Here is a 45,713-nt window from a genome sequence, read left to right as displayed (position 1 = left end):
GCGATAGGCTGCACCCGCGATCGTATTGGCCGGCTCATAGGCAACGCTAGTCTTGAACGGCAGGAAGTTCACCATCGTTTCCATCAAGCTGGTGTATTGCCTGCCCAATGAAACCTTGCCGAAGCCGCTTTTCGTCAGGCCGATTGCCGCTTGGCGATAGAACAACTGCGAAGCGGAGACGAGCTTACCGTCCCCCGGCGTGAAACCGCTCTCGAGCCAGAAGGTTGCCTTCAAGCCATCGCCAAGGTCTTCTTCCCCTCTCAAGCCCCAGCGTGACGCGGAGAGCCCCCCATATTTTTGCAGTCCGACGAGACTACCGGCACTCGTTGCGGTCGATGCCCGGTTCACGTACTCGATCCCGGTATCGAAGACCCCGTACAAGGTGACGCTCGATTGCGCACGCGCCAGAGAAGAACTCAGGCTGCAGAGCACTGCAGCCGCAATAGCTATTTTCCTCAATTTAATGTCTCCCGATTTATTTTTTTGTTTTAATTGCTAAAGCTGGAACTATGCGATAACCATCCTTCGCGTGCTCAGCTGCGAGCGACCGATGCCGGTTCGCAGATCACATCGAGCTCACGTGTCCAGCATGCAAACTCAAGGCTAATGTCATCAGGATCGAAAAAATAGACTGAGCGCATGAAGACATCATCGTTCATGGTTTCGGTGATTTTTTGCGGAGAGTCGTCGTGATTCAGAACGCGTGAAATCTCGATGCCTTCTTCCTCCAGGCGCGCAACATAGGCATCGAACTTCTCAGCCGGCACGTGGAAGGCGAGATGGTTCAACGAACCATGCGCTGTCGTGATCGACCCGTTCCCCGGGAGCGATTCGGGTGCAGCGATCCCTGGATGCGCTTGCGGGGCATCGGGAAACCAGAAGAAGGCGATTGCGTCGCCATTGCCCATATCGAAAAAGAAGTGCTGGCCCCGTCCACCCGGGAGATCAATCGTCTTGATCAAGGGCATCCCGAGCCTGTCCCGATAAAACTCGATCGTCCTGGTCATATCCTTGCAGACCATGGCTACATGGTTCACGCCCCGGATGTCGAACTTGGTATTTACCTTTCTCACCATTGCTGCTTCTCCTCATTGAGTGACTTGTACTTCTTGTGCAGACCCACCGGTAACAGCGGAGTACAGCCGAGCCGCTACTGCGGCTCCACGCCCATGCTGCGCAGCAGGTCGTTGGTCATGGCGAATTCGACTGCGATGTCGCGCGCAAACGGTGCCGGCTCCTTGAGCGTGGGGTGAGCGCCGCCAATGCTGGTGTTGAGGAACTTCTCGTAGTCCGGTGTATGGCACACGTCGTTGAGAGCACTGACCAGGCGCCTCTGCACCTCGACAGGCAGGCCCTTGGGCGCTACCAGGCCAATCCAGGGCGTGGTCTGCAGGAGGGGCGCATCCACACCCTGCTCCTTGTAGGTCGGCACATCGGGCAGCAGGGCGCTGCGAGCGGCTCCCTGGACGGCGAGCGGCTGTGCGTAGCCTTTCTGGACATACTGGGCCACGAGCGCCGGCGGGCCGGCGGTGATGTTGATGTTGTTGCTCACGATGTCCTGGAACGCCGGCGCCGCGCCCTTGTAGGGCACGTGAAGGAAAGACACGTCCGCCGAGCGCTCCAGTATCACCATGATCTGGTGCACGGCGGTGCCGGTACCCCAGGAGCCGAAGGTGATCTTGCCCGGGTTGGCCCTGGCGGCCTGGAACAGCTCCCGCAAGTTCTTGACGCCCAACTGCCGATTGGCAAATAGCACCATCTGCCCTTCCATGACCTGAAACAGCGGCGTCAGATCCTTGCGCACGTCGTAGCCGGGCTTTTTTACAAGGGAGGCAACGCTGATCACAGAGTCCGCGATGGCGACGCCCAGGGTATAGCCATCGGCGGGCGCGCGCGCCACTTCGGCCGTGCCGATCGCGCCATTGGCACCGGCCTTGTTTTCCACGATCACCGGCTGGCCCAGGCGCACCGTCAGCATTTCGGCCACCTTGCGCCCGACGACGTCGGCGGTGCCGCCCGCGGGGAAGGGGTTGATGAGGCGGATGACGCGGTTAGGGTAGTTCTGCTGGGCCCATGTGCGCGTGCCCGCCATCCCACTGGCCAAAAAGGGCAAGGTCGACGCGAGCGAACTCAATCGCTACCTGTGGCTGTTGCCGGCGTGGGCCTCGACCTGGAACAGGCGGTTCCAGGTCGAGCTCCAGGCGTTGGGCCTCGAGCAGCCGCAACGCGCGCTGTTGAGCAATTCGTTTCAAGCCCTGCGCCAGATGCTGCTGGACTACGAGGCACTGGCCATCTTGCCACTCGAGTACGTGGGGGCCGACATTCGGGCTGGCGTGTTGAAGCAGTTGCCGATTCGACATGTCTTTGCGAAGACCCAGTACTGGGCCTATGTCAAGCGTGGACGCGCCATGTCTTTGGCTTCCATTGCCTTTCGCGATAGCCTCATTGCCTTTGCAAGGCAAACGGGCAAGGCGCCGGCGGCGGACCCGTTGTGAAGCGTCAATAGACAATGTCTTGAGCCAGGCCCGGAGATACGCTCTCTATCCAAAGGCAGATCAGACCCGAGGCAAGCACCCGCTTCCCGTTCAGATCTTCGAACATTAGCCCCCAGCCATTTTCCAGCGTACCCAGGTGCATCGTCATCTGCCGGATAGCGTTCTCTCCAGCCAGTCTGCCGCGTGCCTCGTTCAGAGGAATGATCTGGCAACCGCGGGAAAACCCGGGCAGGGAGGCGCCCGAAGAATCATCCGTTCGAACGAGGCGACGCCCTGGTTCCCCCACAGATAATCGACTCGCAGGCTGTGTCCCTTGGCAGGGCGTCGATACCTGTGCCCAACGACAAGACAAAAAGGAGACTACCGGATGACCACTGCGACGCTTTCCTATTCGATGGAAATGCCCATGCTGCTTTCCACGTTGCTGCATGGTGCGGCACGCCACCACCGCAAGACGGAAATCGTATCGGTGATCGACGGCAGCACACATCGCCAGAGCTACGGCGAATGCGAATTGCGCGCACGCAAGGTCGCGCAGATGCTGCTTGCCCAGGGCGCGCAGCCGGGCGACCGCATCGCCACGCTGGCGTGGAACGATCATCGCCATCTGGAGCTGTACTTCGGCATCAGTGGCATGGGCGCGATTTGCCACACGATCAACCCGCGGCTGTTCGCCGAGCAGGTAGTGCACATCGTCAACCATGCGCAAGATCGCTTCGTGGTGTTCTCGCCCGACTTCCTGCCGCTGCTCTCGTCAATTGCGCCGCAGTGTCCTGGCGTGGAGCAGTGGATCATGCTGGGCGAGCCGGGCGACGGGCTCGAGCTGAACGGCATGGCCGTGGCCAGCTTCGAGGCCTTGCTGGCGCACCACGAGGGGATCTGCGGCTGGCCCGAGCTGGATGAGCGCAGTGCCGCGTTCCTTTGCTACACGTCCGGTACGACCGGCCTGCCGAAGGGCGTGGCATACGGGCACCGCGCCACGGTCCTGCACGCTTATGCGTGCGCGCTGCCCGATGCGCACAACCTGTCGGCACGGGACGTGGTGATGCCAGTGGTGCCAATGTTCCATGCCAACGCCTGGGAAGCGCCTTTCTCGGCGACACTCACCGGCGCAAAGCTCGTACTGCCGGGTGGCCGGCTCGACGGTGAATCGCTGTATCGCCTGATCGAGCAAGAGGGCGTGACGTTCTCGATTGGCGTGCCGACGGTGTGGTTCTCACTGCTGCGCCACATGCAGCAGCATGGCTTGCGTTTCCGCACATTGCGCCGGCTGCTGCTGGGCGGTGCGGCCACGCCGCCGGCCATGATCGAAGGCTTCGCCGAGCTGGGCGTCGAGCTCTACCAGGGCTGGGGCATGACGGAAACTGCCGCGCTGACAACCTGCGCCCGCCCGCTGCACCACCAGGCGGGGCTGTCGGACGCCGAATTGCGCAAGACGATTTACCGCAGCGCCGGCCGTGCCGCGGCCGGCGCCGACATGCGCGTAGTCGATCCTGAAAACCGGGAAATCGCCTGGGGAAGCGGCATCGCCGGCTCCTTGCAGGTGCGGGCACCGTGGGCCATTACCCGCTACTACGGGGCTGCCGATTCTGCGTTGCAGGACGGCTGGCTGCCCACCGGCGACATCGCCGAGATCGACGAAGACGGCTTCATGCGCCTCACGGACCGAAGCAAGGATGTCATCAAATCCGGCGGCGAGTGGATTTCCTCTGTGGAGATCGAGAACATTGCTGCCAGCATCCCCGGTGTGCACCTGGCAGCGTGCATCGCGGCCGCGCATCCGAAATGGGGCGAACGCCCGCTGCTGGTCGTGCAGCGCAAGCCTGGCAGCAGTGTGTCCGAGCAGGAAGTGCTGGCCGAACTGGAAGGCAAGATCGTCAAATGGTCGCTTCCGGATGCGGTCGTATTCATTGACGAGATGCCGCTGACAGCAACGGGCAAGCTCTTCAAGTTGCAATTGCGCGAACGCTATGGCAAACACCTGGCGGACAGGATGCAGGCAGCCTGAGCGCAATCTCCACGCGAAGCGAAACCCAAAGGCGGCAGCAGAACCGTCAACACAAATGACAGGCCAAAGCGCCATTCCAAGGAGACTATCGCATGAAATCGCAGCAATCCCGGGCAGGATCCCGCCCCCAGCTTTCACTGTCTGTCCTGTTGGCGCTGATGCTGGCTGGCGCGGCGCCCGGCCTGGCATCCGCCGCCGCGCAGCCCGCTGGCCTGTCGGATGGCGAAGTCCGCATCGGCGTGCTGACCGATCTGTCGGGCATCTACGCGGATGCAAGTGGGCGAGGCTCGGTGCTGGCCGCACAGATGGCGATCGACGACTTTACGGCGCAGGCCAGGCCCGCCTTCAACGTCAAGCTGCTTTCCGGCGACATGCAACTCAAGCCGGATGTCGGGGCCAATATCGCGCGCACATGGTTCGACCGCGAGGGTGTCGACATGATAGTGGACTTGCCTTCCTCAGCCGTGACACTGGCTGTGATGAACCTCGCAGCCGAGAAGAATCGCGTGGTCATCCCCACCGGGCCCGCCTCGCTGCGCATCACCAATGAGGACTGCATGCCCACTACGCTCCACTGGGCTTACGACGAGTACTCCCAAGGCCAGGGCACCGCGCGCGCCATTACCGATGCCGGTCACAAGACCTGGTATTTCATCGAGGCCGACTACGCCGGCGGCAAGGCACTGCGCAACGGGTTCGAGGAAGCGCTGAAGGCTGCCGGCGGCAAGGTCGTGGGTAGCGCGAAGCACCCGCTCGGCGCAGCCGACTTCTCGTCGCAGATCGTGCAGGCCCAGGCCTCCAAGGCGGAGGTCATCGGCATGGCCAATGCGGCCGGCGACTCGGCGAACCTTGTCAAGCAGGCCGCGCAATTTGGTGTCACACCCAAGCAGATCATGGCCGCGTCGCTGATCCATATCACCGACATCCACGGGCTGGGCCTGAAATCGACCAAGGGCATGTACCTGACCGACGGCTTCTACTGGGATCGCAATGAGGAGACGCGCGCGTGGTCGCGCCGCTTCTTCGAAAAGCAGAAGAAAATGCCAACCATGGTTCAGGTCGGTACCTACTCGGCAGTGCTCCACTACCTGAAGGGTGTCAATGCCGCGGGGACCGACGAGGCGAAGGCAACCGTGGCAGCCATGAAGGCGATGCCGGTCAACGATGTGTTCGCCAAGAACGGCCGCATCCGCGAAGACGGCCGCATGGTCCACGACATGTACCTGTTCGAGGTCAAGAAGCCGGAGGACGCCAAGTACGCGTGGGACTACTACGCGCTGCGCGCGACCATCCCGGCCGACAAGGCCTTCCGCCCGCTATCGCAGTCCAGCTGCAAGTACGTCAAGCCGCAGAAGACCTGATCCGCGAGCGTGCCGGCGTTGTTGCACAGCGCCGGCGTCGTCAGGCGATCAGCCCCAGCTTGCGCGCGACAGCCACGGCGTGCGTGCGCGACGAAGCGCCGAGCTTGGCATTGATGCTGCGCAGGTGCGTCTTGACGGTCGTTTCCGAGACAAAAAGCCGGACCGCCATTTCCTTGTTCGCCATCCCGTCGGCCAGCAGGTGGAGCACCTTCAGTTCCTTCTTGGTCAGGCCCTGGCCATCCTGCACCGGATGGGCGTTCGCCATGGCTGGCACTGCGCCCTTCGGCGCGGCGCCGCTGCGCTCGGCAAACATGCCGGCGAGTTGCGCCACCAGAGCGCGGGCCGCCGGCGACAGCTGCGGGCCGCCGCGCGTCCCGCCTGCGCCCACCGCGCCTATCATGCGAGCCACCGGCTCGCCCTCGTCGATGAACGTACTGACGAAGCCTTCGCTGGCGCCGAATTCCAGTGCCGGCGCCAGCTCCTGCAGCGCAAGCGCACTGTCGCCCGCGGCCTGCAATGCCGTTGCCAGCAGGATGCGCAGCTTCAGTGCCCGGCGCCCTCGCTGTGCTGCCTGGGCCAGCGCCAGCGCCTCGCGCAGCGCTTGCGCGGCGCCGGCGGGGTTGCCAAACGCGATCTCCAGCCTGCAATGCGCCAGTTCCACGGTCTCGACGTCGTTGGCATGCGGCACGAACTCCGGGCCGAACGACCAGGCGCGCAGCGCCCGCGCCGCCGCCAGTTCCAGTTCCGCGCCATCGCGGTCGCCGCGCTGCACGGCGATGCGAGAACGCTCCAGCCGCGCGTTGGCGACCATGCGCAACAGCCCGGTCCGGTAGCCCATCTGCTCGCAGTCGTGGAGCCATAACATCGCGTCCTCCTCGCGGCCGTCAGCTAGCGCACCCCGGCATAACAGCACAAAGGTGACAATGAGCGGATCGATATAGGCCGCCTCGCGGATCAGCGGCAGGTAGGCGCTCAGCAAACGCTGCGCCTGATCGCTGCGTCCCGATTCATAGAGGGCTTCGGCCAGGAAGGCCCCGGCGATCTCCTGCCCGTCCACGCGCTGTTCGCCCCGGCTCGCGTCGGGTTCGTGCGCGCCGCGGTAGCGTGTCAGCGCCTGCCGCAACCGGCCCTGGACCAGGTCGATCGATCCGTCCAGGCAATGCGCCACGCGCATGTTCGCCCCGCCGCCGATGCCGGCGTGGACCTGCCGGCTGCTGTCCAGCATCCGGCGCGCCTGTTCGAAGTGACCCAGGTAGATATGACAGGACGCCAATGAATTGAGTTGCACGCCATAGGGAAACACGTGGCTTGGGGAGAGCTTGCGCAAGCAGTCCTGCCATGCGGCGTAGGCCTGGTCGAGCTTGTCGCCCAGCGCCAGGATAAAGGCATGCAGCGCAAGCATGTGCGCGGCAATCTCGGCATCGCGCTCGCCTGCGTCGTGCATGTCTTCGAGCATGCGCAATGCCTTGTCGCCGCGATGCAGGAACGTCAGCGCCCAGGCCTGCACCAGCCTGAGCCGTGGACGGTTCGACAGGCTGCCGGGCGGCAGGCATTCAAACCAGCGCGCCAGCAGGCGGACCCGTCCCTGCCAAAGCAGCGGGTCGGCGTGCTGCTGCAGCAAGTCCAGTGCGGTGCAGAAGTCTTCCGCCTTGAGCGCGTGCTCGATGGCGGGCACAGGCCGGCCCTGTCCGACAAACCATTCGCTCGCCAGGCGGTGCAGCCTGGCGATCTCCACGCCGCCGTGCAGTTGCGCCAACCGTGCCTTGAGAAAGTCGGAGAACAGGCTGTGATAGCGGTACCACTGGCCGGCCGCATCGAGGCTGGTAAGGAACAGATTCTCGTGCGCGAGCCGTTCCAGCATCGCGGTGCCGTCGCCGCGCCCGGTCACCGCATTGCAGAGTTCGGCGCTGAACGGACCCAGCAGCGATGTCTTCAACAGGAAATCCTGCACTTCGGGCGACTGGCGTGAGAGCACGTCTTCGGCCAGGTAGTCCGCCACGGYTGCATCGGAGCCGGAGAATGTACCGATGAACGCCGAAACATCCTCGCAGCGCTGCATGGCCAGCACCGCCAGCCAGATCGCCACGACCCAGCCCTCCGTGCGCAGGTGCAGCTTGCGCAGGTCTTCCTTGGAAACGCTTTGCCCGATGCGCTCGCGCAGGTAGGCGCCTGTCTCTTCGAGGGTGAAGCGCAATGCGTCGGTCGTGATCTCGAGCAGCCGGCCGTGGGCCCGCAGCCTGCCGAGCCCCAGTTCCGGTGTGCCGCGCGAGCCGACCACGAACTTGCCGTGTGCCGGCATCTGTCCGATCAGCTGGCGCAGGAATTCCAGCGCGGCCGGGTTGTGCAGCGCCTCGAAGTCATCGAGGAATATGGCGAATGGCACCGGGAAGCGCGTCAACCGGTCGACCAGCGTATCCGTCGGCAAACCGTCTTGCCCGGCCGCGATCACGTCTTCGTTCCCCTCGCACAGGGCATCCACTGCCACGTTTAGGGATGCCAGGAAGATGGAGAAGTCGTTATCCGCGGCTCCCAACTGGCACCACGCCGTACGCATGCCGGCGGCCACACACGCCGCATGGATATCGAGCATGGTGTTCGTCTTGCCAAAGCCGGCCGGCGCCTGCACCGAAACGAGCCGCACATCGCTGGCCTGTATGACGGGCGCCGCCAGGCGGTCCCGGGCCAGGTGCGTGCGCAGTCGCTGGGGAACAAGGAACTTGGCGGGCGGGGTACGCATGGCAATCCGGGTGGACTTCGCTACTGGTTGGGATAAGCGTGGATTCTATCCGCTCATGGCGCTATCCTGTGCCGGTCATGGCGTGCTCTGCCGGTATCGACGCCACAATGCGGGAAAATCGTCCCTTTGGATGAAGTATCGCCCGTGCGCAGGCGCTAACCTTGGCGGCACCCCGGCTTGGCCCGGCCCAAGCGTGTACCCGCCTGCCGGCCGCACACCGGCAGGCGTCACCACAGCACCAGAGCGAGACGAATATGGACTTCAGTTTGAATGCCGCGCAGCAGGCCTTGCAGGCACGCACCCGCGAGTTCATCGCGGAACACATCATGCCGATGGAGCGCGATCCCAGGCAGACCGCGCACGGACCCACCGAAGCGCTCCGCGCGGAGCTGGTTGCAAAAGCCCGCGCCGCCGGCCTGTTGACGCCGCACGCCTCGAAGGAGGCAGGCGGCCTTGGCCTGAGCCATGCCGACAAGGCGATTGTGTTCGAAGAAGCGGGGTATTCGCCTCTTGGTCCGGTCGCGCTGAACATCCACGCCCCCGACGAAGGCAATATCCACCTGATGGAAATCGTGGCGACGCCGGCGCAGAAGAAGCGCTGGCTGCAACCCCTGATCGACGGACACACACGCTCCTGCTTTTGCATGACGGAACCGTCGCCAGGTGCCGGAGCGGACCCGTCCATGCTCCAGACCGTCGCGGTCCAGGATGGCGACGACTACCTCATCACCGGCCGCAAGTGGTTCATTACCGGTGCCACGGGCGCCACCTTCGCCATCATCATGGCGCGCATGGAAGACGGCACGGCAACGATGTTCCTTGCCGACATGGACCAGCCGGGCGTGGAAATCGAGCGCCAGATGGATGCCCTCGACACTTGCTTCACCGGCGGGCATGCCGTCGTGCGGTTCGACAAGCTGCGCGTGCCGGCCACCGATGTCCTCGGCAAGGTGGGGGAAGGCTTTCGCTATGCGCAGTTGCGTCTCGCCCCCGCCCGCCTTACCCACTGCATGCGCTGGCTTGGAGCGGCACGGCGCGCCCATGACGTGGCGGCTGACTATGCCCGGCAGCGCCGCGCGTTCGGCCGTAGCCTGGTCGAGCACGAAGGCGTGGGCTTCATGCTTGCCGACAACGAGATGGAACTGCACATTGCCCGGCTGACCATCTGGCATTGCGCCTGGGTCCTGGACCAGGGCGAGAAAGGCCGGCACGAGTCAAGCCAGGCCAAGGTGATCTGTTCCGAAGCCCTGTGGCGCATCGTGGATCGCTCTGTCCAGGTGCTGGGTGGCAGCGGCGTAACCGACGAGACCGTCGTCGCCCGCATTTTCCGGGACATGCGCGCATTCCGCATCTACGACGGCCCTTCGGAAGTCCATCGCTGGAGCATGGCGAACCGCATCGCGCGGGGATAGGAATACGGGCGTTTCCGTTGGCCGGAAACGCCCGTATTCTTCTGTCGGCCTGTACGGGGAAGACCCGTGCGCTAGGCCATGCGCTCCGACAACCCCAGCGAGCGGCCGACAATCTCCAGCATGATCTCCGAGCTTCCCGCATAGATCCGCGACACTCGCGCATCGCGGTACATACGGCTGATCCGGTATTCGTCCATATAGCCGGCTCCGCCGTGGAACTGCAGGCAATCGTCGATCAGGCGATTCTCCAGTTCTGAAGTCAACAGCTTGGCCGAGGCGGCTGTCGGCGCATCCAGCCGCCCGGCGTTGTGCTCAATGACCAGTGTGTCGATCCAGGACTGCATCGCGTCGAGTTCCGCATGCTTGCGCGCCAGTGCGAACCGTGTGTTCTGGAAAGCGCCCAGCGGACGGCCGAACGCACGTCGCGCCTTCACGTAGTCCAGCGTCAGGTCCAGCGCCACCTGCGCGTGCGCGACCGACTGGCAGGCACTGAGCAACCGTTCTTCCGCCAGTCCTTCCGCCAGGTAGCCGAGCCCCTTCGCGGGGTCACCCAGCAGGTTGGCATCCGGTACGAATACGTTGTCGAAGAACAGTTCTGCCGTGTCCTGCGCGTCAAGGCCAAGCTTGTCCAGCTTGCGCCCCCGTTCGAAGCCGGGCATGCCGCGTTCCACCAGGAAGAGCCCGAAGGCGCGTGGCTGGGCCGGATCGGTGCGGGCCACCACGATGACCGCATCGGCATTCAGCCCGTTCGAGATATACGTCTTCGTGCCCTGCAGCAGCCAGCCGCCGTCGGTTTTCCGCGCGCGCGCCTGGATGCCCGCCAGGTCCGAGCCTGTTCCGGGCTCGGTCATGGCAATGGCAAGAATGCGCTTGCCGCTTGCCGCATCGGGCAGCAGCCGCGCCTTCTGTTCATCATTGCCCAGGCGTGCGATGTAGAGCCGTAAGCGTCGGCAAGCGCATCGCAGGCAAGCACGAAGGCGCGTACGCCAAGGGTGTCGACCAGCGACAGGGGCCCGCCAGTCCATGCCGGGAAACCGAGTCCAAGGATGGCGCCAATGTCCGCGTCTTCCGGCGCCGAGATCACGCCTTCTTCCATGCAACGGACCGATTCCAATGCCTGGACATGCAGGAGACGCCGTTTCACTGCTTCCAGTCCGGGTTGCTGTCGCGCCGCCGGGTACTCTTGCGCCAGTCCCGGCCACAGGCGCTTCTTGCCGCCCTCCGGGTAGTCGTAAAATCCGCCGCCGCGCTTGCGGCCCAGCCTGTCAATGGCATTCATGCGGGCGATGACCGGCTGTGCGTGGATGCGGCGCAGCGGCTCGGGCACACCGTCCGCCTCGGCCTGCCTGACCACGCGCTGCTGCAGGTCCAGCGACACTTCGTCCAGTACGGCCAACGGGCTCACCGCCATGCCGGCCATGCGGGCGGCGTTCTCGATCAGCGCCGGCTTGACACCCTCGGCAAGCATCGCCATTGCCTCGTCGACGTATGCGCAGAAGATGCGGCTGGTGTAGAAGCCCGGACTGTCATTGACCACGATGGGCGTCTTCCTCAGCCGGGCAGCCAGGTCCATCGCGTGCGCCAGGGTTTCGCGCGATGTCCGCTCGCCCAGGATGATCTCCAGCAAAGGCATGCGGTCCACCGGGGAGAAGAAATGCATGCCGATGAAGCGCTCCGGCCTGCCGGTGCCCGTGGCCAGGCTGGTGATGGGCAAGGTGGACGTATTCGAAGCAAAGATCGCCGTGGGCGACAGCACGGCCAGCGCACGGGCGATCACATCGGCTTTGACAGCGCGATCTTCGAACACGGCTTCGATCACGAAGTCGCAACCGTCGAGGTCGGCGTACTGCGCCGTCGCATGAATCAGCTTGCCCGCGTGCTGCGCGGGTTCGCTTTGCGTCGTTGACACCGCCGCGCGGGTTGCCATCTCCATGGCGCGGAGCCGGCCAGCGGCCGCTTGCTCGCGTGTGGCATCGAGCAGTACCACTTCGATGCCGGCCCGCGCAGCGGCGAACGCGATGCCTGCCCCCATCATGCCTGCGCCGAGAATCCCGAGCCGTTGCGCCGCCCCCCGGGGAATGCCCTGCGGACGGTGCGCAAGCCGCTCGTAGCGCTTGCGGTTGACGAACTGCGTGCGGACAAGGTTGCGTGCGACAGGGTCCGCGGCGAGCTGCGCGAAGTACTGAGCTTCGATCGCCATGCCGCGGTCGAAGGGAAGCTGCGTGCCCTCATAGACGGCCGAAAGAATCGCCAGCGGCGCCGGATAGTTGCCGTGCGTGCGGCTGCGGACTTGCGCGATGCCGGTATGGAAGCTGCGCAACGCATGCTCGGCCAGCGCGCCGGCGCCCCCTGGCAGGCGGTAGCCGTCCCGGTCCCAGGGCTGGCGCGCGCCGCGATTGGCCAGCAGCCAGCGCTTGGCGCGCATCACCAGCTCCGCGCACGGTGCGATCTCATCCACGACGCCGAGCGCCAGCGCGCGCTCGGGGGCGAGGGGGGTGCCATCCAGCAGCAGCGGCAACGCGGCTTCAATCCCGAGCAGGCGTGGCAGGCGCTGGGTTCCGCCACCGGCCGGCAACAGGCCGACCCCGACTTCTGGCAGCCCGACGCGCGTATCGGGCGCATCCGACAGCACGCGGTAGTGGCAGGCCAGGCAAAGCTCCAGCCCGCCGCCGAGCGCCGTGCCGTTGATGGCGGCAGCGAACGGCTTGCCGCCGGTCTCCAAGCGGCGCATGAAAAGGTTCTCGGCGACGAAACCGGGCAGCGCGCTTCGCCCCTGCGTCAGCGCTGCCTCCAGACGGCCAAGCACCGCGTTGAGGTCTGCGCCGGCGAGGAAACCGTCCTTGCCGGAAGTGATGATGGCGCCGACGATCGCGTCGTTGGCCAGCACGTGCTCGACTGCCTCGCTCATCCCAGCCGTCAAGGCCGGCGTATAGACGTTGACGGGCCGATCGGCGCAGTCGATTGTGATCAGTGCAATCCCGTCTTGATCGACGGAAACGGAAATGGGCTTCATCAGTACGTTTCCTGATTGGGGGTGCGGTATGGCTTGAACATAGTCCGCAGGTTAAACACGCTCGATCAGCGTCGCGGTGGCCTGGCCGGCAGCAGCGCACAAGGTAACCAGCCCACGGTGCAAGTCGCGACGCTCCAGTTCGTCGAGCAGCGTGCCCAGCAGCATGGCACCGGTCGCACCCAGCGGATGGCCCAGCGCAATCGCACCGCCATTGACGTTGACCTTCGCGTGGTCGATATCGAAGGCCCGCATGAATACCAGCGGTACGACGGAGAACGCCTCATTGACTTCGAAGAGATCGATGTCGGCAATGCGCAAGCCGCTGCGCGCCAGCAGCTTCTTCGTGACAGGGACCGGCCCCCCCAGGTTCATGTTGGGATCGCTGCCAAGCGAGGCAAAGTGGCGGATGCGGGCGCGCGGCCTCAGACCGGCGCGTTCGCCGAACGCCTTGCTGCCGACCAGCACCACGGCGGCGCCATCGACAATGGCGCTGGCGTTGCCGCTTGTGTGGATATGCTCGATCTGCTCCAGTTCCGGATAGCGCTGCAGGGCGATCGCGTCGAAGCCCTGCTTTCCGGCGCCGGCAAACGCAGGCGCCAGCTTCTTGAGGCCTTCCATGCTGGTCTCGGGCCGGACGGCTTCATCCCGCGCCAGGACGACGTCGCCGGTCACGTTGCGCACCGGAATCAGCGATCGGTCAAAATGACCTTGCTGGCTTGCATGCGCCGCGCGCTTCTGGCTCTCCAACGCATACGCGTCCACGTCGTGACGCGTCAGGTCCTCCAGAGTGGCAATCAGGTCGGCCGCCACGCCATTCGGCATGTAAGGAAACTGCCGCGTAATGGACGGATCGGTATAGATTGCACCGCCATCCGAGCCGATGGGCACGCGCGACATCGATTCGACGCCTCCGCCGAGGGCCGCTTCGATCTGGCCGGCCATGATCGCCGCCGCGGCCTGGTTGACGGTATCGAGGCCGGATACACAGAAGCGGTTGAGCTGGTAGCCCGGCACGCTCTCGCCGTAGCCCGCTGCCAGCAACGCGATGCGCGTCAGGTCGGAACCTTGTTCGCCCAGGGGCATGACAATGCCCAGGCCTGCTTCCTCGATGAGTGTCGGATCCAGCTCATGGCGCTCGCGCAGCGCACGCAGCGTCTGCGCGGCGAGCGAGACAGGCGTGATGTCGCGCAAGGCTCCGGTGTCGCGGCCCCTGCCGCGCGGCGTTCGGACGGCGTCATAAAGAAAGGCTTCGTTCATTTCGATTCCTGGTCTGCATGGGTTCGGACCGGGCGGCAAGCGCGCGCGGCCTCCGCGGTACCACATATTTTGCGAAAGGATTATGTTGTGCCGCCCGGGCGACTCGCCTCGTTCAAAGGGATGAATATTCGGTGGGCGTCGGTCTGCTTGGCCTTCGAGACAGCGTCGGCGGACATCTCCCAGCCTCCACACGAGGTACTTCAGCAGCCTGAACTGGGGCGTGACTAGGGTAAGTCCGCATTCGGATATTGTTAGGGCCATAAGCATAATTGTTTCGGGAGGCACAGGTGCTCACGGTGCGATGCCTCGCGACGAGGAGACCCGCATCACAATCAGGGGGAGAAAGAATGAAAGATCTTGTCAGCAAGAAGCGCCGTCTTATCTTGAGCGGGCTGAGCATTGCAGCGCTGGCATCGATGCAGAAGCCGGCAATGGCTCAACGCGGGGCGTGGCCGGATCACCCAATCAAGCTCGTGGTGCCAGTCGCCCCTGGCGGAGTTGCAGACGCTATCGCGCGCCGATTTGCAAAGAACGTGGCGGAACAGCTTGGGCAGCAGATCGTCGTGGAGAATCGCCCCGGCGCCAGCACGATCATCGGAACCCTTGCCGTTGCGAAGGCCCCACCGGACGGCTATACGATTCTCCTCGCACAGACCGCTCATATCCAGAATCCAATTCATTTCAAGAAGGTCGCCTATGATCCGCTGAAGGATTTCACGCCTCTGGGCAGGATCGGACTAAGCGCAACGGTTGTTGTGGTTCGTCCCGATTTGGGCATAAAGAATGTCGATGAATTCGTTAAAGCCGCTCGAGGTAAGCGCTGGAGCTATGGCGCAGGGTCAACCGGACCGCAGGTGATTTTGGAGATTTTCAATAAGGAGAATGATCTGGGAATGACCGGGGTATTGTACAAAGGGGAGTCTCCTGCCCTTACCGATCTGCTTGGTGGCCAGATTGAGATGGGATTGTTTTCCGTGTTTGCTGCCAAGAGCTACCTGCTCTCCGGCAAGCTCACGCCCATTGCCGTTATCGGCGAAAAGCGGGTGGCCTCACTGCCAAATGTGCCGACGTTTGCCGAGCAAGGGCACAACGAGATGAGCTATGGGGGAGGCTGGTATGCCTTTTTGGCCCCGGCGAACGTACCGCCGGAAATTGCAGGCCGTCTGAGCCGGGCTATCAAGGCATTCCTCGACAACCCGGTCGAGAGAAAGTACCTGGAGGATATGGACGTTATTGTAAATTGGACTAATGGTAATGCGTTCGCGCCACAAATGAGGCAGGACATGGAGGCTTGGCGCGGGATGGTAAATCGCTCCAAGGTTGTTATAGATCAGTAATTTTCCGGAGGAGGATGAGGATATCTGCCATCGCACCGTGGACGTCAATGTCCGAAGCCTGTGGTTTTGCGTGAAGGGCCAGATCGCCCAGATGTCGACGGGGGAGGGCGGGGGACGATTAGGCGCCGCACCTTCAGAAGGCGGCGAGAGATATCCGCTAGGGCGATACAGCACGCCGGAGGAAATTGCTTCGGGCATCCCCTGGCTGAGTTCGGCAGACGCTGCCTCGGTGATTGGCAGCATCATGGCAATTGATGCGGGTTACACGGCGGCAAAATCCGGGCAGCCGGAGCTACTCCGCCTGGGCATCGGCACCGAGATTGTTGATCATCAGGAGCAGCGCACGGCGAGTCGTCTCCACTTCCTTGGCTGGAATGCCATTCAGTGCCAATGCGTTGACTTCTTCGGCAAGCGGAACAAGCAGCTTCTTCAACTTCCTGCCCAGAGGCGTCAGGAACACGTAGATATTCTTGCGGTTGTCGGGCCGCTGCTCGAGACTGACGTAGCCCAGTTTTTCCATGGCTTTGAGGGCGACTACCGTGGTGGGTTCCATCACGCCTGCCTCTATGCTGAGCTCGCGCTTCGTCAGGCCGTCGCGCTCCCATAGGATGCGCAGGAAGGTCCAGTGCCCCAACTGCACATCGTGGCGGGCAAGCCTCGTCTGCAGCGCTCGCAAGAATCCCCGCGTTGCGTCCTTGACGAGATGTGCCATCCGATCGTTGGGGACTGCTTCGTGCCAGTGCCGCAGCATGCGACTGGCAATTTCGGTATCTCTGGTGTTGCTCGGCATGGAAAGGTCCGGAAGCTCTTCAAGAGGAATTTGTTTATGAGCCTAATATTAACACCATGCCGGGAATGGGCTGCGCCGACACGGATCGGCAGGTGGAGATCGCGCGAGCGGAACCGGCGATGTGATTGCCGGATATCCGCTGCAGGATCATGCTACTCCGCGACTACCTGGGCCATCTTGATGGCTTCGGCATAGCGCGCTGTCTCGTCGCCGAGTGCCTTGGCGTAGTCCGCGCTCGACCCGCCCACCGGCTCTATGCCAGCGACGTGCAACTGCGCGATGACTTCGGGCATCTTGACGGCATTCGCGATGGCGTCTGCCATCTGCTTCACCACGGCATCGGGCGTTCCCGCCGCCGCGAGCACGCCAACGGTCACGGCGTAGTCGTACCCGGGCACCACTTCCGAGATCGCCGGAATCTGCGGTGCGAGCTTGGAGCGCTGCAGTGAGTTGGTGCCAAGGATCTTCACCTGGCCAGACTTCACGAAGCCCGATAGCGAGGGCAAGGCGGCGAACACCACTTGCACCTGGTCCCCGATCAGCGCCGGGACGGATTGGCCGGAGCCGCGGAAGGGAATGTGCCTGATATCGATCTTGAGTGAGGCCTTCAGCGCTTCCATCGATAGTTGATGCGTGCTCCCTATGCCGGACGAGCCGTAGTTGAGCTGGCCAGGCTTCGACTTTGCAAGCGCAATGAATGATTGAAGCGAGTTTGCCGGCACACGGGCATTGACGGCTAGAAACAGCGGAGATCTCGCCGCCAATGAGACCGGCACGAAATCGCGCTTGGGCTCATAGGACAGATCCTTGTAGATCGCAGGATTGATTGTCATCATCGACCCGTCGGTGACCAGAAAGGTATAGCCGTCGGCGGGACTCGTCTTGAGCGCCTGCGCAGCTACCACGCCATTGGCGCCGGGACGATTCTCGACCACGAACGGCTTGCCCAGCCGTTGTGTCAATTGCTGCGACAGGATACGGGCAACGGTGTCGGGCAGACCGCCCGGCGCATAGGGAACGATCAGCCGGATCGCCTTGGTAGGCCAGGAATCGGCGCCTGCCAGCGCCGCCGTTGGGGCGAATGCGGCGGCCGTCAGGCATAGGCATAGGCATCGGCACAGCTTGCGCCGTGCGAGATGGTTGGGGGGGCGTCTCATGGTGTCTCCTCTCTTTATATAGTGCGCCGCTATGTCGGGTAAGTCTGATGCGGCAACTCGATGTCCCGGGCCTCACGCGCCGAAGACAGCATCGCGAGGCAGACTTCGAGCGTGGCCTTTGCCCAGGGTCCGCCGTGGATTGGGCGCCGTCCGTGAACGACGGCGTCAATCAGTTCGTCGATGACCTCGAAACGCGGCACCGACGGTGCCGGCAGCGGGATGTGTTCCCGTTCCCTATCGCCATAGACCCAGATGCCGTCTGGCATGGGGCGGATGTCGGCATGCTCGCAGCTGACGATGACCGGCCCGAAGTGCTGGTGAGCGAGCGGGGGAGACGCGCCGGCGGGCGATGTCCAGGATGGCCCGCCGTAGGTGGCGTCCGCCTTGAGTCGTGTTTCCGCCTCGGCCGAGCCGATGCCGGCCAGCCTGCGCCGCGCCTTGCCGTAGTCCTCTTCGTGGGCCGGGAAACCCATTTCGGTGAATCCGCCGTTCCACGGGTCCGAGTCGAAGCGGCCATAGCCGCTATAGGTCAGGGAGGCATAACTCCCGTTCTCGAACCAGAGCATGGCGGAATAGGCGCCTTCGGTCGGTCTGGATGGATCCCATTGGCCAAGCGTCGCCCGGACCCGACTGGCCGGGGAACCGGCGAGCAGGCGGACCACGTCGACCTGATGCGCCGCCTGGCTGAAGACAACTCCGCCGCCAGCCTCGGTCTGAAGTTCCTCCGGGCGCCGCGGCCGGTAGAGAAAGTCCGTGTAGTTCAGGGCGTGGATCATCCGCACCGCGCCGAAGCGGCCCGAGTCGAGCAGGTGACGCGTGTGCAGGTAGGGCGAGTCAAAGCTGTGGCAATGCCCGACGATCATTTGCACGTTGGCCCGAGCGCACGCCTCGATCATCTGGTCGCACTCCGCCATCGACAATGCCATCGGCTTTTCGACCAGCAGGTGCTTGCCATTCGCCGCGGCAAGGCATGCGTGGGCGGCATGAAACTGATGTGGACTGGCTACGTAGACTGCATCGATGGCAGGCGAGCATGCCATCTCGGACAGGTCCTCGTACACCGGGGCGCCGAAATCGCGCGCAAACTGCCGGCGCGCGGTGTCACGCGGGTCGCAGGCGGCGGCGAGGACCACACGCTCGTCCGCGAGGAAGGTGGGCAGCATGAGCGAGAATGCCCGGCCGAGTCCGACGACGCCCAGGCGCACCTTTCCGTCAGGTTTTCGTTTCATAGCTCGATCACGAGTTCGGCGCTTCTCGCACGCGAGACGCAGATCATCACCTGGCCTTCCAGTTCCTCCGGCATCAGGACCATGTCACGGTGGTCCGCCTCGCCCGCCACCAGCGTGGTGCGGCAAGTACCGCAGGTTCCGCTCTCGCAGGAAGAAGGGACCTCGCAGCCATGCTGACGCAGGACATTCAGGATACTCATGCCCACCGGAACCTCGAAGCGCTGTCCGGTACTGTTCAGCACAACATCGAACGGCTTGTCGTCCACGCGCACCTCGCCTCCCTCGTTGAAGCTCTCAAAGTGGATCTTCGTGGCGGGCCAGTGACCCGACATGTCACGCACGGCGTTCATCAGCCCGCGCGGCCCGCAGCAGTAGACGTGCGTGTCGCACGGCTGCTCCAGCACCGGCCACAGGTCGAATGCCTTGTCGGGATCCCCGAAGTCATGATGGATCGTTACCTTGCCCCGGAGTTCGGGTGCCTGCAACGCATCCAGGAACGCGGTGGTCTCCGGTGAGCGCGTGAAATAGTAGAGCTTCCACTTGGCCGTCGACAGTTCCCCAAAGCTGCGGATCATCGACAGGATGGGCGTGATGCCGATGCCACCGGCGATGAAGATGAACGCCCTGGCATTGCCGACGAGAGGGAATGCATTCTCCGGCACGCCAACGGGAAGCAGGTCGCCTTCCCTGGCGTCGTCGCAAAGGCTCACGGAGCCGCCCTGGCCGTCGGCGTCACGCTTCACGGTGATGATGTAACGGTGACGTTCCGCGGGGTCGTTGCACAGCGAGTACTTCCTCGGCAGGCCGTTGGGCGTCTGCACCTTGATATGCGAGCCTGGCGTGAAAGGAGGCAGGTCGGTGCCATCGGGCTGCACGAGCTCGAAGCTGCGGATCCCTTCCGCCGGGTCATGGATGCGGGCGATACGCAAGAGCATCCGCGTATCGGCGAGGGGCTGTGTGATGGTCGTCATAAATCTCTCATTTCAGGCGTCGAACCGCATTGACAGGTCGATGGCGCGCAGCGATTCCCGGTCCACTCCCCCGATGCATCCGCGCGCGCGATCTTGTCAAATGCTGTATGACTCGTAGGTGGACGGGTGAAAGATGTCTTCCACCGGGACCGGGCGCTCGGACAGTCCTTGGCCATGGTGATGCCGTACGAAGGTTTCCAGGGTCCGGCGGTTCGCTTGAACACCGTAGGACCAGTAGTCTTCGCCGAGCGTCTCGCGCGCGCCCTTCAGCATCTCTTCGACAAAGGGCATGGTCACTTTTGTCGCCGACGTGTCGGACAGCTGTTCGAGTGCGTGGGCCTTGGACTGGTTGAACGCCTTGAACACCGCGCCGGGAAGCCAGGGATGGGCTTGCGCCAGGGTCTTCCGGACGCCAACCACGTGCATGATCGGAAAGACACCCGTGCGACGGAAATAGTCCTTGGCTTCCGCGGTGGGATCATCGAACAGCCAGGCAATGTTCTCGTTGCGCAATGCCGTGGCGCCAGGCGGCCGGGGCGCGATAAAGCCGTCGATCTCGCCGCGGTCGAGCATGTCCGAGATCGTGCGTCCTTCCGGCGCGGGCTCGACGCGAACGTCGGGCGGCAACTGGAGCTTGATCTTCTCCGGGCGGCCCGGCGTATCGATGCCGCCGCGCACCCACGTGACGTCGGACGGGTGGACCCCGTACTCGTCCTGGAGGATCGCTCGCGCCCATACGAGCGCGGTGAGCTGGTATTCGGGGATGCCGATGCGGCAGCCTTTCAGGTCTTCGGGCCGCTTGATGCGGTCCTTGCGGACATAGATAGACGTATGGCGGAAAGCACGGGAGAGAAAGACGGGGACGGCGATGTACGGGCAGTCGCCACGCGAGTGCTTGACCAGATAGCTCGAGAAGGAAAGCTCCGTGATATCGAAGTCCTGGCTGCGCATCGCGCGGAAGAACATCTCCTCGGGGGTGAGGGTCATGTAGACCGGATCGACGCCGTCGATCTGGATGCGGCCATCGAGCAGGGCGCGGGTGCGGTCATAGTCGCCCATGGCGACGGAAAGGCGTAGTTTTGTCATCGTGCGATGGCTCCGGGGGCTGGGTCTGATGAATGGAAAGGCGCCGGGAGCGTCCTACGCCGTGATCGAGTAAGAGGGCTCGAACTCCGGCCGGTCCTGGCCATCGGCCCATACGTAGGAGACAGCGAAGGTCCGCCAGTCGTCCGACTTCGGCACGACGGCCTGGAACGCGCAGACGTCGGCGGGAACCGCGTTGGTGCCGGTGCCGATCGCCTCGCCGCCTTCCTGAAAGGCCTTGACGGCATCCAGCATCTGCTTGCGGAACTCGACGATGGCGAGATCGCTGGCACCGAGCCGGTCATGGGTTCGGTCAGCAATCGGCCCCATGGTCAGCCACATTGCCACGTCCTGATTGGGAAAGCCTGAGATGCCGGTGAAGTTGCCAGCCTTCATGGCCTGGCGATCCTGCCAGAAGCGGTTCTCCATATTACGCAGCGGCCGGTAGGACGGGTCCAGGTCGACGCCCACGGTCTGGCGGAGGAACTTGCGCCAGGATTCGGTCTCGGGTGTCTGCGCAGGATGGCCCCAGGCGATAAAGTAGAACGCCGTGTTCGTGTCATCCATCGGGACGTTGACGTTGGCGACGTTGTAGAGATTGTTTGGAGGAATCAATGCCGTCGCGGGGGCAACGAACACGGTCGAGCGGACGTAGTCGTGGGTCTGCGCCTGCTGGATGGGCCGGCGAATGGCTGCATAGCGGAATCCGTAGCCGCCGCGCTGCACCTGCAAGCGCGGCGCCTTGTCGGTCGAGGGACGGAGCCAGAGGTTCGAGGTGGCCTTTGCGCTGCTCACCCGTGCCGGAACCATATCGGAGCTGTGCAGGCTGGAGCTGTGGGCCGAATCGATCGCTCCCTCGAGCACTTGTGCCCAGTTGCATGGCAGGAGCACCTTGGCAATGCTCACCCGGGTCTCTTCGCTCGGCGCCCATTGTGGCGGCGTGAATTCCGGTACCGAATCGGCCGGGCCCATATAGGCCCATACCATCCCGCCCCATTCCTTGTTGGGATACGCCTTGTGCTTGACCTTCTGAGCCATGCAGCTCGAGGGGGGCTCCGAAACCATCTCCAGTACGTTGCCCGCGACGTCCATCTTCCAGCCGTGGTAGAGGCAGCGCAATCCACCTTCTTCGTTGCGCCCGTAGACCAGAGAGGCGCGGCGGTGCGGGCAGTATTCGTCCATCACGCCGACCCGACCATCGCTGTCGCGGAATACCACCAGGTCTTCGCCGAATACGCGAGATTTCACGGGCGCACCGTCAGGTTCCGAAACCTCCTCGATCAGGCATACCGGAGTCCAGTGCCGGCGCATCAGTTGTCCCATCGGCGCGTCGCCTTCGACGCGGCACAGCAGTTCGTTGTCTTCTTTGGTGATCATTTCTGGGCACTCCTGGCGGACGTCTCCCGGGTAGGGTCGGTCGTGCACATCGGTTGTTTTGGTTAATAAAACTTAGTTGACTAAGCATAATGAGGTGGGGCGGCGATGGCAAGAAGGCAGAACGAAAACCAAGGGAATATACTTAGTGGCATAAGTATATTTTCAGGGGTGCGGGCTCGGCGGGCTTATGCGAAAGCCGGCATCGGCCGAGCGGATGGGGGGGCGAAGGATAGGGTAATGGGGAGCCGTCACGCGAGCGGGCGCGTCTGGCATGGCGCGGGAGGCACAAATATCGCGGGCGAGATGCCCGACATGCCCGTCCGGGTCGGGCACCGCTGGTACATCGGCCGCCTGGTTGGTTCGGCGGCTACTCCGCCAAGGACGGATTGTTCGCGCAACTGTGGGTGTGCAAGCCGGAGGAGGATGCGCAAGCGCAGGCCTACTCCGTCAAGGGCTTGCGCACCGCTGTCGCCGGCAGGATCAAGACCTCGATCGGCAAGGTGGAAGGCGACAACGGCATGTGATGGGTCCCTCGCCGCCCGGCAGCCGGATCATTCGCTGATCTCGACCTCCATGTTGGTGATGGTCGGGAAGTGCTTGTTCTGCTTCAGGTTGACGGTGAACGCCACCCCCTTGCGCTTGCCTGCCATGAAGCCGGTATTGCCATCCAGGTCGGACACGGCATCCTGCAGCGGCGGCGTCAGTTGCTTGTAGAAGGCCAGCACCTGCTCGATGCTGTCGGTGGTTTGCAGCCTGAGCACGCGCCTGGCCTTGGCGTTGCTCAAGGCATCCTGCGCGGTGCGATGGACGATTGCCCGCGGGTACAGCGGCACTTGCGGCGAGAATCCCTTGGTGAGCCTGATCGGCTTGGCCGTCGTGTTGCCGGCATCCAGCGTGATGGTCTCCACCTTGGCGATCTTCTCGCCGCCGTCGGTCTGCAGGTCTTCGGGCACGTCCTGGCTCCACGTCACCAGCGGTTGTGCCTTGGCGCGATCGAAGCCGGGCCGCAGGAAGACCGACAGCAGGCCGTGCTCGTCGTCCTGGCAGCCGTTCTTGCCGCACTCGCGGTGCACCAGCGCCGCGGCCAGCACGTCGCCGCGCCCGTCCACCAGCACGGCCGCGCGTTCGGCGCCGTCCGACAACTGGCGGCGCGACGACAACAGGCGCTGGCCGTCGGGGAGTTCCTGTTCGGCCCGGTTGGTGCGCGACTGCAGTCCGGACAGGATCTGCTCGGCCAGCAAGCCATCCTCCCAGTAGTAGGTACCGGACGCGTTGCCCGCAAACCGGGTCACGGCGAGATCCAGCGCGGGGGCATCCCTCGTTTCCCTGGGGCTGGTGTCCAGGACCAGGACGGCATCGGCGGCCAGGGCATAGGGCGCGGCGCCGAGGGTGGAGAGCAGCAAAGCCAGTGCGGCGCAGTGGGCGGGACGAAATCGAAGAGTCATGCGGTGAGCGGAAAAAGTAACGATGTCAGGCCGGGTAACAAGTAAAACGGACGCCGGAGCGCCCGTTTTGACGGAAGGCTGCGAAGCCTCATGTGATTAAAAGTATACTTGGTAATGCCGGGTAGTTGAAGCCGGCCACGGATGACGGTGGCGGCGACGACGACAGGTGGATCGAATAACCCTGCATTTGAATGGATGCATAGCGAGATATGAACAAGAAGATTTCAGTATTCCTGATGGCCGCCGGCACGATCGGGCTTTCCGCACCGGCTCACGCACAGGCGGACCCGGCTGTGCTCAAGGGTATGTATGAGATGTCCCGCAACGTCGCTGGCCTCACCAGCTACTGTGTCGGAAAGGGCTTCCTGAAAGCGGACAGCATCAAGAACGCCAGGAAGATGGTGGCTTTGATGGCGGGGCTTCCCGGCGTCGACACGAGCGGGGGCGATGCCAGCGAGGCTGCGGGTTTGCGCGGCAAGGTGAGGCTGTCCGACGGCAAGGAAGAAGGGATTGAAGGCAGCCCGCTCGGCGCCAGGCAGTGGTGCAAAGACTCGGCGCAAGGTGTGTCGGACGGCTTGAAGAGCGCTGCTGCCGGCTGATCGCGCGGCCGCGCAGAGACAGCCTTCGGCGGCTTCGATGCCAACCGCGCAGGCGCCGCCCGGTACCGCGCCCGGGCTCCCGCGCAAAACCGCATATCGACACGCGTTCTTATTCCTTAAGGATTGAACCGCCACGGGGTAAGTTCATGTTCCAGCCGCATGGCGCCTTTCATCCCGGCGCCGCGGCGTTACCGAGAACCAGGAACAGGAGCCTACGATGAGCGTGGAAATCATTGGCATGATCCAGAGCCAGAAGCAGTCGGAAATCCATCCGGCCAGCGGCCCGGCGGTGGATCGCGACTATGTGCGGGCGTTTGCGCAAGCGCATGAGAACGCCGGTTTCGACCGCGTGCTGGTGCCGCATCACTCCACCGGCCCTTCCGCCACACTCACCATCGCCTACGCGGCAGCCGTGACCGAGCGGGTGCATTTCATGCTGGCGCATCGTCCGGGCTTTACCGCTCCCACGCTGGCGGCCAGGCAGATTGCTTCGCTCGACCAGTTCAGCGGCGGCCGGCTGGGCGTGCATTTCATCTCCGGCGGCTCGGATTCGGAGCAGCGGCGCGACGGCGATTTCCTCGGCCACGACGAGCGCTATGCGCGTACCGATGAATACCTAGGCATCCTGCGGCGCGTCTGGACGGAGGACAAGCCGTTTGACCACGAAGGCACGTATTACCGCTTTACCCAGGGCTTCTCGGAAGTGAAGCCGGCCCAGAAGCCGCATGTGCCGATCTTCTTCGGCGGTGCTTCGGACGCGGCGATTGAAGTTGCCGGACGTCATGCCGATGTCTACGCACTGTGGGGCGAATCGCTCGACCAGGTCCGCGACATCACCACGCGGGTGCGCGCCGAAGCCGCCAGGCATGGGCGGCAGGTGCGCTTCTCGGTCTCGTTCCGGCCGATCCTGGCGGAAACCGAGACGGCGGCATGGGCCCGCGCCAATGCCATCCTCGAAGAAACGCGCCGCCTGCGCGCGGCGGCCGGCCTGGAGCAGGGCGGCCCGCAGCAAAGCGAAGGCGCGCGCCGCCTGCTGGCCGCCGCCGACAAGGGCCCGCGCGTGGACAAGCGCCTGTGGACGGAGATCGCCAGGCTGACCGGCGCGCGCTCCAACTCCACGGCACTGGTCGGCACGCCGGAGCAGGTAGCCGATGCACTGCTGGACTATTACGACCTTGGTGTGACCACGTTCCTGATCCGCGGCTTCGATCCGCTGGAGGATGCCGTGGACTATGGCCGCGAGTTGATTCCGCGCGTGCGCGAACTGGTGGCGCAGCGCGGTGCCGCCACCGGCGCCGGCCGCAAGGCGGCCTGAAGGGGATGACGAGCGGCACCATGACGACATCACGAAGACAATTCCTGCGCTACGGCGCGGCGGCTGCCGCGAGCGGCGCCTTGCCGTTTTCCGTTTCCGCCCAGGGGCGGCCCGTGCTCAAGGCCGGCGACCAGAAGGGCGGCTTGCGGGCGCTGCTGGAAAGCGCCGGCGAGCTGAAGGGCCTCGCCTACGACATCCAGTGGACGGAGTTTCCGGCCGCCGCGCCATTGGCCGAAGCGCTCAATGCGGGCGCCGTGGATTCCGGCCCGATCGGCGACGCGCCCGCCATTTTCGCGCTGGCCGCCGGCACGCCCATCAAGATCATCGGCGCCAACCGCTCGGACCCGTTCGGCACCGCCGTGCTGGTGCGCGCCGATTCGCCACTCAAGACGGCGGCGGACCTGCGCGGCAAGAGCATCGGCACCAATCGTGGCTCCATCGGCCATTTCGTCGCCCTGAAGGCGCTGGAATCGGCCGGGCTCAAGCCAGAGGATGCCAGCCTGCGCTTCCTGCCGCCTGCGGACGCCAAGCTTGCCCTGGTCAACGGCTCGGTCGATGCGTGGGCCACCTGGGAGCCCTACACCGCGCTGGCCGAGACCAGCGGCCACGCACGCGTGCTGGTCAGCGGACGCGGGCTGTGGTCGGGGCTGAGCTACCTGGCGGTGACGGACAGCGCGCTGGCTGCCAAGCGTGAAGTGCTGCGCGATTTCCTGCAGCGCGTGGTGCGCGCGCAAGTGTGGTCGTACCAGCATGTGGACAGCTTTTCCGCCGCGCTGGCGCGCATCGTCGGCATCCCGCCGGAGGCGGCGAGGCTGCAGTTCGAACGGCGCCATACGCAATGGCGCAATATCGATGCGCAGTTGATCGCCGAGCAGCAGCGCACGGCGGATTTCTACCTGAAGGCCGGGCTGCTCAAGCAGCGGCTGGATGTACGGACGACGTTCGACACCAGCTTCCCGCTGGCTGCCTGAGCGGGTATTCTCGCGCCGCTGGCGACTAGTGCAGYGGCAGCACGAGATCGGATTCACGCAGGCTGACCACCCGGTTGCGGCCGCTGCGCTTGGCCTGGTACAGCGCCTCGTCCGCGCGGGCATAGGCCTGTTCGAAGCTGGTGCCGGGCGGGTTCCAGCTCACGCCGAAACTGGCCGTCACCTGCAGGCTCCGGGGCAGCGCAAACGCGTGGTTGGCGATATGCAGCCGCATGCGTTCCGCGAGCTTGACCGCGGCGTCGAGCGTGCGCCCCGGCAGCAATGCGGCGAACTCCTCGCCGCCCACCCGGCCAATCAGCCCGCCGTCCGGCACGGTTTGCTCCAGGCAGTCGACGACACCGCGAATCACGGCGTCGCCCACCGGATGGCCAAGCGTGTCGTTGASCCGCTTGAARTGGTCGATGTCGAGCACGATCAKCGACAGGCTGCCGCCGGCAAGCAACGTCCCGGCCCGCTCGATGATGGCGCCGCGGTTCAGCGCGCCAGTGAGCGTATCCCGCGTCGCGCGGAACTCCAGTTCGCGCGCCAGGTCCTGCAGCCGGTGGTTGAGCCGGTTCATTTCCAGCTCTTCGCGGTCGCTGCGCCGTATCAGGCGCCGTGTCTCGCGCATCAGCCGTTCGTAATGGCCAATCAGGTCGCCGAGCGTGTCGCGGTACGCCTGGGCGCCGGCATCGGGATTGGCGAATACCGCCCTGGCACCGGCCAGGACGCTGTTTTCCGACTCGAAAAGATCTGGCTCGGTCATGCGCGGCTCAGCTTGTCGTCGTGGCGTGGTCGAAGAATGCGATGGCCGGAAAATCGGCGTGCAGGTCCTGGCCGAATTCCAGGATGGTGTCATCGTCCACGTCGTGATACCAGTGCAACGTCACCCGGTTGCCCTTGTCGGCCGCATCGTTCATGGCATCGAACATGCTGAACAGCACCTTGGTGCTGGAGCTGTTGAAGTACGTCAGCGCAACGTGGACGGTGACCTCCGTATCCTCGCACGCAGCCAGGTACTTGCGCAGGCGCAGAATCACGTCGCCGTAGAACACGGCGGCATTCTCAGGATAGGACTCGCCCCTGAGCGAGAGGGTGTGCTGCTTGAAATCGAAGCTCACCTCGGGCGAGGTCGGCGTGGCGGCTATGAACAGGTTTTCCATCAGATTCCCTTTCGATCCCGTTCAGATTGTTCAGATGGTTGCGGTGAGGAAGAACATGGTCGAGACCGGGTCCGTATCGATAGGCTGGAAGCTGTACTCCAGCGGCGCGCTGGCGTCGCGGGCCACCGTCAGGAAACCGAGGCCTGCGCCCTTGCTGCCTTCCGGCGCCTCCGCGCGCATGGTTTCCTTGTACGCCTGCTTGATCTGGTCCAGCGTCATGCTGCGCAACGGCTCCAGCGCGGCGCGCAGTTGTCCCACCCTGGCGACCGCCACCGGGTTGGAGCACATCAGCCGGTAGCGGTCGTCGACCATGCAAATGCAGACCGAGCCGTGCCGCAGCTGGTTGCTGTCCTGCGTGGGCGGGGTCAGCGCATCGGACGAGTAATGGACGATGTTCTGCGCCATCTCCACGAACGAGGAGAAGAGCTTGCGCCGGGTCGATCCGTCCACGCCGCTTACCGTCAGTTGCAGCCGCACCGCATCCGACATCGCCGCGATGATGTTCTGGGAGAAATAGCCGACGTAGTAGAAGATCACGTTGCGTTCCCTGGCCATTTCAAAGAATGGGCCATATTCGTTGTCAATCGAATTACCGTTCATATCTGGACTATCGAACGCGAACTATTGAACGCGAAAACAGAAGAAAGTGAGATCGTCGCGGCGGCGATGATGGCCTTGCCATGCGCGATACTGATCCAGCACCGCCTGGTTGATCTGAGCCGCCGAGGCATGCCGGCTTGCCCGGATCGCTTCGCGGATACGGCGCTTGCCAAAGGCAATCTCCTTGGGGCCGCCGATCTGGTCGATCAGCCCGTCGGTGGTCACGAACACCACGCCGCCAGGCTGGGTCTGGATCACGCGGTTCCGCCACGCAAAGTCCAGGTCTGTGTCGACATAGCCGACGCCCATGCGCTCGCCGTCCAGGATCTCGCCTTCTTCGTCGCCGGGCTGCAGCACGAACAAGGCGCTCTTGGCACCGGCGAACGCGAGCCGCCGGCTAGCGTTGTCGAACCAGAAGAACGCCGCATCCATGCCGTCATTGGACCCGGGCGTGTCGTCGTCGCCATCGATCTGGCCCAGCATCTGCTTGATGCCACGGTTCACCGCCGCCAGCAGCGCACCGGGGTCGCGCGGGCCGCGCTGCTCGATGGCCTGGATCAGGATGGACGAGGAAATCAGGGTCAGGAACGCGCCCGGCACGCCGTGGCCGGTGCAATCGGCCAGCGCGGCGAACCAGCCGTCTTCAAAGGCGGCAAAGTGATAGAAATCCCCGCCGACCACATCGCGTGGCTCCCACACCAGGCTGGCGTCGCCAAGCGTTTTGGCAAGCGCCTCGCGCGAGGGGCGCAGCATCGAACGCTGGATGGTGCTGGCGTAGTCGATGCTGTGCATGATCTGGCGGTTCTTCTCGGCCTGCATGTCCGCGACCACGCGCATCAGCTGCAAGCCATGCCCGATGCCAAGGAAGCGGCCGTCCCGCGCGATGATGAAGCCGTCGGCAAGCGCCTTCTCGCCATACTCCACCGCCTTGAAGGTCAGGGCCTCGATGCTCATCGCGGCATCGACCACCAGCGGCTCCTTGTCCATGAAGGCGATGCAGCTCTTGCGGTTATACAGCTCCCGGTGATAAGGCTTGCTCATCTGCGACATGAAGATCGCGCGATTGATCAGGCCGATCGGCGTGCCGTTCTCGGTCACCGGCAGGCTGGCAAGGTCCCGGTGCTTGCCGAACACATCCAGCACTTCCTGGTTGTTCTGCTCCGTGGTCACCGATGGCGTGGTGACGCAGAGATCCTCGGCACAGGGCTGCCGAAAGCGGGAACGAGCCAAGTGTGAGTCAACCGGAACGTCAGGCATCGCCAGGGCATTCGGACTATTGGGAAGCCGCCGATTGTATGGCGCGCGCATGACGGTTGCGTGACATGTGGCGCGCGGCCCATCCTGCTGGATGTAGTGTCGCTAGCCACCGTTAGTCGGTTGCCGGCGCGCTCGCTTCCTTTAGTGCCGCCGCGTCATACTCACGCGCCGAGTCGGCGGCGCGGCCCTTTCCCAGCACGCGGAAGGTGGCCGGATCGGCGCCGTCGATCGCCACCAGGTTCACATAGCCGACGATGTAGGCGTGCTTACGGTCGCGCGCGAAGTCGGCGTCGAGGAATTCGAGGGTGGGCAGGTGCACGCGCCTGGCCGATACCGGGCGGCGCCCGAAGAAGAGCTGCTCGCCGGCCAGCAGGAAGCCGGGGTGGGGCACCTGCAGCGTATCGTGCGGCGCGTCGACCTTGAGCGGCTTGTCGTCGCAGAACAACTGTGCGTCGTCCCACGCGTAGCAGCCTGCGATGCGCAAGGTATCGGGGTTCACGCCTTTTTTGGCCTTGCCGCGATGGAAGGCGCGGCTGGCATCCCGGGCCCACGAGTGCTGCAGCACGGTAAAGCCGGCGGGATCGACCTTGCGCAGGGCTTGCGGCGTTTCATAGTGGTTCGGTGCGTAGAACACGCTGGCGCCGTCGCTGAGATAGCCGTCCCCCAGCGCTTGCAAGCTGGATATCGGTCGCGAGGAAAGCGGGGTCAGTTCGCATGAGCCTTCGCTGTACCGGTGCAGCCAGTGGATACCGTGCGCGTCGCCACAGAACACGCCGGTAAGGCCGTGGCCGACGGGCAGTTCCCGCGCGGCAAAGGTGTCCGGATCGAGCCCGGTGAGGCGATGGCCGTCGTATCGCACATCGCGCGTTGGCGTGGCTTCTGCGGCTGGCGCCTGCAGGCGGTGCCACCAGTAATCCTGCAGCGTGGGGAGAGCGGTGAAGAAGTCCCGCCAGCGCTCCACCTCGTCCTGGTCGAGCGCGGTCCTGCGCTTGCCTTCGTCGATCGGGCCGGTCTTGTCGGTCATGCGCAGCGGCCCGTCGCCATTGGGCGCCACCACCAGGCTGGCGCGGTCGGCATCGATGCGCTGGCCGAAGTAGTAGACATGCCCGGCATCCGCAATGTAGTTGCCCGGGAGGCCCACTACGGTGGCGCCGTCGGCGCCGATCACGCGCTTGCCGTTGAAGTAGGCCGACTCTGCGTCCACCGCGTAATAAGCATGCGTGCAGGCCACCGGCTGCAGCGGGCCGCTCTCTGGCCAGTGCCAGCCCTGGTAGGTGAGCGGCCGGAAGGCCTGCGGGCTGCGGGTGCGGATGGTCTTGCCGGTAATGATGTATGCCTGGCGCGCATCGCGGGCGTAGCGCTCGTTCAGGACTTCGAAGGTGGCTAGATCGGCGTCTTCGATCCGGTAGAAGTAGTACCAGGCCGTGCCGCTGCCTTGCTGGGCCTGCACGATGACGTGCTCGCCGTCGGTGAACCAGCGTCCGTCGATGCAGCGAAATGCCTGCGGGCGGGCGATGGGCAGCGGGTTGCCGTCCTTCCCCCAGAGCGGCCGGTCGTTGTATGACCAGATCACGGTATCGCCTTCGATGAAGTACGAAGGATGGTTGGTTGGCTGGCGCGATGCAGTCATGAAAGGCCGTCCTGAATGCCGAGTGGAGCAAGGTCGACATGGTAAGTGGTAATCCCGCACAGGCCAATGTTCTCCGCTTTTCATTATTGCAATTAACGGCCAGAAATTTTCCCCGCCCATATGTAACGCGCCGGCCGCTTGCGGCCGGCGGCAGAGGCGTGCAGGATGTGGGGCGGTAAGCAAAACCCATCAATGAATTGGACGAACTGGAGACCTTATGCCGTACATGCTGCTCATCGTCGAGCCGATTGGCCAGCGCGCCGGGCGCACCCCGGAACAGGGGCGCGAAGCCTACGCCAGCATGCAGCGCTTTGCCGAAGGCCTGAATGCGCGCGGGGCGCTGCTGGGCGTCAACTCCCTCACCTCGGAAACCAACGGTGTGCGCGTGCAGGTGAGGGAGGGGCGGCGCGACCTGCTTGACGGCCCGTTCGCCGAGGCCAAGGAAATGATCGGCGGCTACTTCCTGATCGACTGCGCCACGCAGGACGAAGCCATCRCCATCGCCGCCGAATGCCCCGCCGCGGCGTGGTGCACCGTGGAAGTCCGCGAGGTTGGCCCTTGCTTCATGTAAGGCCGCAGGGGGACCGCGGCGTGGCGCAGATTAGGTAGTTACCCTGCGTCGGGGATTTTTTTCGCATTGCGTGTCGATCAGGGCGCGCGTGGTTCGTCGTACCGGTAAGAGCCACCGAAACGGCAAGGCTTGCTACCGACAACGGATTACCCCGAGTACAAGGAGAACTGCAATGCGATTCATGATCCTGGTGAGAGCCACGCAAGGCAGCGAAGCCGGCACGATGCCGGAAGAAGGCCTCTTCGCCGCGATGGCGGCCTATCACGAGCAACTGGCCAAGGCGGGCGTGTTGCTGGACGCCGCCGGCCTCAAGCCCACCTCCGCCGGCTGGCGCATCCGCTATGCCGGCGGACAGCGCACGGTCATCGACGGACCGTTCGCCGAGACCAAGGAAGTGGTGGCGGGCTACACGCTGATCCAGGTGCGCAGCCGCGATGAAGCCATGGAATGGGCGCGGCGCTTTCCCTCGCCGCACGGCGAACTGGCCGACGGCGAGATCGAGGTACGGCAGCTGTTCGAGCTGGAAGACTTCGGTCCCAGCCCGTCGGTGCAGCGCTTGCGCGACATTGGCGCGGGCCAGCATTGAACCCGGCGCCAGACCCGAAACCCTCCCAGCCAGCCAATCCTCGGACACCCATCATGCTCAAGACCATCCTGCTAGTCGCCTTTTCGGCCGTCGCCCTGTTGCTGATCTTCACCGCCACGCGCCCCGATACCTTCCGCGTGGAACGCAGCGCCAGCGTCAAGGCGCCGCCCGAACGCGTGTTCGCGCTGATCAACGACCTGCACAGCTTCAACCAGTGGAATCCGTATGAAAAGAAGGACCCGGCGCTCAAGGGCACCTACGGCGGCACGCGCAGCGGGCAGGGCGCCGCCTATGCCTGGGAGAGCGACAAGGTGGGCGTGGGACGGATGGAGATCGTCGACACGGTGCCGGCCTCCAGGGTCACGATGAAGCTGGATTTCTTCAAGCCGTTCGAAGCCCACAACACCGCCGAATTCACGCTCAGGCCGGAGGCCGGTGCCACGCGCGTCACGTGGTCGATGCAAGGCGCCGTGCCGTTCTTCGCCAAGCTGGTGCACCTGGTCTTCAACATGGACAAGATGGTGGGCAAGGACTTCGAGGAAGGCCTGGTCAACCTGAAGACGCTGGCCGAGGCGCCGGCGGCCCGGTAAGCCCCGGCCATCTCCAGGCATGCACGCCAACACGCGATTCCGGATTCCAAGGACAACATCATGCATAAGCAAATCTACCTGAACCTTGCCGTGGCCGACCTGCAGCGCTCGCAGGATTTCTTCAAGGGCCTGGGATTTACCTTCAACCCGCAATTCACCGACGACAATGCCGCCTGCATGGTCATCGGCGAGAACATCTACGCAATGCTGCTCAAGCATGAATTCTTCAAGTCCTTCACCACCCGCAAGCTGTGCGATACCTCCGACAGCACGGAAGTGCTGATCTGCCTCTCCTGCGAAAGCCGTGCCGAGGTGGACGCCTTGGTCGCCAAAGCCGTGGCCGCCGGCGCAACGGCGCCGCGCGCACCGCAGGACCACGGCTTCATGTATGGGCACGGGTTCGATGATCTCGACGGGCATATCTGGGAATTGGTGTATATGGAGCCCTCGGCGCCCGGCGCGACCAGCGCGGCCTGAAGCGCATGGTGACGACGACACCGACGCAGCGGGCGATTGAAGCCGTCTGGCGCATCGAATCCGCCAAGGTCATCGCCCACGTTGCGCGCGTGGTGCGCGACGTGGGGCTAGCCGAAGAACTGGCGCAGGACGCGCTCGTTGCCGCGCTGGAGCACTGGGGCGAGACCGGCGTGCCGGACAATCCCGCTGCCTGGCTCATGACCGCGGCGAAGAATCGCGCGCTCGACCATTTGCGCCAGCAGGCACTGCACGCCCGCAAGCACGAGCAGATCGGCCACGATCTCGAAGCGATGGAGGCTCACGTGGTACCGGATTTTGTCGATGCGCTGGACGCCGCGCGTGCGGACGATATCGGCGACGACCTGCTGCGGCTGGTCTTCACCGCCTGCCATCCGGTGCTCTCCACGGATGCGCGGGTCGCCATGACGCTGCGCTTGCTGGGCGGGCTGACCACCGAGGGAATCGCACGTGCCTTTCTCACGCCGGAGGCCACCATCGCCCAACGCATCGTGCGCGCCAAGCGCACCCTCGGCGCGGCCCGCGTGCCCTTCGAAGTGCCCGGCCCGCAGGCACGGGCACCGCGCCTGGCTTCGGTGCTGGAGGTGATCTACCTGATTTTCAACGAAGGTTATTCCGCCACGGCTGGCGACGACTGGATGCGCCCCGCGCTGTGCGAGGAAGCGCTGCGCCTGGGCCGCACGCTGGCTGGCCTGGTGCCGGAGGAAAGCGAGGTGCACGGACTGGTGGCGCTGATGGAGATCCAGGCCTCGCGCACGCATGCGCGGGTGGATGCGCAGGGCCGCCCGGTGCTGTTGCCCGACCAGGATCGCAGCCGCTGGGACCACTTGCTGATCCGGCGCGGGCTGGGCGCGCTGGCGCGGGCGGAGGAACTCGGCGGCGCGCTCGGGCCCTATGCCTTGCAGGCGGCGCTGGCGGCCTGCCACGCCCGCGCGCCCAGCGCGGAGGAGACCGACTGGGCGCAGATCGCCGCGCTCTATGATGCGCTGTCCCAGGTAGCGCCGTCCCCGGTGGTGGCGCTGAACCGCGCGGTGGCCGTCGGCATGGCCTTCGGCCCCGAAGCCGGCCTGGAACTGGTCGATGCGCTCGTTGCCGCACCGGCGCTGGCGAAGTACCACCTGCTGCCCAGCGTGCGCGGGGACTTGCTGTTCAAGCTGGGCCGTCTGGATGAGGCCCGTGCCGAATTCGAGCGCGCGGCGGGCATGACGCGCAACGCCCGCGAGCGCGAGTTCCTGCTCGGGCGGGCGCGCGATGCGGGGGCCACCCGGTCGTGACTCGCCAGCGCGCATTGCTGCGCGTCACCACCGCTCCCGGTAAAACTCTAATATCGGATACCGAAATATCTAAATTCCCCAATATCGGAAAGCCGACGATGATCCTAGCCGGGGCCCGGGGGATCGATTGCTGCCGGGCCCTGCAAAAGCCATCCGGCCGCCGACGACGGCAGGACCGGCAGGCCTCACCATCGAAGTGTTCCAGGAGACTCCAATGATTCCACGGCTACTGTTGACCGCCAGCCTGGCGCTGGTTGCATTCTTCGCCTCTGGCGCCGTCGGCGCGCAACAACCGGCGCCACAGCCTGCACCTCAGGCCGCACCGCAAGCCGCGCCTCAGGCGCCCATGAATGCAAAGGAAGCGAAAGCGAAATTCGCGGAAAAGTTCGCTGCCGCCGATACCAACCACGACGGCAAGCTGACCCGCGAGGAGGCGGAAGCCGGCATGCCGGAGGTCTACAAGAACTTCGACAAGATCGATACGAAGAAGAAGGGCGAGGTTACGCAGAGGCAGATTGGCTCGTACTTTGCGGCCAAGGCCAAGCAGAAGGCCGCGGCGCAGAACCCGGGAAGCCTGAACTGACCTGGCGGTGCCGGCGGGGAATTCGCGAGCGAAACGCTTCGGGATTCCGCCGGCAGCGGACGGTGCGGCGGTATCGGAAATGCAGGTCCCCGACGACAGAGATCCCCGGAAACTGGCTGGATTGCAACCAGTGCCGGGGAGCTTTAAATATTCTTTAATTCTATTTAATACCTTTTATACCTGAACACGACGGAGGATTTCCGTTGTCGTTTCAGTCAGGTCAGGAGATTGAAGGCGAACCCTAGCGCAATTGCGCCGCCGAGCGCCTCCACTGCTGCCAGCGCGAGAAGGTTCTTCAAAATGAAGGCATCGTCCTGCTTGGTCACCATGGTGTTGTCTCCTGAAGTAGGAATCAACGGCTGGAAGGAAATGGCTGCCACGGCAGTACCGATCCACGCTCCAGCCATGTCTTGATTCGCTTCCAGTAGACCGCAACCCGAAGCCGGCGAAAAGCTGGCATAAACCCCTATTCAGGCAGCCGGTGGCCCGCTGGCCTGGGGCGCCTCACCACAATGCGGAGCGTGCACCGGGGGGGGGCTGAGAAATCTGCAGTTCGGGTTTCTATTCCGACCGCAAGGCCTCCTGCGGAGCAAGCCGTGCCGCCCTGCGTGCCGGCAGCACTCCGGCAGCCAGACCAATCACCACCGCCAGCAACTCGGCCAGCACAGCGTAGGACCACGGTGTGTGGACCGGCAGCGCCGGCAACGCCGCCGTAAGCACCTGCGCGATACCCCATCCCAGCAGCAGTCCTGCCATGCCGCCGATGGCAGCGAGCACCGCGGCTTCACCAAGAAAGAGGAGCATGACCTGTGCCTCGGTCGCACCGATGGCGCGCAGGAGCCCGATCTCCGATGTGCGTTCGGCCACAGCGATGGTGAGAATCGTGAGGATCCCCACGCCGCCCACGATCAGCGAGATGGCGCCGATCGCTGCCACCGCGAAGGTAATGGCATCGAGTACGGTGCCGAACACCTCCAGCATCTTCTGCTGGGGCGTGACGGTGAAGTCCTCGGCACCATGGCGCGCGCTCAACAGGCGTTTGATGCCGTCCTCCACGTCGGGGAGCGGGGCGGTGGGATCGTAGGTGACTTCGATCTCGACCAGGCTTTCCCGGTTGAACAGGTCCAGGGCACGACCGGCCGGTATATAGACCGTATCGTCCAGGTCGAAGCCCAGCATCTGCCCCTTCGCTTCCATCACGCCCACCACGCGATAGCGTTCACCGCCTACGCGGATGCGCGCTCCCAGCGGGTTGTCGCCGCCGAACAGTTCGCGCGCCACTCTCGCGCCGAGTACCGCCAGCGTGCGCGCTGCGCGCGGATCGTCATCCGGCAGGAACTGGCCGGAGGCCACGCGCATGCTCAGCGCCTCGGTGAATCTGGGCCCGACACCATACAACGTCACCCGCCTGCTCTTGCCGAGGTAGTCGACTTCGGCATTGCCCTGCACCAGTGGGTTGGTCACACGCACGTGGGGGGCGTGGCGCAGGGCGATGGCGTCCTCGATCGTGAGTGGGCGCACGGTGTTGATCGACCCGAGCGAAGCACCGTGGGTCTGGGTGCGGCCTGGCGTCACGCCGATCAGATTGGTGCCGAACTGGGTGAACTCTTCGATCACGAAGCGATGCAGCCCTTCGCCGATCGAGGTCAGCAGGATGACCGCGGCAATGCCGACGGCAATGCCCAGCGCGGTGAGCAAGGTGCGTAGCCGGTGAGCAGCCAGGGAGGCGAGGGTGAACTGGATGAGGTCCGCGTAGCGCATGGGTCATCGTCCAGACAGAGCCTGCACCGGATCCAGCTTTGCCGCGCGTTGGGCCGGTACCACGGTGAAGGCGATGGCGGTCACGACGGCGATGGCCGGCGCCCCCAGCAAGGCCCACCAGGGCGGGGTGAAGGGAATCGCCGGATAGAGCCGTACTGCAAGCCTGCACGCGGCTTCGCCCACAGCCAGGCCCGCGGCCACGCCACCGAGTGCCAGCAGTACCGCCTCGGTGAAGAAGAGCAGCCGGATGTGGCCGGCGGTGGCGCCGAGCGCCTTGAGCAGTCCGATCTCGCGCTGCCGCTGGGTCACCGCAATCAGCATCACGTTCATGATGAGAATGCCGGCCACGGCGAGACTGATGGCTGCGATGCCGCCCACCGCCAGCGTGAGCGCGCGCAGGATGCGGTCGAACGTGGCGAGCACCGCGTCCTGGGTGATGACGGTCACGTCGCGCTTGCCTTCGTGACGCTGGCGAATGATCTCCTCGGCGTCGGCCCTGGCGCCCTGGATCTGCTCGCGGGCCTTCGCCTCGATCAGGATGCGGAACAGCGAGTCGGTATTGAACAGGGCCTGGGCCGCCGACAGGGGAACGATGACCAGTTCGTCCGTGTTGAAGCCCAGCGATTCGCCCTGGCCGGCCAGCAGCCCGATCACGCGAAAGCGCCGGTCCCCGATGCGCAGCCATTCACCCAGCGCCTGGCGCGTGCCGAACAGCTCCATCGCCACCCTGGTGCCGATCACGCACACGGGCTGGCCGTGGTGCGGATCGCCCTCGGGCAGGAAGCTGCCCTGGGCTAGTGCCATATGGCGCACCGCCAGCAATTCGGCGGTGGACCCAAGCACTGGCGCTTCGCGCCGTAGCGCGCCGACATGCAGATCCGCGTTCCCGACAATGAGCGGCGCGACGCGCAGTACGGCGGGACTGCGCCTGAGTGCGAGCGCATCGTCCAGCGTCAGGTCGCGCGTGGTTGCGCCCAGCACGATCCCCGGCGCCGCGCCGGCCGTTTCGCTGCGCCCGGGCAGCACGATGACGAGGTTGGTGCCAAGCGAGCCGAACTGGTTCACCACATACAGCCTTGCTCCCTCGCCGAGCGCGCTCACCGTCACCACGGCGGCGACWCCGATTCCCATGGCGAGCAGGATCAGCAGGCTGCGTGAGCGGTAGCCGCGCAGCACCTGCCAGGTGAAACCGAGAACGTCAGCGAGCCGCATGGCTATCCTGCCGCGGCTCGTCACCGGCGATGCCGCCGTCCACCATGCGCAGCCTGCGCCGGGAACGGGCGCCGATCTCCGGGTCGTGCGTGACCACGATCAGCGTCGCACCCTGTGCATGCAGGCCCTCCAGCACGGCCATGACTTCCTGGCCGGTATGCCGGTCCAGATTGCCGGTGGGCTCGTCGGCGAGAATCATCCCCGGGCGCATGGCCATGGCACGGGCGATGGCAACCCGCTGGCACTGCCCGCCCGAGAGTTCGTCAGGCCGGTGCCTGGCGCGGTCTTGCAGGCCGTACTCGCCGAGCAGCGCGTCAACGCGGCGGCGGCGTTCGGCCGGGTCCATCCCTGCGAGCACCATCGGCAGCTCGATGTTTGCGGCGGCAGTGAGGCGCGGCACCAGGTGAAAGAACTGGAATACAAAGCCGATCTTCTCACGCCGCAGGCGCGCCAGTTCGTCGTCCGGCAGCGCGGTCACGTCGTGGCCATCCAACTGGTAAGTACCTGTATCGGCTCGATCCAGCAGGCCCAGGATATTTAGCAAGGTTGACTTGCCGGAGCCCGATGGGCCCATGATGGAGAGGTACTCTCCCTGAGCAACCGCAAGGTCGACTCCATGGAGCGCATGCACGGCCTCGCCGCCCAGCACGAAAGTCCGCCCGATGCCGTCGAGCCGGATCATTTTGCTCGCGTCTCCACGGTAGTCTGTTTTTCCTCGACAGCGGCGATGCCGGCCTGGAGCCCAATCCGTTCCGGTGACGTGACGACGCGCTCGCCGCGCTTGAGCCCCGCCGTCACCTCGGTGAACTCCGCGTTGGAAATCCCGGTGTCGAGCTTGCGCGCCTCCAGCCTGCCGGCGGCATTCAACACCAGCACGCGGTTGCCGGATGTCAGTGCAGCGGTAGGGATGCGCAGCGCCTGGTCGCGGGCATCGGTCACGATTTCCACATCGGCGCTATAGCCCACCAGGAGATGGCGGACGATGTCGGGACTGTCGAACTGGACCTCGACCTCAACGGTGCGGGCCTGCTTCTCCAGTGCCAGGACATAGGGGGCGATGCGGCGCAATTTGCCTTCGAAATGCCTGCCCCGATAGGCGTCCAGGGTGACGCGCGCCGGCATGCCTACCTGCAGGCGTGCCGCGTCGATCTCGTCGATCGGTGCGGATACATAGAGGCACGAGTCGTCGATCAGGTCCACGGCGGGCAGCGTCGGGATGCCGGGCGGCGAGGGCGTCAGGTATTCGCCGATCTCACCGTTGACTTCGGCCACCACGCCGTCGAAAGGCGCCTTCAGCACCGTGCGCGCAGTATCCGCGCGCGAGGCGGCGATACGCGCCCCGGCCTCCTTCACCTGCGCCTTCGCGGACTCGCACGCGGCGCGCCTGGAGTCGGCGTCGGCATCGGTCCGCTCCACCGCCTGGGGCGAGACGAAGCCTTTCCCCACCAGTTCCCGCGAGCGCCGGGCGTCGCTTGCCGCCGCCTTGGCCAGTTCGCACACTTCGCGCACGTGCGCGGTGGCTGTCAGCAACTGGTTTTGCGAGAGCTGTTCGCGCGCGACCAGGTCTTCGTTCCAGAGGATGAGCAGTATCTGGCCAGCCTTCACCCGATCACCCTTGTGGATATTCAACACCTCGATGCGTCCGGCCGCCGGCGGCGCCAGTTTCGCCCGCCGGCAGGCTGACACCGAGCCTGCCCGGGTGTTGGCGACAGTGGCCTCGACTCGTCCCTGCTCGACCCTGACCGTCGTTACCGCTACCGGCTTGGTACGGTTTGCGTACCAGCCTGTGCCGGCGATGCCTGCGAGTATCGCCACGACAATCGCGATGCGCCTGACGAGGCGGCTGCGTATCAGCGTTCCTGGCGGAGACAGGGGCGTGTCTGGCATAGGGTAGGGGATGCGAAGACGTCGGGTGCGAATGTTGCGCTGCATCAGCCTCACCGTCCGCGGTCTCTGTATCGTAGCCCATCCCAGCAACGCCCATGCAGCGCATCTCCGGGCCCATGTGATGCACGAGCGGGGCGAGGCGGCGTTGCACAGTGTCGTTACCGGCGCAGCCTCATTCCCGTGGCGCGCCGAGCTGGCGGGAGCGCTTCGAAATACGGTGCCATGGCGCAAAGTGCATGAACGTGCACCGCGTGTTTTCCCGAAGGCCGGACTGGGCGATGCCTGCCGTGCAGGCGCTGTCCGCGCCCCGGCTCGCGCTAACTGAGGAATGCGTAGTTTGGTCAGGCGCATATCCGAAAATTCCCATCGAAGAATGGGAAATTTCCGAATGTTCATTGTGGCAATTACCGGTAGCATGCCTGCCGCACCAGAGCGTATCGAGAAATTTCACGGAATTTTGCATTCCGATTTTCGAATAACAATTGGTATTTCGTCATCGCTTCACGGGTTGCCGCCGTACTGCCGTAGCTGTGCGCACGCCGCCAGAAAGGCGTCTCACGAAGGCCATGCCATGCCGAGAAAGCCGGCCTGCGGCCCCGCCTTCCATCTTTGGCATTGCGACTGCACCGTAATCCATAAAAGGAATTTTTTTAAATTTCCTCAAAGAATAGGACACGTCCGATTGATCCTCTCCGCACTCACCCARTAGCATGTTTGCCGAATCGGGCCGGAGCGCCAAGCTCACGGTGTTTTGCAGCCCGGACTTCGAATAGACGTGGTTGCGTGGTGCGCCGCGGTGCAAAGCACCTAGTCACTTTTCGTTCCTGGCGTGCGCAACCAATCCGCCAGGAATCTTGCCGCGAAGCGGCAGGCGTGACAACGGAGAAGACATGGGCGTTATCGACAAATTCGAGGCATACGGCGCAAGGATGCCCGGGCGCCAGGCTTACCATCTGGACATTCCTCGCGCGGCCAGCGCGGCGGAACTGTCGGTAGTGTCGTTCGAGGCAGTGGAGCGATTGGGAGAGATCTACACCGTCACGATCCGGCTAACCCACCCGCTGGAACTCGACCGGGCGGAATACCTCAATTGTGACGCGACCTTCGTGATCGACCCCGGCGACGGCAGCGAACCGCGCCGGTTCGCGGGGTGGATATCGACGTTCTCACGCACGAARCGCACGCGCGATTTCTTCGCCTACGAAATCGTGCTCCGGCCACTGGCCGCGCGGCTCGAACTCGTCCGGACCACGCGCATCTACCAGAACAAGACGGCCCCCCAGATCATCGAGGCTATCCTGCGCCGGCACGAACTCCGGGGCCACCAGTTTKCCATCAAGSYGCGCCGCGAGTATRCCCAGCACAAATTCCGCTTCCAGTACCAGCTATCCGACTGGGAATATGTCCAGTTGCTGATGCGCCAGGAAGGGCTGTATTGCTACTTCATCCCGGGAAAGTTCGGCGAGATGATCGTCTTCGGCGACGACATCGACCACTACGTCTACCAGCCCGAACTGCGCGTGCCCTATCGSGAGACCGCCGGCCTGGAAGCCGGCATCGAGGCGGTATCCGACATCCAGGTGCACGCCAAGACCGTGCCCGAATCGGTCCTGGTCGCCGACTACAACCCGGATCAGGCGTGGGAACCCATCAAGGGCGAGGCCAAYGTCGCGCGTAAAGACAAGACAACGTACGGCCAGCAGTATATCTACGGCACGCATCATCTGGACAAGGCCGAGGCGAAGTGGGAGGCGCAGCTGCGCCACGAGGCCCTGCTGGCCGGCCAGCTTGTCTATGCGGGCGAGAGCAACGTGCTCAGGCTGCAYMCCGGCWGCATCCTGCGCATGGATGAGCCATTGGCYGARGCCCCCAACGGCCAGGTCATCACCGAAGTCATCCATACCGGGGGGCGTGATGCCGCTTACCGCAAYACCTACAAGGCCATCCCGTCGGACCGGCGCTTTCGCCTGCCGCTGGACGAGGAAAACTGGCCGAAAATCCAGGGCACGCTGAGCGCGCGCATCACCTCGCCCGGCCAATACAAATACGCGTACCTGACAAAAGCGGGCCACTACGTCGTCCGCTTCGATTTCGATTTTGAGCMATGGCCGAAGGGCATGGAAAGTGAGGCCATACCCCTRGCAAAACCGTATGCCGGCGGCCTGCAAACCGGGTTCCACTTCCCGCTCATCGACGGCACCGAAGTYGCGATTGCCTTTCGCGACGGCAACCCGAACAAGCCCTATATCGCGCAYGCGCTGCATAACAGCCGGCAAGAGGACCTGATCACCACYCGGGACCGGTGGCTGTCGCGCAACCTGATCAGGACGCAGAGCAACAACAAGCTGCGCATGGAGGACTGGAAGGGAGAGGAGAGCATCAAGCTCTCCACCGAATATGGTGGCAAGACCCAGCTCAACCTTGGCTACCTCGTTGATCGCAACAAAAAAAAGCGGGGGGAGGGCTTTGAGCTGCGTACAGACGCCTGGGGAGCGATCCGGGGTGGCAAGGGGCTGTTCCTTTCGGCGGACGCGCAGCCGAATGCTGGCGGCGAGCAACTTGCCATGTCAGATGCCGAAGATACGCTGCGGCAAGCCATGGACATGATGCGCAGCCTCAACGATTCCGCAAATGCCGCCAAAGCGTGGCTTGCGCAGATCGACCAGCAGCGCGCCTTGATCGAGCAGACGCTTACGCAACTCAAGGCGCCTGCGATCCTCGCCAGCGCGCCGAAAGGCATTGGCATTGCCAGTGGGCGGGACATGCAACTCGCTGCGAGCAAGCAAATCTTCATGACGGCTGGCGGTGGCCTGGACATCGGGGTAATGAAGCGCATCACTGCCGCAGCCGGCGAGGCCATCTCCCTGTTCGCGGCAAAGCTGGGTATCCGGATCTTCGCTGCAAAGGGCAAGGTGCAAATACAAGCCCAAGGCGATGCGCTGGAGTTGATGGCACTCAAGAATGTTGCTGTCAGTTCCTCGACTGGCGAAGTCATGATCACCGCCTCGAAGGGCATCACCCTCGGCGATGGCGCGGGCGCATACATCCGGATTGCAAACGGGAAGATCGAACTCGCCAGCCCCAGCGGGGAGGTCAACGTCAAGGGCAACTTGCGTACCGACGATCCCGCCGGCGGCAACTTTGCCTTCCCCGCCTGGGAGGCCGCCCCGCTGCAAGACGTGAAGCGCAACATGAAGTTCGGGTTCTCTGAATAAGCAGGCCATGGCAACGACGACACCACAGCAGCCGGCCAAGACTCCGGTGAAGAAACTGAACTTTGCATACCCGTTCCGCAAGGCTCCCGAAGCCCCCGGCAAGCCATCGGCCGACTTTGCCGACCAGCACGAATTTCACCGGCTGCTACGCAAAGAGCCTGGTGGCGCATACGCCGTCAGCCGGAAAGGACTGTGGCACGGCGGCATCCACATCACTGAGGCAGGCGCCGGTCAGTCACTCGACCTCACGCATGGCGTGCGCTGCATGGCCGACGGAGAGGTGGTTGCCTGGCGCGTCAACCGGACCTACCTGCCCAGCGAAATCCCGGAGCAGGGTGACAAGGCCGCATTCAGCGCCAAATTCAGCACGGGCTTTGCGCTGGTGCGTCACGTGATGGAGTTTCCGAAAGACAACACGCTGACTTTCTTCAGCCTGTACATGCATCTGCAGGATTTCGCCAGTTATGAAGCGGACAAGGCATTGCCACGGCCTTCGTACTGGATAACGTGGCTCCGGGTCACGGATGTCGCCAGCGACAAGCCCGATGCCAGTGCGAGTGGGGTGGGCGCTCCCGCCGAGCAAACCGGATTGCGCGTCCGCACCTCCAAGCCAGGAGGAACGATCCTTGGCATTCTGCCTCGTGGGGCGCAGTTCAGTCTTCTGAAGCGGGACGGGAACTGGGGCCAGATCGAGTCCGTGCATGTGTCGGCCATGGTTCCGCCCAAAGTCGGCGGGTATGTCGCGCCGGACGCTGCGGAGAAGGGATGGATCTATCTCGGCAAGGAGAGCGGCGCTTACGTTGTCGAGACCGTTATGCCTGATACCTCGCTGGATCGTGTGGTCGCACCACCCAAGCCGGTTCCAGTCAACGCAGGCGATATCATCGGCCACATCGGACGGTTTGATTCGCTCAGCGAACGGGTCCCAGCCCGCATGGTCCATCTGGAGATGTTCTGCGGCGACAGCATCCAGTCGTTCATCGAGACGAGCCGCGCATGGGTGACCGAAAACGGCGCAAAGCCGAAAGCGTGGGAGCAATTGGCGCTGCCGGCCGACCCCACGATTCTACGGATCGACCGGCGGACGACGCTCTACAAGAACCCGAACCAGCAAGGCCAGGACGCGCCTCTGTCCGATGTTGTGCAGGCATATACGCTGGCGGAACTCGGCCAGCGTAACGAAAAGCCACACACCGAGACCAGCGCGGGCAGTGACGGCGAGAAGATGCGCTGGTGGAAGGTTGACAGCGCGGACGTACGTCGCCAGGACATCACCGGCTGGGTGCGCGAGCAAAACTTCGCGGGAGGGCGGATCTCGCGCGAGTTCGCGCAGAAATGGGTGGACTTCGAGATCCTGCATGACCCGCACGACTCCACCCACACCATCTTTGCCTCGACGCAGGCGTACGTCGACTACGCGACCGGCGCAGACGTCCCGAACGCCGGCGCCATCGACAAACTCAACCCGCTGATGCAAGCCGTTTGTCGGCAGCTATATGCGACAGGCGATGGCAGCCAGGCGGCGAACGACCTTTGCGTTGCCTCCCAGGACGCATGGGCGGCAATGCGGGCATCGCGGCTCATTGTCAAGCATGAGAGCGAATGGGCGAATCCGGACAAGTGGAATCAGCTCATTACCGAGATCGAGAAAAAGGTCGGGCCGGATGAGGCTCATGAGGCCGAACGCAAGCGCATCCAGGCGCTGGCCTGGTGGGATGCCGTGAAGGAAGATTTCCCCGCCCTTCCGGCTCCGCAGGTGTTTCATATTCATCCGATTGGGATTATTGGGAATTTCGATAAAGGAAAATTTCAGTTCACCCTGACCATGATGCATAGACTGTTCCCTCACGCAAACCGCGACGCACTCCAAGAAGTGGCCGACGAACTCAATGCTCATCTTCAGGCCTACAAACTCGATACACCGCTTAGACGAGCACATTTCTTTGCTCAAGTGATGCAGGAAACTGGCTCCTCGCTTACTCGCGAAGAGGGATTTATCTGGAAAGCAAGCTCGTTAATCGCAAAATTTTCCTATTTTCATAATCATCCCGATCAGGCGAACGCGCACGGCTACCATCACGTAAGGCCAATCAAAGCGGATGGCACGAGTATGAATCAAGTTGACTTTGAAGCAATCGCCAACGGTGCATATGGCGGACGTGCTGAACTGGGTAACGGAAACTACGCTAGTGTCCCGCGTCAGAAGTTCCTTGCATTATTGACGCCACGTTGTAGTCTGCGTTGAAGGCACGCAAACGGCGAGGCGGTGATGAGAGGAAGACCAAAGGCGGAACTCGTGTTGAATGAGGTCGAACGTGAGCAACTCAAAGCGCTG

39 protein-coding genes and 1 pseudogene are annotated in these 45,713 nt (G+C 64.1%); 17 read left to right on the top strand and 23 right to left on the bottom strand.

The window, feature by feature from the left end; all coding sequences use genetic code 11:
• The 3 genes from AC1DN0_RS29390 to AC1DN0_RS29380 all read right to left on the bottom strand — a co-directional run.
• The coding region (locus AC1DN0_RS29390; protein WP_477146206.1) for a porin at positions 1-459 on the bottom strand (459 nt) is incomplete at its 3' end.
• A gap of 74 nt (positions 460-533) precedes the next feature.
• Entirely contained in the window at positions 534-1,076 is a 543-nt protein-coding gene (locus AC1DN0_RS29385) for a VOC family protein (protein WP_441630344.1), read from the bottom strand.
• Positions 1,077-1,150: 74 nt separating this feature from the next.
• On the bottom strand, positions 1,151-2,092 hold the full coding sequence (locus tag AC1DN0_RS29380) for a Bug family tripartite tricarboxylate transporter substrate binding protein (protein ID WP_441630342.1): 942 nt from the start codon (positions 2,090-2,092) through the stop codon (positions 1,151-1,153).
• On the opposite strand from AC1DN0_RS29380, the gene AC1DN0_RS29375 reads away from it, so the two are divergent.
• The 3 genes from AC1DN0_RS29375 to AC1DN0_RS29365 all read left to right on the top strand — a co-directional run bounded on the left by AC1DN0_RS29375 (position 2,082) and on the right by AC1DN0_RS29365 (position 5,864).
• A complete protein-coding gene (locus AC1DN0_RS29375; protein WP_441630340.1) occupies positions 2,082-2,495 on the top strand; it encodes a substrate-binding domain-containing protein in 414 nt (137 codons plus the stop codon). The genes AC1DN0_RS29380 and AC1DN0_RS29375 overlap by 11 nt on opposite strands.
• A 367-nt stretch (positions 2,496-2,862) precedes the next feature.
• Complete coding sequence (locus tag AC1DN0_RS29370) at positions 2,863-4,503, top strand: long-chain-fatty-acid--CoA ligase (protein ID WP_441630338.1); 1,641 nt, start codon at positions 2,863-2,865, stop codon at positions 4,501-4,503.
• Positions 4,504-4,595: 92 nt separating this feature from the next.
• Complete coding sequence (locus tag AC1DN0_RS29365) at positions 4,596-5,864, top strand: ABC transporter substrate-binding protein (RefSeq protein WP_441630336.1); 1,269 nt, start codon at positions 4,596-4,598, stop codon at positions 5,862-5,864.
• Between the two features lie 40 nt (positions 5,865-5,904).
• On the opposite strand, the gene AC1DN0_RS29360 is transcribed toward AC1DN0_RS29365, so the two are convergent.
• Complete coding sequence (locus AC1DN0_RS29360; RefSeq protein WP_477146205.1) at positions 5,905-8,601, bottom strand: winged helix-turn-helix domain-containing protein; 2,697 nt, start codon at positions 8,599-8,601, stop codon at positions 5,905-5,907.
• Positions 8,602-8,855: 254 nt separating this feature from the next.
• On the opposite strand from AC1DN0_RS29360, the gene AC1DN0_RS29355 reads away from it, so the two are divergent.
• Positions 8,856-10,013, top strand: coding sequence for an acyl-CoA dehydrogenase family protein (locus AC1DN0_RS29355; protein WP_441630332.1), 1,158 nt, complete (start codon positions 8,856-8,858; stop codon positions 10,011-10,013).
• Between the two features lie 71 nt (positions 10,014-10,084).
• Here the strand turns inward: AC1DN0_RS29355 and AC1DN0_RS29350 are convergent.
• The 3 genes and pseudogenes from AC1DN0_RS29350 to AC1DN0_RS29340 all read right to left on the bottom strand — a co-directional run.
• Positions 10,085-10,948, bottom strand: a pseudogene (locus AC1DN0_RS29350) (acyl-CoA dehydrogenase family protein); the annotation flags it as partial.
• Positions 10,861-13,026, bottom strand: coding sequence for a 3-hydroxyacyl-CoA dehydrogenase NAD-binding domain-containing protein (locus AC1DN0_RS29345; RefSeq protein ID WP_477146204.1), 2,166 nt, complete (start codon positions 13,024-13,026; stop codon positions 10,861-10,863). The gene AC1DN0_RS29345 and the pseudogene AC1DN0_RS29350, both read right to left, overlap by 88 nt.
• Positions 13,027-13,077: 51 nt before the next feature.
• Positions 13,078-14,283 (bottom strand): acetyl-CoA C-acetyltransferase, encoded by a 1,206-nt coding sequence (locus tag AC1DN0_RS29340; protein WP_441630327.1) that lies wholly within the window; start codon positions 14,281-14,283, stop codon positions 13,078-13,080.
• Between the two features lie 347 nt (positions 14,284-14,630).
• On the opposite strand from AC1DN0_RS29340, the gene AC1DN0_RS29335 reads away from it, so the two are divergent.
• A complete protein-coding gene (locus tag AC1DN0_RS29335; protein ID WP_441630325.1) occupies positions 14,631-15,620 on the top strand; it encodes a Bug family tripartite tricarboxylate transporter substrate binding protein in 990 nt (329 codons plus the stop codon).
• 292 nt (positions 15,621-15,912) lie between these two features.
• Here AC1DN0_RS29335 and AC1DN0_RS29330 read toward each other — a convergent pair whose 3' ends face one another.
• The 6 genes from AC1DN0_RS29330 to AC1DN0_RS29305 all read right to left on the bottom strand — a co-directional run bounded on the left by AC1DN0_RS29330 (position 15,913) and on the right by AC1DN0_RS29305 (position 22,227).
• On the bottom strand, positions 15,913-16,410 hold the full coding sequence (locus tag AC1DN0_RS29330) for a MarR family winged helix-turn-helix transcriptional regulator (protein ID WP_035870275.1): 498 nt from the start codon (positions 16,408-16,410) through the stop codon (positions 15,913-15,915).
• A gap of 152 nt (positions 16,411-16,562) precedes the next feature.
• Complete coding sequence (locus AC1DN0_RS29325) at positions 16,563-17,567, bottom strand: Bug family tripartite tricarboxylate transporter substrate binding protein (RefSeq protein WP_441630322.1); 1,005 nt, start codon at positions 17,565-17,567, stop codon at positions 16,563-16,565.
• Between the two features lie 29 nt (positions 17,568-17,596).
• Positions 17,597-18,796: a Gfo/Idh/MocA family protein gene (locus AC1DN0_RS29320; protein ID WP_441630320.1), complete on the bottom strand. Its 1,200-nt coding sequence runs from the start codon at positions 18,794-18,796 to the stop codon at positions 17,597-17,599.
• Positions 18,793-19,767: a PDR/VanB family oxidoreductase gene (locus AC1DN0_RS29315; protein ID WP_477103917.1), complete on the bottom strand. Its 975-nt coding sequence runs from the start codon at positions 19,765-19,767 to the stop codon at positions 18,793-18,795. Before AC1DN0_RS29315 ends, AC1DN0_RS29320 begins: the two co-directional genes overlap by 4 nt.
• A gap of 96 nt (positions 19,768-19,863) precedes the next feature.
• Positions 19,864-20,853, bottom strand: a complete 990-nt coding sequence (locus AC1DN0_RS29310) for a substrate-binding domain-containing protein (protein ID WP_441630316.1) — start codon at positions 20,851-20,853, stop codon at positions 19,864-19,866.
• 54 nt (positions 20,854-20,907) lie between these two features.
• Complete coding sequence (locus tag AC1DN0_RS29305) at positions 20,908-22,227, bottom strand: Rieske 2Fe-2S domain-containing protein (protein ID WP_441630314.1); 1,320 nt, start codon at positions 22,225-22,227, stop codon at positions 20,908-20,910.
• 386 nt (positions 22,228-22,613) lie between these two features.
• Between AC1DN0_RS29305 and AC1DN0_RS29300 the strand changes: the two genes are divergently transcribed.
• A complete protein-coding gene (locus AC1DN0_RS29300; protein WP_441630313.1) occupies positions 22,614-22,751 on the top strand; it encodes a hypothetical protein in 138 nt (45 codons plus the stop codon).
• Positions 22,752-22,778: 27 nt separating this feature from the next.
• On the opposite strand, the gene AC1DN0_RS29295 is transcribed toward AC1DN0_RS29300, so the two are convergent.
• On the bottom strand, positions 22,779-23,672 hold the full coding sequence (locus AC1DN0_RS29295; protein ID WP_441630311.1) for a hypothetical protein: 894 nt from the start codon (positions 23,670-23,672) through the stop codon (positions 22,779-22,781).
• A 209-nt stretch (positions 23,673-23,881) separates the two neighbouring features.
• Here AC1DN0_RS29295 and AC1DN0_RS29290 point away from each other — a divergent pair, with 209 nt between their 5' ends.
• The 3 genes from AC1DN0_RS29290 (at position 23,882) to AC1DN0_RS29280 (ending at position 26,557) form a co-directional block, all read left to right on the top strand.
• The gene (locus AC1DN0_RS29290; RefSeq protein WP_441630309.1) at positions 23,882-24,271 is read left to right on the top strand and encodes a hypothetical protein; all 390 of its coding nucleotides are present in this window, start codon (positions 23,882-23,884) and stop codon (positions 24,269-24,271) included.
• A gap of 217 nt (positions 24,272-24,488) precedes the next feature.
• Positions 24,489-25,586: an LLM class flavin-dependent oxidoreductase gene (locus AC1DN0_RS29285; protein ID WP_477103914.1), complete on the top strand. Its 1,098-nt coding sequence runs from the start codon at positions 24,489-24,491 to the stop codon at positions 25,584-25,586.
• Between the two features lie 20 nt (positions 25,587-25,606).
• A complete protein-coding gene (locus tag AC1DN0_RS29280; RefSeq protein ID WP_441630305.1) occupies positions 25,607-26,557 on the top strand; it encodes an ABC transporter substrate-binding protein in 951 nt (316 codons plus the stop codon).
• Positions 26,558-26,582: 25 nt separating this feature from the next.
• On the opposite strand, the gene AC1DN0_RS29275 is transcribed toward AC1DN0_RS29280, so the two are convergent.
• The 5 genes from AC1DN0_RS29275 to AC1DN0_RS29255 all read right to left on the bottom strand — a co-directional run bounded on the left by AC1DN0_RS29275 (position 26,583) and on the right by AC1DN0_RS29255 (position 31,204).
• Entirely contained in the window at positions 26,583-27,320 is a 738-nt protein-coding gene (locus AC1DN0_RS29275) for a GGDEF domain-containing protein (RefSeq protein WP_477146203.1), read from the bottom strand.
• A 7-nt stretch (positions 27,321-27,327) separates the two neighbouring features.
• Complete coding sequence (locus AC1DN0_RS29270; RefSeq protein ID WP_035870302.1) at positions 27,328-27,717, bottom strand: DUF1987 domain-containing protein; 390 nt, start codon at positions 27,715-27,717, stop codon at positions 27,328-27,330.
• Between the two features lie 30 nt (positions 27,718-27,747).
• Complete coding sequence (locus AC1DN0_RS29265) at positions 27,748-28,317, bottom strand: SiaB family protein kinase (RefSeq protein ID WP_441630301.1); 570 nt, start codon at positions 28,315-28,317, stop codon at positions 27,748-27,750.
• Between the two features lie 21 nt (positions 28,318-28,338).
• Complete coding sequence (locus AC1DN0_RS29260; RefSeq protein WP_441630299.1) at positions 28,339-29,574, bottom strand: SpoIIE family protein phosphatase; 1,236 nt, start codon at positions 29,572-29,574, stop codon at positions 28,339-28,341.
• Between the two features lie 112 nt (positions 29,575-29,686).
• On the bottom strand, positions 29,687-31,204 hold the full coding sequence (locus AC1DN0_RS29255; RefSeq protein WP_441630297.1) for a DKNYY domain-containing protein: 1,518 nt from the start codon (positions 31,202-31,204) through the stop codon (positions 29,687-29,689).
• 217 nt (positions 31,205-31,421) lie between these two features.
• Between AC1DN0_RS29255 and AC1DN0_RS29250 the strand changes: the two genes are divergently transcribed.
• The 6 genes from AC1DN0_RS29250 to AC1DN0_RS29225 all read left to right on the top strand — a co-directional run bounded on the left by AC1DN0_RS29250 (position 31,422) and on the right by AC1DN0_RS29225 (position 35,303).
• Complete coding sequence (locus AC1DN0_RS29250; RefSeq protein ID WP_477146202.1) at positions 31,422-31,775, top strand: YciI family protein; 354 nt, start codon at positions 31,422-31,424, stop codon at positions 31,773-31,775.
• A 172-nt stretch (positions 31,776-31,947) separates the two neighbouring features.
• Positions 31,948-32,361 carry a YciI family protein gene (locus AC1DN0_RS29245; RefSeq protein ID WP_477103911.1) on the top strand — a complete coding sequence of 138 codons (414 nt, stop codon included), beginning with the start codon at positions 31,948-31,950 and terminating at the stop codon, positions 32,359-32,361.
• Between the two features lie 53 nt (positions 32,362-32,414).
• Positions 32,415-32,951 (top strand): SRPBCC family protein, encoded by a 537-nt coding sequence (locus AC1DN0_RS29240; RefSeq protein ID WP_441630292.1) that lies wholly within the window; start codon positions 32,415-32,417, stop codon positions 32,949-32,951.
• A gap of 60 nt (positions 32,952-33,011) precedes the next feature.
• A complete protein-coding gene (locus AC1DN0_RS29235) occupies positions 33,012-33,428 on the top strand; it encodes a VOC family protein (RefSeq protein ID WP_441630290.1) in 417 nt (138 codons plus the stop codon).
• Between the two features lie 5 nt (positions 33,429-33,433).
• Positions 33,434-34,720, top strand: coding sequence for an RNA polymerase sigma factor (locus tag AC1DN0_RS29230; protein WP_441630288.1), 1,287 nt, complete (start codon positions 33,434-33,436; stop codon positions 34,718-34,720).
• Positions 34,721-34,934: 214 nt separating this feature from the next.
• Complete coding sequence (locus AC1DN0_RS29225; RefSeq protein ID WP_441630287.1) at positions 34,935-35,303, top strand: calcium-binding protein; 369 nt, start codon at positions 34,935-34,937, stop codon at positions 35,301-35,303.
• A gap of 561 nt (positions 35,304-35,864) precedes the next feature.
• Here AC1DN0_RS29225 and AC1DN0_RS29220 read toward each other — a convergent pair.
• From AC1DN0_RS29220 to AC1DN0_RS29205, 4 genes are read right to left on the bottom strand one after another with little or no spacing between them, the layout of a single operon-like run.
• Complete coding sequence (locus AC1DN0_RS29220; RefSeq protein WP_441630285.1) at positions 35,865-37,064, bottom strand: ABC transporter permease; 1,200 nt, start codon at positions 37,062-37,064, stop codon at positions 35,865-35,867.
• 3 nt (positions 37,065-37,067) lie between these two features.
• A complete protein-coding gene (locus AC1DN0_RS29215; RefSeq protein WP_441630283.1) occupies positions 37,068-38,276 on the bottom strand; it encodes an ABC transporter permease in 1,209 nt (402 codons plus the stop codon).
• Positions 38,263-38,958, bottom strand: coding sequence for an ABC transporter ATP-binding protein (locus AC1DN0_RS29210; RefSeq protein ID WP_441630281.1), 696 nt, complete (start codon positions 38,956-38,958; stop codon positions 38,263-38,265). The genes AC1DN0_RS29215 and AC1DN0_RS29210 overlap by 14 nt, the downstream gene beginning before the upstream one ends.
• Positions 38,955-40,091 carry an efflux RND transporter periplasmic adaptor subunit gene (locus AC1DN0_RS29205; protein WP_441630279.1) on the bottom strand — a complete coding sequence of 379 codons (1,137 nt, stop codon included), beginning with the start codon at positions 40,089-40,091 and terminating at the stop codon, positions 38,955-38,957. Before AC1DN0_RS29205 ends, AC1DN0_RS29210 begins: the two co-directional genes overlap by 4 nt.
• Before the next feature lie 962 nt (positions 40,092-41,053).
• Between AC1DN0_RS29205 and AC1DN0_RS29200 the strand changes: the two genes are divergently transcribed.
• Both AC1DN0_RS29200 and AC1DN0_RS29195 read left to right on the top strand, forming a co-directional pair.
• The gene (locus AC1DN0_RS29200) at positions 41,054-43,378 is read left to right on the top strand and encodes a type VI secretion system Vgr family protein (RefSeq protein WP_477146201.1); all 2,325 of its coding nucleotides are present in this window, start codon (positions 41,054-41,056) and stop codon (positions 43,376-43,378) included.
• Positions 43,379-43,385: 7 nt separating this feature from the next.
• Positions 43,386-45,623: a chitinase gene (locus AC1DN0_RS29195; protein WP_441637540.1), complete on the top strand. Its 2,238-nt coding sequence runs from the start codon at positions 43,386-43,388 to the stop codon at positions 45,621-45,623.
• The last annotated feature ends 90 nt before the right edge of the window (positions 45,624-45,713 follow it).

This window comes from Cupriavidus sp. 05N39 (genome assembly GCF_056397325.1).
The sequence above is the reverse complement of the archived record's forward strand: the minus strand, read 5'-3'. Positions and strand labels throughout refer to the sequence as shown.

Bases quoted from the DNA above. Each gene is read 5' to 3' on its own strand.
- AC1DN0_RS29290 (WP_441630309.1), top strand. From the start codon at position 23,882: ATGAACAAGAAGATTTCAGTATTCCTGATGGCCGCCGGCACGATCGGG.
- AC1DN0_RS29355 (WP_441630332.1), top strand. From the start codon at position 8,856: ATGGACTTCAGTTTGAATGCCGCGCAGCAGGCCTTGCAGGCACGCACC.
- AC1DN0_RS29370 (WP_441630338.1), top strand. From the start codon at position 2,863: ATGACCACTGCGACGCTTTCCTATTCGATGGAAATGCCCATGCTGCTT.
- AC1DN0_RS29325 (WP_441630322.1), bottom strand. From the start codon at position 17,567: ATGAGACGCCCCCCCAACCATCTCGCACGGCGCAAGCTGTGCCGATGC.
- AC1DN0_RS29235 (WP_441630290.1), top strand. From the start codon at position 33,012: ATGCATAAGCAAATCTACCTGAACCTTGCCGTGGCCGACCTGCAGCGC.
- AC1DN0_RS29315 (WP_477103917.1), bottom strand. From the start codon at position 19,767: ATGACGACCATCACACAGCCCCTCGCCGATACGCGGATGCTCTTGCGT.
- AC1DN0_RS29345 (WP_477146204.1), bottom strand. From the start codon at position 13,026: ATGAAGCCCATTTCCGTTTCCGTCGATCAAGACGGGATTGCACTGATC.
- AC1DN0_RS29255 (WP_441630297.1), bottom strand. From the start codon at position 31,204: ATGACTGCATCGCGCCAGCCAACCAACCATCCTTCGTACTTCATCGAA.
- AC1DN0_RS29340 (WP_441630327.1), bottom strand. From the start codon at position 14,283: ATGAACGAAGCCTTTCTTTATGACGCCGTCCGAACGCCGCGCGGCAGG.
- AC1DN0_RS29230 (WP_441630288.1), top strand. From the start codon at position 33,434: ATGGTGACGACGACACCGACGCAGCGGGCGATTGAAGCCGTCTGGCGC.
- AC1DN0_RS29365 (WP_441630336.1), top strand. From the start codon at position 4,596: ATGAAATCGCAGCAATCCCGGGCAGGATCCCGCCCCCAGCTTTCACTG.
- AC1DN0_RS29195 (WP_441637540.1), top strand. From the start codon at position 43,386: ATGGCAACGACGACACCACAGCAGCCGGCCAAGACTCCGGTGAAGAAA.
- AC1DN0_RS29330 (WP_035870275.1), bottom strand. From the start codon at position 16,410: ATGCCGAGCAACACCAGAGATACCGAAATTGCCAGTCGCATGCTGCGG.
- AC1DN0_RS29220 (WP_441630285.1), bottom strand. From the start codon at position 37,064: ATGCGCTACGCGGACCTCATCCAGTTCACCCTCGCCTCCCTGGCTGCT.
- AC1DN0_RS29285 (WP_477103914.1), top strand. From the start codon at position 24,489: ATGAGCGTGGAAATCATTGGCATGATCCAGAGCCAGAAGCAGTCGGAA.
- AC1DN0_RS29380 (WP_441630342.1), bottom strand. From the start codon at position 2,092: ATGGCGGGCACGCGCACATGGGCCCAGCAGAACTACCCTAACCGCGTC.
- AC1DN0_RS29225 (WP_441630287.1), top strand. From the start codon at position 34,935: ATGATTCCACGGCTACTGTTGACCGCCAGCCTGGCGCTGGTTGCATTC.
- AC1DN0_RS29335 (WP_441630325.1), top strand. From the start codon at position 14,631: ATGAAAGATCTTGTCAGCAAGAAGCGCCGTCTTATCTTGAGCGGGCTG.
- AC1DN0_RS29265 (WP_441630301.1), bottom strand. From the start codon at position 28,317: ATGAACGGTAATTCGATTGACAACGAATATGGCCCATTCTTTGAAATG.
- AC1DN0_RS29260 (WP_441630299.1), bottom strand. From the start codon at position 29,574: ATGCCTGACGTTCCGGTTGACTCACACTTGGCTCGTTCCCGCTTTCGG.
- AC1DN0_RS29320 (WP_441630320.1), bottom strand. From the start codon at position 18,796: ATGAAACGAAAACCTGACGGAAAGGTGCGCCTGGGCGTCGTCGGACTC.
- AC1DN0_RS29305 (WP_441630314.1), bottom strand. From the start codon at position 22,227: ATGATCACCAAAGAAGACAACGAACTGCTGTGCCGCGTCGAAGGCGAC.
- AC1DN0_RS29240 (WP_441630292.1), top strand. From the start codon at position 32,415: ATGCTCAAGACCATCCTGCTAGTCGCCTTTTCGGCCGTCGCCCTGTTG.
- AC1DN0_RS29210 (WP_441630281.1), bottom strand. From the start codon at position 38,958: ATGATCCGGCTCGACGGCATCGGGCGGACTTTCGTGCTGGGCGGCGAG.
- AC1DN0_RS29280 (WP_441630305.1), top strand. From the start codon at position 25,607: ATGACGACATCACGAAGACAATTCCTGCGCTACGGCGCGGCGGCTGCC.
- AC1DN0_RS29385 (WP_441630344.1), bottom strand. From the start codon at position 1,076: ATGGTGAGAAAGGTAAATACCAAGTTCGACATCCGGGGCGTGAACCAT.
- AC1DN0_RS29295 (WP_441630311.1), bottom strand. From the start codon at position 23,672: ATGACTCTTCGATTTCGTCCCGCCCACTGCGCCGCACTGGCTTTGCTG.
- AC1DN0_RS29270 (WP_035870302.1), bottom strand. From the start codon at position 27,717: ATGGAAAACCTGTTCATAGCCGCCACGCCGACCTCGCCCGAGGTGAGC.
- AC1DN0_RS29310 (WP_441630316.1), bottom strand. From the start codon at position 20,853: ATGACAAAACTACGCCTTTCCGTCGCCATGGGCGACTATGACCGCACC.
- AC1DN0_RS29245 (WP_477103911.1), top strand. From the start codon at position 31,948: ATGCGATTCATGATCCTGGTGAGAGCCACGCAAGGCAGCGAAGCCGGC.